The sequence below is a fragment of the Streptomyces sp. NPDC052064 genome (assembly GCF_055585925.1).
The window spans coordinates 57672-115342 of sequence record NZ_JBVJJE010000008.1 but is presented as its reverse complement, the minus strand read 5'-3'; the positions used below and the strand labels follow the sequence as shown (position 1 = coordinate 115342).

The window sequence follows — 57671 nt, the reverse complement described above, 5'->3', positions numbered from 1 at the left end:
CTCGGAGCTCAGCGCGATCAGCACCTCGCTGGTCTTCTTCGCGTCCGCGATCTCCTTCTTCGTGAACTGGGAGTACTTCTCCTTGGTGTGCACCATCACCACGATGGTCTCGCTGATCACGACCGAGGCGGTGCTGTCGTCGCTGAACTGCTCGTTGATCGAGTAGCCGAGCTCCGTGAAGAACTTCTTCGAGGCTTCGAGGTCGCTGACGCACAGGTTCACGAAGATCATCTGCTGGTACATGCCGGGTCTCTCCCATCGGGTCCGTGTCGTTACGCGGGGATAGACCGGGGGTCGGAGCGGAACTCATCGCCGTACGGAGATTTTTTCGTACGAGTTTTCCAGCGGGCTTCAGCGGGCCAGCGGCAAGGCCGCCAGTTCGGCGACCGTCAGGGTCAGCGGGCCGAACAGGGCCAGCAGCGCGCCCGCGCGGAGGGCGGCGGCGCTGCGCAGCATCGTCGCGGGGGCGCCGAGACGCAGCAGCGCGGCGGTGGTGTCGGCGCGGGCCTGGCGGGCCTCGACGGCGGCCGTGAGGAGCGTCGCCACCGTGCAGCCGGTGACCAGCAGCACACCGAGCATGGTGAGCGGACCGAGCGACAGTCCGTCCGGGGCGTGCAGCAGCGCCATGGCGCACGCGGCCGCCAGCACCGCGCAGACCACGCCCAGGGGGCGGCCGATCCGGGTGGCCTCCGCCATGAGGATCCGGCCGGCCAGGAGCCGGAGGGCGCCGGGGCGGGCCGACTGGAGCAGCCGTCCGCACAGATGGGTCAGGCCCGGACCGGCCAGGGCCAGACCGACGGCAGCGAACGCCCAGCCCGCCAGGACGCCGGGGGAGGCGCCGGAGAAGGTGAGGTCGGGGGGCGTGGGGGCGGTACGGCTCGTGTAGGTCTCCACGGCGAGGCCCGCGGCCAGGACGGTGATGCCCCAGGGGAGACCGGAGGGGGCGGCGGTGGGGGCGTCGTCGGACAGGGGGGTGTCCGGCAGGGCTGCGTCGGAGACTGCGGTGTCCGGTGTCGCGGCGTGCCCGGCCGACAGGTCGGGCACCGCCAGGTGCGGGGCGGACTGCCGAGCGGGGTTCCCGGCCGGGAGATCGGCGCTCACGGCCTCCGGCGCCGCCGTCCGAGGGCCGGACAGCTCGGCGGGGTCCTCGACCGCGCTCACCGTGCTCCCGGCGCTCCGCGTGGTCGAGCCCATGGCCGCTGCCGGCACGGACGCGCCCGTCCGCGCCGGGGGCGGCCCGCCGTTCTGCCCGGCAGGCCCGTTCTGCCCGTTCGTCCCGGCCGACTCGGCCGACTCGGCCGACTCAGCGGGCCCGGTGGCACGACCGTCCGTGGGCCGGACGATCTGCCGGCCGAATCGGCCGTACGCCCCGAAGGTCTCGCGTGTGCTCGTGCGCCGGTACGCGCCGAAACGGCCGTACATCCCGGCCGTCCGGGACGGGACCGGCCTCGCCTCCCTCGGCCGCAGCGCCAGCGCCACCGCCACCGACGCGGCTCCGGGCACGATCGCGAGCAGCGTCAGGGTTCCCGGGAGCGGCAGCGGCTGGTCCGCCGCGAGAGCCTCGGCGGCCGCGCCGTCGAAGGGCAGGCCCGTCAGGTCACCGCGCAGGTGCAGGAAGAACAGCAGGGCCAGCATCGAGCCCAGCGTGCAGGACAGGGCCGTCGTCGTCGCCGAGACGGCCATCAGGCGCAGTGGGCCGAGGCCGATCGCGGACAGGCCGGGGCGGGGCTTCGTACCGGGGTCGGTGCGGGCCACCGCGACCGCGAAGTACACCATGGCGGCCAGGGGAACCACGCACCAGGCCAGCCGCAGGAGGGCGGCGCCGGTGGAGCCGGGGTGGCCCAGTGCGTAGCCCAGGGCGCAGAGCAACAGAAAACCCGTCCCCGCCGAGGCCGCCGCGACCAGGAGGCGGCGCAGCTGGACGGCGGGGTGGGCGCCGCGGGTCAGACGGAGAGCGAGCACGCGGCCCGGCCTTCCGTCTCGGTGGGTTCGGCGACCGGCGGCAGGTGCACCGTCTGCACGTGCCGCCCGTCGAGCAGGGACACCGTGCGGTCGGCGAGCGCCGCGGTCTCCGCGTCGTGCGTGGCCAGGACGACCGTGATGCCGTGGGAGCGGGCCGCCGTGGTGAGGGTGCGCAGCACATGGGCGCGGTCGGCGCGGTGCAGGGGTGCCGTGGGCTCGTCGGCGAACAGGACCGACGGGGCGGGGGCGAGGGCGCGGGCGATGCACACCCGCTGCCGCTCGGCCTGCACCAGCTGGTGCGGGCGTTTGTGGGCCCCCTCACCGATGTCCAGGCGCTCGAGCCACTCCAGGGCCACGGTCTTGGCGCGGCGCCGGCTGGTGCCGCGCAGCATCAGCGGCAGGGCGGCGTTCTCCCAGGCGTTGAGCTCCGGGACCAGCGAGGGGGCCGGGTCGATCCAGCCGAAGCGGTCGCGGCGCAGCCGCTCGCGGGTGAGGGGGCCCATGGTGTGCACGGGCACGCTGTTGAACCAGACCTCGCCGCGCCGGACGGGCACCAGGCCGGACATGCACCGCAGCAGGGTCGTCTTGCCGCTGCCGCGCGGGCCGCTGACGGCGAGGATCTCGCCCTCCCGGACGCCGAGCGAGACACCGCTGAGCGCGGGGGAGCCGTCCTCGTGCTGGAAGTGCAGGGCGCGTGCCCAGAGCACGTCGTTGTCCGGCTGGGCCTCCATGGGCGTACACCTCGGTTCAGATCCGCAGTTCCCGTGTCCATCCCCCGCGCGGGGGAACGAAGGCAGGGTCGATCGGTCACTGGCACGCTAGGCAGAAGGCGGCGGGCCGCCGGACAGCACGCGGCCCCGGGCCGCCGTTTCTCACTCGAACGGGGGGCACCGGGGCCGGTGTTGATCATCCAGGCAGACGATCGGAGCGACGTCAGCGCGACGATCAGAGCTTCGTCCACGCCTCCGACAGGGTGGCGCGCAGGATCTGCTCGATCTCGTCGAACGTCGACTGGTCGGAGATCAGCGGCGGGGCGAGCTGGACGACCGGGTCGCCGCGGTCGTCGGCACGGCAGTACAGGCCGTTCTCGTACAGCTTCTTGGAGAGGAAGCCGTACAGGATCCGCTCGGTCTCGTCCGCGTCGAAGGACTCCTTGGTGGCCTTGTCCTTGACCAGCTCGATGCCGTAGAAGAAGCCGTTGCCGCGGACGTCGCCGACGATCGGCAGGTCGTGGAGCTTCTCCAGGGTGGAGCGGAACGCGCCCTCGTTGTCGAGGACGTGCTGGGTGAGGTTCTCGCGCTCGAACAGGTCGAGGTTGGCGAGGCCCACGGCCGCGGAGACCGGGTGGCCGCCGAAGGTGTAGCCGTGCAGGAAGGTGTTGTCGCCCTTGTAGAACGGCTCGGCCAGGCGGTCGGAGACGACGCACGCGCCGATCGGGGAGTAGCCCGAGGTCATGCCCTTGGCACAGGTGATCATGTCCGGGACGTAGCCGAACTTGTCGCAGGCGAAGATCGTGCCCAGCCTGCCGAAGGCGCAGATGACCTCGTCGGAGACGAGCAGCACGTCGTACTGGTCGCAGATCTCGCGGACGCGCTGGAAGTAGCCGGGCGGGGGCGGGAAGCAGCCGCCCGCGTTCTGCACCGGCTCCAGGAAGACCGCGGCGACCGTGTCCGGGCCCTCGAAGAGGATCTGCTGCTCGATCTGGTCGGCGGCCCAGCGGCCGAAGGCCTCGGGGTCGTCACCGTGGATCGGCGCCCGGTAGATGTTCGTGTTGGGGACCTTGTGGGCGCCCGGGACGAGGGGCTCGAAGGGTGCCTTCAGAGCGGGCAGGCCGGTGATGGACAGGGCGCCCTGCGGGGTGCCGTGGTAGGCGACCGCGCGGGAGATGACCTTGTGCTTGGTGGGCTTGCCGACCAGCTTGAAGTACTGCTTGGCGAGCTTCCAGGCGGTCTCGACCGCCTCTCCGCCGCCGGTCGTGAAGAAGACCTTGTTCAGATCGCCCGGCGCGTGGTGCGCGAGGCGCTCGGCCAGCTCGACGGCCTTGGGGTGGGCGTAGGACCACACCGGGAAGAACGCCAGCTCCTGCGCCTGTTTGGAGGCGGTCTCGGCGAGCTCGACGCGGCCGTGTCCGGCCTGCACCACGAACAGGCCGGCGAGACCGTCGAGGTAGCGCTTGCCCTGGTCGTCGTAGATGTACGTGCCCTCGCCCCGGACGATGGTGGGGACGGGGGACTTCTCGTACGACGACATGCGCGTGAAGTGCATCCACAGGTGGTCGTACGCGGTCTGGGAGAGGTCCTTGCTCACGGCTATCGGGTCCTCACGGTTATCGGGTTCCCCACATGTAGGTCTGCTTCTTGAGCTTGAGGTAGACGAAGCTCTCGGTGGAGCGCACTCCGGGGACGGCCCGGATGCGTCTGTTGATGACGTCCAGGAGGTGGTCGTCGTCCTCGCAGACGATCTCCACCATCAGGTCGAAGGAGCCTGCGGTCATCACCACGTACTCGCACTCGGACATGGCCGTCAGCGCGTCCGCCACGGACTCCACGTCGCCCTCGACGTTGACGCCGACCATCGCCTGTCTGCGGAAGCCCACGGTGAGCGGGTCCGTGACGGCGACGATCTGCATCACGCCCTGGTCGAGCAGCTTCTGGACGCGCTGGCGCACGGCCGCCTCGGACAGGCCGACGGCCTTGCCGATGGCGGCGTACGGCCGGCGGCCGTCTTCCTGGAGCTGTTCGATGATCGCGAGGGAGACGGCGTCCAGCTGCGGCGAGCTGCCGTTTCTGGACTCGCGGGAAGACTCGCGGTGCTCCCGCGAGCCCTTCTGGTCTGCGCTTCGACTGGCCACGAGCTCACTGTGCACGAGGTCTCGACAGTTCCGCAAGCCTCGATCGATGAAATCCGTTGTTTCGGTAGCTGACTCCTGCGAATTCCGCACGATCGAAGGGAGCGGGGGTGTTGAAAACGTGGGTCGGCCGACTAGGGTGGGTGTCTCAAGTACTGGACATCCGAACTGGAGGGCCGGCAGTGAGCACCGAGCTGGGACGGCTGCGCAAGCTACGCAACTACATCGCCGGTGAGTTCCGGGACGCCGCCGACGGACGGACCACCGAGGTGGTCAACCCCGCGACGGGCGAGGCGTACGCGACCGCTCCGCTGTCCGGGCAGGCGGACGTGGACGCCGCGATGGCGGCGGCCGCTGAGGCCTTCCCCGGCTGGCGCGACACCACGCCCGCCGAGCGCCAGAAGGCCCTGCTGAAGATCGCGGACGCTTTCGAGGAGCGCGCCGAGGAACTGATCGCGGCCGAGGTGGAGAACACGGGCAAGCCGGTCGGGCTGACCCGCTCCGAGGAGATCCCGCCGATGGTCGACCAGATCCGCTTCTTCGCGGGTGCGGCGCGGATGCTCGAGGGCCGCTCGGCCGGTGAGTACATGGAGGGCCTGACCTCCATCGTGCGCCGTGAGCCGGTCGGTGTCTGCGCGCAGGTCGCTCCGTGGAACTACCCGATGATGATGGCCGTGTGGAAGTTCGCCCCGGCGATCGCGGCGGGCAACACGGTCGTCCTGAAACCGTCCGACACCACCCCGGCGTCCACGGTGCTGATCGCGGAGATCCTCGGCGGAATCCTGCCGAAGGGCGTCTTCAACGTCATCTGCGGCGACCGCGAGACCGGCCGCATGATGGTCGAGCACGAGACCCCGGCGATGGCCTCCATCACCGGCTCGGTGCGCGCCGGCATCCAGGTCGCCGAGTCCGCCTCCAAGGACGTCAAGCGCGTCCACCTGGAGCTGGGCGGCAAGGCGCCGGTCGTGGTCTTCGAGGACACCGACATCGCCAAGGCCGTGGAGGACATCTCGGTCGCGGGTTACTTCAACGCCGGCCAGGACTGTACGGCCGCCACGCGCGTCCTCGTCCACGAGTCCATCCACGACGAGTTCGTCTCGGCGCTGTCCAAGGCCGCCGCCGAGACGAAGACCGGGCAGCCGGACGACGAGGACGTGCTGTTCGGCCCGCTCAACAACCCCAACCAGCTCAAGCAGGTCGAGGGCTTCATCGACCGTCTGCCCGCGCACGCGCGCGTGGAGACCGGCGGCAAGCGGGTCGGCGACAAGGGCTACTTCTACGCGCCGACCGTCGTCTCGGGCCTCAAGCAGGAGGACGAGATCATCCAGAAGGAGGTCTTCGGCCCGGTCATCACCGTGCAGTCCTTCACGGACGAGGACCAGGCGGTGCAGTGGGCCAACGGCGTCGAGTACGCGCTCGCCTCCTCCGTGTGGACCAAGGACCACGGCCGCGCCATGCGGATGTCCAAGAAGCTCGACTTCGGCTGCGTCTGGATCAACACGCACATCCCGCTGGTCGCCGAGATGCCGCACGGCGGCTTCAAGAAGTCCGGCTACGGCAAGGACCTGTCGGCGTACGGCTTCGACGACTACACGCGGATCAAGCACGTGATGACGTCGCTGGACGCGTAGTCACCCGAGCACGCTGCTTGCGGCCCCGGACGGTCGGTTTCCGTCCGGGGCCGCTCGTGCGTCTGCAAGTGGGTTTCGCACCCGGCAGCTTTTTGAACATGTTCAAGAACGGGCGTAGAGTGCGCTCATGAGCGACAGAGCCGCCCTTGAGAAGGGCATTCGCGCGTGGCTGGTCTTCTTCGTCGTGTGTCTGGTGCTCAGCGGCGCCACGGCCTTTCCTCTGGTGCACGAACTGCGCTGGACCGAGGACCTGCTGCGGGCGCTGTCCGTGGGGGAGTACCTGCCCGGTCTGACGGAGTGGATCGAGCGGGTCCGGGCCGGGCTCGACGAGGCCGATGCGGATTACCCGTTCCTGCTCTACGGCACGGACTGGCTGGCCTTCGCGCACCTGGTGATCGCGGTCGCTTTCCTCGGGCCGTACCGCGATCCGGTCCGCAACATCTGGGTCGTCGAGTTCGGCATGATCGCCTGCGCGGGCATTGTTCCGCTCGCCCTGATCTGCGGACCGATCCGCCAGATCCCCTTCTGGTGGTCGGTGATCGACATGTCCTTCGGGGTGCTCGGGGTGATTCCGCTGTACATCGTGCGGCGGAAGATCAAGCGGCTGGAGGCTCTCGGTCCGCGTCCGGTACCGGTGCCGGCGGCTTAGCCGCCGTCTGCGCTGTCCGGTGGTCCGCGCAGAAAAGTGTTATCCGCAAGTCCTTCACACCGTCTCCGTCTGTGATCCCCGGCATAGCCAAGATCCCGGTCCTACCTGAGAGGGTGCGTGCGGAACATCAGCGATCCCAGGCGTCGAGAGGCCACCGTGGACAGTCAGCACTGGCGCGCCACCATCACGGCGGCGCAGTCCGGCGACCGGCAGGCGCTGGACGAGCTGGTCGCGGGCTGGCTGCCCCTGGTCTACAACATCGTGGGCCGGGCCCTGAACGGTCACGCCGACGTCGACGACGTCGTCCAGGAGACCATGCTGCGCGCGGTCGACAACCTCGGCTCGCTGCGCGACCCGGACAGCTTCCGGTCCTGGCTGGTGGCGATCGCCATGCGGCAGATACGCGATCGCGCCCGGCGCCGGACCCCGGACCGGCTGGAGGAGGCGGCGGCCTCCGACTTCGCCGAACTGACCGTGCTGCGGCTCCAGTTGGAGGGGCAGCGGCGTGAGGTCGCCGAGGCCGTGCGGTGGCTCGACGACGAGGACCGGCAACTGCTGTCGCTGTGGTGGCTGGAGGTCGCGGGTGAACTGACCCGGCGCGAACTGGCCGCAGCCGTCGGCATCACCCGGCAGCACGCCGCCGTGCGCGTGCAGCGGATGAAGGAGCGCCTGGAGACCTCGCGCGGCATCGTCCGCGCCCTGGACGGCGCCTGCCCCGACCTGCGCGAGCTGACCGGCCGCTGGGGCGGCCGGCCCGACTCGGTGTGGCGCAAGCGGCTGGCCCGGCACATCCGGGGCTGCGGCTACTGCGGCGACACCCCCGAGACGGTCGTACCGGCGGAACGCCTCCTGGTCGGCATCGCGCTCGTCCCGCTGCCCGTCGGGTTCACACTGTCGCTCGCCTTCGGCGGCAAGACGGCCGTGGCCGCCGGCTCCGCCGGGTGGTCCGCCAAACTGCTGGGCGCGCTCACCAAGCCGGCCGTCGCGATGACCGCCGGCGCGACGATCGTGGCGGGCGGCGCCTACGTCGTCACCCAGCCGCAGGACGCCCCGCCTCCCCGGGCCGCGGTCACCCCCACGGCGACGGCCGGCTCCGAACCGCCGCCCTCCGCCTCGCCCACCCCCACGCCCTCCCCGTCGGCGACGAAGAAGGCCGACCTGTACGGCTCGGTCGTCGACGCCGTCGACCGCGCCCCCGACCCGGATGCCCGGCCCGCCGACCTGCCCCGCCGCCCCGAGTCCGGCGTCACCAGCACCGGCGGCCCGCGGGCCGTCATGCAACACCGTGGCGACAGCGTGACGCTGAGCGGCCGGGGCTATGTCCTGGTCCGCTGGCAGATCTCGCCGCACGCCCGGCCCGGCGGGGTGGTCATGCCGACCTGGACCGGCCTGAAGGGCAAGCTGTTCCACGTGGCCTCCGGCGGCTCGCGCCGCATGGACGACCCGCTGCCCGGCGCCCCGAACGGCTACGCCACCGGTATGGGCGGCCCGGACATCGGATACGCGGTGCTGCCGCCCGGCACCCAGCAGATGTGGCAGAACGAGTACTTCTACGTCGACGGCAGCGTCACCCTCACCCAGAACGAACGCGGCTGCGACTACGGCATCGCCGTCTTCCCGTCGAGTTGGCAGGCCGTGGACAAGGACATCAACGAGGGCCCCGATCAGGGCGCGATCCGCTACGGGCTCGTCCGCGACACCGGCACGGACAGCGCGCCGGTGCCGCAGTACGTCACGCGTTCGGCCCCGGCCGATCCGGCGACGGTCCCGCAGCGCTCGCGCGTGTAGCGCACAGCACGTCGATGCGGTTGGTCGTGATCGAGTCCACCCCCGCGTCCAGCAGCCGTCGCATGGAGCGGCGCGTGTCGGGGGTCCAGACGGACAGCAGGTAGCCGTCGCGGTGAACACGGTCGGCGAGGGGGCGGTCCACCAGTGAGAAGCGGTAGTTGAGCCAGCGCGGGCGGATCGCCTCCAGCAGGACGGGCCGGGGCGGGGCCAGGGTCGTCCAGGTGAGGGCGATCTCGGCGGCCGGGTCCGCCGCGCGCACGGCGAGCATGGCGTCGGCGCCCGCGCAGTAGTAGACGCGGTCCGCCGCCCCGGCCTGCCGTACGGCGTCCATCACCCGCCGCACCGCACGCACGTCGGGCGAGCCGGGCAGGTCGATCATCACCCGGTGGCCGTCGGTCGCGGCCAGCGCCTCCGTCAGGGCCGGAACCCCGCCGGCGGTCAGCCCGCGCAGCTCCTCCCAGGACAGCGCGAGCACCGGCCGCTCCTGCTCCCAGAGCCGCTTCAGCGTCCTGTCGTGCAGCAGCACCGGCACGCCGTCCCGGGTGAGCCGTACGTCGATCTCCACCGCGTCCGCGCCCCGGTCGAGCGCGGAACGCAGCGAGGCGACGGTGTTCTCGCGGTGGCGGTAGGGGTCGCCACGGTGGGCCACGGCGGTCATGAGCCGCCCGGGGCGCTCGGGGCGCTCGATGGAGGGCGTCACCGGTCGAGCCACCCGGCGGTGTACGTGTCGATCTCCTCCTTGATCCGGTCCTTGCCCGCCGCGTCCAGGAAGGACGCCTCGACGGCGTTCTTCGCCAGGTCGGCCAGGCCCCGCTCGTCGAGGTCGAGCAGCCGGGCGGCGACCGCGTACTCGTTGTCGAGGTCGGTGCCGAACATCGGCGGGTCGTCGGAGTTGATCGTGACGACGATCCCGGCCTCGGCGAACTCCCTGATCGGGTGCTCGTCGAGGGTGCGGACCGCGCGCGTGGCGATGTTGGAGGTCGGGCACACCTCCAGCGGGATCCGGTGCTCGGCGAGGTGGGCGAGGAGCTTCGGGTCCTGCGCGGAGCTGGTGCCGTGGCCGATGCGCTCGGCCCGCAGATGCGTGAGGGCGTCCCACACCGTCTCCGGACCGGTGGTCTCACCGGCGTGCGGTACCGAGTGCAGCCCGGCGGCGATCGCCCGGTCGAAGTACGGCTTGAACTGCGGACGCGGCACGCCGACCTCGGGCCCGCCCAGACCGAAGGAGACCAGGCCCTCCGGGCGCAGCCGGTCCTCGGTGGCGAGCCGGGTCGTCTCCTCGGCGGCTTCGAGCCCCGCCTCGCCGGGGATGTCGAAGCACCAGCGCAGCACGGTCCCGAAATCCGCCTCGGCGGCCTTGCGGGCGTCCTCGATCGCGTCCATGAAGGCGCGCTCGTCGATGCCGCGGCGCGTGGAGGAGAACGGGGTGATGGTCAGCTCGGCGTACCGCACCTGCTGCCGGGCCAGGTCACGGGCCACCTCGTAGGTCAGCAGCCGGACGTCCTCCGGGGTGCGGATCAGGTCGACGACCGACAGGTACACCTCGATGAAGTGGGCGAAGTCGGTGAAAGAAAAGTAGTCGACCAGGGCCCCGGGGTCGGTCGGAACCTTCGAGTCGGGATGCCGGGCGGCCAGCTCGGACACGATCCGGGGGGAGGCGGAGCCCACGTGGTGCACATGCAGTTCGGCCTTGGGCAGCCCGGCGACGAAGGTTGTGAGGTCGCGCGGGGCACGGGGGTCGACGAGATGCTCGGTCAAGGGTTCCTCCCCGGAACGGCGCCCCTGTCGGCACACGGCGGGAGGGACGCGGGTGATCGGCTGATCGATGAATCGGGTCTCATCGTAGGCTCTGGAGCAGAGCCCCTGAGGGGGGCGGGGCACTGTGCGACCAGCCTCAACGCAACCCGCGCTGCGGCACGCACCGAACGGCCCCGTAGCATGGCGGCACGATCGACCCAGGGGGATGCACCATGACCGACTCGACGCAGCCAGGCGGAGGCGGCGCCCACGACCCGTGGGCGCCCCCGGAGGACCGGCCGTCACTCGACAAGGACCAGCCCCCCACCGCGGGGCCGCCCTCCGTGCACGACCAGGCCACGGTCACCTCGATGCCGAGCGTGGGTTTCACCCCGCCCACCGGCACGCCACAGTTCGGCACCTCCAACACCGGCGCTGTCCCGCCCCCGCCCGCCGCCCCCACCGGCCCGGGAGCAACCGGCGGCTACGGCTACCCCGGCTACCCCCAGGCGGGCTACGGTTGGCCCGGCGTGCCCATGGCGCCGCAGAACGGCATGGGCATCGCGGCGATGGTGCTGGGCATCGTCTCCTGCACGCTCTTCTGTCTGTACGGCGTGGTCTCCCTGGTCACCGGCATCCTCGCCGTCGTCTTCGGCATCAAGGGCCGCAAGCGCGCCGAGGCCGGAGTGGCCACCAACCACGGTCAGGCCCAGGCCGGCCTGATCATGGGCATCATCGGGATCGTCCTCGGCATCGCGGTGATCGTCCTGATAGCCGTCGGCATCACGGCCGCGATCAACGGCGGCGATCCGTACGACGACGACCCGTACTACGGCGCGATCGCCCCGGTGGCCACCGCCCCGTCCCACCACTGAAACAGCCGTACTGCGCGGCGGACTTGGGCCACTACGATTCCCTGGTCTGACAACGAGGGGAGATCGTCCATGTCCAACACCAACCCCACGCCAGGTGGGTTCGGACCGCCGTCCCAGGCCCCGCTGCAGCCGGCCCCGGGATACGGCTATCCGCAGCAGGGCGGCCCCGGCTACGGCTACCCCCAGGGCAGCCCCGGCTACCCGGCCGCGCCGCCCGCGGGCTACCCCCAGGCGCCCGGCTACACGATGCCCGCGCAGCCGAGCAACGGCATGGGAACCACGGGTCTGGTGCTGGGCATCATCGGCGTGGTGTGCAGCGTGACCTTCCTGCTGTGGTTCTTCGGCGTGATCCTGGGCATCCTGGCGATCATCTTCGGCGCCATCGGCCGGGGCAAGGCCACCCGAGGTGAGGCCACCAACAAGGGCGCGGCGACCGCCGGACTGGTCTGCGGCATCATCGCCACCGTGATCCTGCCGTTGCTGGGCTTCCTGCTCTTCGCCAGCATCATGGGCGGGCTCGGCTCGGCTGCCTGAAGCTGCGGCACGGGGGCCGGTCCCACCGGGCCGGCCTCCCGCTCATGCCCCGCTTACGCCCGGCGCAGCCGCTCCCGCGCCTCCATCAGCGCGAAGCCCAGCAGGTTCGGCCCCCGCCACCGCTCCGGATCAGCCGCAGCCTCGTCGTCCGCGGCCAGTCCGATGCCCCACACCCGGTCCACGGGGCTCGCCTCGACCAGCACCCGGTCACCGGTGCTCAGCAGGAACTCCCGCAGCCTGGGATGCGCCCCGAACTTGTGGACGCTGCCCTCCACGACGATCCGGAACCGCTCCCGCTGCCATATCGCCTCGTCGAACCCGCGCACCAGCCGCCCGGCCTTCTTCGCCTCGGCGGGACGCCCGGCGGCAAGCACGGCACGCCCCGCCGTCGCGTCCTCGAACAGCCGGGCCTTGCCCGCCATCATCCAGTGCTCGGCCGTCGCGTACTCCACGCCGTCCACCGTGAACGGCGCCGGCCACCACTGGCTCAGGCAGCTCGCCCCGATCCGGCCGTCCGGCCGCGGCCGGTGCCCCCAGAAGTGCAGATACCTGATCTTCGCGCCGGCGCGGGACGCCCCGATCAGGGCGTCCCGGGAGCCGATCGCCCCCGTGATCTCCTCCATGCACGCGAGTCTGGCACCCACCACTGACACAGCGTCCTGCCTTTTCCTGGCGGACTCGACACCTGGTCGACAGATTCCGTCGCGTAACCAAAAATCAACAACGGAATCCCTTGTTGGAGTGGCATCCCTCTGTCAGGATCGGCACTCAAATCGAGCCTGAGCCACGCCGGCCCCGCCACGGGGACACGGAGGAGAGCGACATGCACAACCCGGGCAACGCCACCCCGGACCGATTCCCGGCCGAGGAGCGCTTCGAGGAGGGCGCGCAGTACATCGCCGGTCGCCTGACCAGGGGCACCTCCGGCCGCACGCACGCGGTCGTCGACCCTTCGTCGGGCGAGGAGGTGCTCCGCTACGGACTGGCGGGCACGGCCGACGTCGACCGGGCCGTCGCAGCCGCCCGCGAGGCATTCCCGGGCTGGGCGGGAGCCACGCCGGGCGAGCGTTCCGACGCCCTGCACCGGTTCGCCGCGGTCCTGGCCGACCGCGCCGAGGACTTCGCCCGCGCCGAGTCGCTCCAGTGCGGCAAGCCGCTGAAGCTGAGCCGGGAGTTCGACGTCCCGGGGACGATCGACAACACCGCCTTCTTCGCCGGTGCCGCCCGGCTTCTCCAGGGCCAGTCCGCCGGTGAGTACTCCGGGGACCACACGTCGTACATCCGGCGCGAGCCCATCGGCGTCGTCGGCTCCATCGCGCCCTGGAACTACCCCCTCCAGATGGCCGCCTGGAAGATCCTCCCGGCGATCGCCGCGGGCAACACCATCGTCCTCAAGCCCGCCGAGCTCACCCCGCTGACCTCGCTGCTCTTCGCCCGGGCGGCCACGGACGCCGGGATCCCGGACGGCGTCGTCAACATCGTCACCGGCACCGGCAGGGAGGCCGGAGAGCACCTCGTCGGCCACCCGGACGTGGCCATGACGTCCTTCACCGGCTCCACCGCCGTCGGCAGGCGCGTCGCGGAGATCGCCACCGCCACCGTCAAGCGCCTCCACCTGGAGCTCGGCGGCAAGGCGCCCTTCGTGGTCTTCGACGACGCCGACCTGGAGGCCGCCGCCCACGGCGCGGTCGCCGGCGCGCTCATCAACACCGGGCAGGACTGCACGGCCGCCACGCGCGCGTACGTGCAGCGACCGCTGTACGACGCCTTCGTGGAACGGACGGCCGCGCTCATGGAGACCGTCCGGCTCGGCGACCCCTTCGCCGCCGGTACCGACCTCGGCCCGCTGATCTCGCACGTCCAGCGCGACCGGGTCGCCGGTTTCGTCGACCGGGCACGGGCCTACGCGCGCGTGGTGACCGGCGGCGAGGCTCCCGAGGGCGAGCTCGCCAAGGGCGCCTACTACCGGCCCACCCTCATCGCCGACGCCGCCCAGGACAGCGAGGTCGTCCAGTCCGAGATCTTCGGACCGGTCCTGGTCGCGGTGCCCTTCGACACCGACGACGAGGGCATCGCGCTCGCCAACGACACCCCCTATGGGCTCGCCGCCTCCGCCTGGAGCCGGGACGTGTACCGGGCGAACCGGGCCACGCGCGACATCAAGGCCGGGTGTGTGTGGGTCAACGACCACATCCCGATCATCAGCGAGATGCCGCACGGCGGCTACAAGTCCTCCGGCTACGGCAAGGACATGTCCGTGTACTCGTTCGAGGAGTACACCCAGATCAAGCACGTCATGTTCGACAACACCGCGGTGGCCGCGAAGGACTGGCACCGCACCGTCTTCGGGGACCGATAGTCGTATGCAGGCCGCCTGACCAACGGCCGCCCACCCTCCGAAAGGGCACCACGCGCATGGAGCAGTACGAGCCCGACCGCCTGTCCCCGGCCCAAGTGGCCGCCATGCGGCGCAGTTTCAGGAACGGCAGGGCCGCCCTCACCCGGCGGTCGCTGCTGCGCGCCTCCGCGGGCGGGGCGCTCGCGGCCGGCGGACTCGGGACGCTGAGCGCCTGTGGCATCCCGGCGGCGGGCCAGTCGCAGGGCGGCGTCTCCGCAGAGGACCGCTCGGCCAGGGAGAAGACGGTGAACTTCTCCAACTGGACCGAGTACATGGACGTCGACGACAGCAACAAGCACCACCCGACGCTGGAGCAGTTCACCGAACGCACCGGCATCAAGGTCAAGTACACCGAGGACATCAACGACAACAACGAGTTCTTCGGCAAGATCAAGCCGCAGCTCGCCGCGGGCCAGGACACCGGCCGTGACCTCATCGTCCTCACCGACTGGCTGGCCGGGCGCCTCATCCGCCTGGGCTGGGTGCAGAAGCTCGACCCGGCCAACCTGCCGCACGCCTACGCCAACCTGTCGGCCCAGTTCCGCAACCCCGACTGGGACCCGGGCCGCGCCTACTCGTACGTCTGGCAGGGCATCTCCACCGTCATCGCGTACAACAAGAAGGCCCTCGACGGCGTCGAGGTGAAGTCGATATCCGACCTGCTGGACAACCCCAAGCTCAAGGGGCGGGTGGGCTTCCTGTCGGAGATGCGCGACAGCGTCGGCATGACGCTGCTCGACATGGGCAAGGACCCGGCCGACTTCACCGCCGACGACTACGACGCGGCCATCGCCCGCCTCCAGAAGGCCGTCGACAAGGGCCAGATCCGCCGCTTCACCGGCAACGACTACACCTCGGACCTGACCAGCGGCGACTTCGCGGCCTGCGTCGCCTGGGCCGGTGACGTCGTCCAGCTCAAGGCGGACAGTCCCGACATCGACTTCCTCATCCCGGACAGCGGATACATGACGTCGACCGACAACCTGCTGATCCCCAACAAGGCCCGTCACAAGACGAACGCCGAGCGGCTCATCGACTTCTACTACGAGCCGAAGCCGGCCGCCGAACTCGCCGCGTACATCAACTACGTGTGCCCCGTCGACGGTGTGAAGGCCGAGCTGGCGAAGATCGACGAGGACGCGGCGAACAACCCGCTGATCATCCCCGACAAGGCCATGGCAGCCAAGTCGCACGCCTTCCGCTCGCTGAGTCCGAAGGAAGAGACCGATTTCGAAGCGAAGTTCGCGAAGCTGACGGGGGCGTGACCCAAGATGACGAACAAGACGGACCCCACCGGCGACGTCCGCCTCACGGGCATAGCCAAGACCTACGGCGCCTTCACCGCCGTCCATCCGCTCGACCTGACCGTGCCGCAGGGCTCCTTCTTCGCCCTGCTCGGCGCCTCCGGCTGCGGCAAGACCACCACCCTGCGCATGATCGCCGGCCTGGAGGAACCTTCCTCCGGGACGGTGTCGCTGGGCGGCCAGGACGTGACCGCGCTCCCGCCGTACAAGCGGCCCGTGAACACGGTCTTCCAGTCGTACGCCCTCTTCCCGCACCTCGACATCTTCGAGAACGTCGCCTTCGGCCTGCGCCGGCGCGGCATCAAGTCGGTGAAGAAGCAGGTCGGGGAGATGCTCGACCTGGTGCAGCTCGGCGAGCAGGCCCGTAAGAAGCCGCACCAGCTCTCCGGCGGCCAGCAGCAGCGCGTCGCCGTGGCCCGGGCGCTGATCAACCACCCCAAGGTGCTCCTCCTCGACGAGCCGCTCGGCGCCCTCGACCTCAAGCTGCGCCGTCAGATGCAGCTGGAGCTCAAGCGCATCCAGACCGAGGTCGGCATCACCTTCATCCACGTCACGCACGACCAGGAGGAGGCCATGACCATGGCCGACACGGTCGCCGTGATGAACGCGGGCCGCGTCGAACAGCTCGGCTCGCCGGCCGACCTCTACGAGAACCCGCGCACGACCTTCGTCGCCAACTTCCTCGGCACATCGAACTTCATCGAGGCCGAGGTCGACTCGAAGAGCGGCGGGGAGATCGTGCTGAAGGCGGGCGGCGGCAAGCTCGTCCTGCCCGAGGCGCGGTGCGGAGCGCCCACGGCGACCGGCGGCAAGGTGCTGGTGGGCGTCCGCCCGGAGAAGATCTCCCTCATCCACGCGGACGACGCCGGCGAGATACCCGAGGGCCGCAACCGCATCACCGGCCGGATAGCCGACTCCAGCTTCATCGGCGTCTCGACGCAGTACGTCGTCGACAGCCCGGTCTGTGCCGACTTCGAGGTCTACGCCCAGAACATCGACCGCGACCCGCGACTCGTGCCCGGCGCCGAGGTCGTCCTGCACTGGAACCCGGCCCACACCTTCGGCCTGGACGCGGCCCAGTCGGTATTCGACGGGACAGAGGGCTCCGCCGGAGTGGAAGAGGCGGCCTGATGTCGACACTCACCGAGGCGCCACCGCCGCTCGCACCGGAAGCACCCGAGCCGAAACCCCCGAAGCGAAGGGGCCGCTGGACCCCGTACTGGCTGCTGCTCCCCGGCATCCTCTGGCTGCTGGTGTTCTTCGCGCTGCCGATGATCTACCAGGCCTCCACGTCCGTGCAGACGGGCTCGCTCGAGGAGGGCTACGAGGTCACCTGGCACTTCGCCACCTACTGGGACGCGCTGTCCGCGTACTGGCCGCAGTTCGTCCGGTCCGTGCTCTACGCGGGCACCGCGACGATCCTGTGCCTGCTGCTCGGCTACCCGCTCGCGTATCTGATCGCCTTCCGGGCGGGCCGCTGGCGGAACCTGATCATGATCCTGGTGATCGCGCCGTTCTTCACCAGCTTCCTGATCCGCACCCTGGCCTGGAAGACGATCCTCGCGGACGGGGGCCCGCTCGTCGGCGCGCTCGACACGCTGCACGTCCTGGACGTCACCGACTGGCTCGGCTGGACCGCCGGCGACCGGGTCCTCGCCACGCCGCTCGCGGTGGTGTGCGGACTGACGTACAACTTCCTGCCGTTCATGATCCTGCCGCTCTACACCTCGCTGGAGCGCATCGACGGCCGGCTTCACGAGGCCGCGGGCGACCTGTACGCACGTCCCTGGACGACCTTCCGCAAGGTCACCTTCCCGCTCTCGATGCCGGGTGTCGTCTCCGGCACGCTGCTCACCTTCATTCCGGCGACCGGCGACTACGTCAACGCCGACCTTCTCGGCTCCACGGACACCCGCATGGTCGGAAACGTCATCCAGACGCAGTTCCTCAGAGTGCTCGACTATCCGACGGCCGCGGCACTCTCCTTCATCCTCATGGCGGCCATTCTTCTCATGGTCACCCTCTACATCCGCAGGTCCGGGACGGAGGATCTGGTCTAAATGCCCTTCGTCAACTGGCTCAAGAGAAATCTCGTCGTCATCGCGGGACTGCTGACGCTCGCCTATCTCCTGCTGCCGAACATCATCGTGACGGTGTTCTCCTTCAACAAACCGAAGGGGCGCTTCAACTACGAATGGCAGCGGTTCTCCCTGGACGCCTGGAAGGACCCGTGCGGGGTCTCCGACCTGTGCGGCTCGCTGTCGGTCAGCCTCCAGATCGCGTTCTGGGCGACGCTCGGCGCCACGCTCCTCGGCACGCTGATCGCCTTCGCACTGGTCCGCTACCGGTTCCGCGCCCGCGGCGCCGTGAACTCGCTGATCTTCCTGCCGATGGCGATGCCCGAGGTCGTCATGGCCGCCTCGCTGCTCACCCTGTTCCTCAACATGGGCGCCCAGCTGGGCTTCTGGACGATCCTCATCGCGCACATCATGTTCTGCCTGAGCTTCGTGGTCACGGCCGTCAAGGCGCGCGTGATGTCGATGGACCCAAAACTGGAAGAGGCGGCGCGGGACCTGTACGCGGGCCCGTTCCAGACCTTCGTCCGGGTCACCCTGCCGATCGCGGCGCCGGGAATCGCGGCAGGGGCCATGCTCGCCTTCGCCCTCTCCTTCGACGACTTCATCATCACCAATTTCAACGCCGGCTCGACCGTCACCTTCCCCATGTTCGTCTGGGGCTCGGCACAGCGCGGAACGCCCGTTCAGATCAATGTCATCGGCACGGCCATGTTCATCGTCGCCGTGCTGTTCGTCCTGGCTTCCATGGCCGTCGGTAATCGCCGCAACAGACAAAAGGCATAACCGTAGGGAGTTGAAATCATGGCCCCGAGCGCCATGAATCAGTGGACCCGTTCGCTTTCCGACGCCCAGCCGGTCCCGTACTGGCTGGACGACCCCGGCCGGCCCCGCCCCGAATCCGCCCTCACCACCTCCGAGACCTGCGATCTGCTGGTCGTCGGCGGCGGCTACAGCGGACTGTGGACGGCGCTGATCGCCAAGGAACGCGACCCGCGGCGGGACGTGGTGCTGGTGGAGGGCCGCGAGGTGGGCTGGGCCGCCTCGGGCCGCAACGGCGGATTCTGCGCCGCCTCCCTCACCCACGGCCTGCCCAACGGCCTCGCCCGCTGGCCGGAGGAGATCCACAAGCTCCAGGAGCTGGGCGTCCGCAACCTCGACGCGATCGAGGCGGCGGTCGCCCGGCACTCCATCGACTGCGACTTCGAACGCACCGGCGAGATCAATGTCGCCACCGAGCCGTACCAGGCGGCGGAACTGCGCGACTGGCACGAGGAGACGTCCCGCCGGGGCCTCGCCGGGGGCGTCGAGTTCCTGGACGCCGAGGCGGTCCGGGAGCAGGTGAACTCACCGACCTTCCAGGCGGGTCTGTGGGACCGCAGGGGCGTGGCGATGCTGCACCCGGCGAAGCTGGCCTGGGGGCTCAAGCAGGCGTGCGTGAAGCTGGGAGTCCGCGTCTACGAGCACACCCCCGCGCTGACGCTGAAGCCGTACGGCGCCGGCATGGCCGTACGCACCCCCTACGGCCGGATTCGCGCCCGCCGGGTCGCCCTCGGCACGAACATCTTCCCGAACCTGGTCAGACGGGTCCGCTCGTACACGGTCCCGGTCTACGACTACGCGCTCATGACCGAGCCGCTCACCGCCGGCCAACTGGCGTCGATCGGCTGGAAGAACCGCCAGGGCCTCGGGGACAGCGCCAACCAGTTCCACTACTTCCGCCTGTCCGCCGACAACCGCATCCTCTGGGGCGGCTACGACGCGATCTATCCCTACGGCGGCCGCGTCCGCGCCGAGTACGACGACCGCCCGGAGACCTACGCCAAGCTCGCCGGGCACTTCTTCAGCTGCTTCCCGCAACTGGAGGGCGTCCGCTTCACGCACGCCTGGGGCGGCGCGATCGACACCTGCTCGCGCTTCTCGGCGTTCTTCGGCACCGCCCACCAGCAGAAGGTCGCGTACGCGGCGGGCTACACGGGCCTGGGCGTCGGCGCGACGCGCTTCGGCGCCGAGGTGATGCTGGACCTGCTGTCCGGCGAGCGCACGGACCGCACGGAACTGCACATGGTCCGCAAGAAGCCCCTGCCCTTCCCGCCGGAGCCCTTCGCCTGGACGGGCATCGCCCTCACCAAGTGGTCCCTGGCCCGCGCGGACGCCCAGGGCGGCCGCCGCAACCTGTGGCTGCGCACGATGGACCGGCTGGGCCTGGGCTTCGACAGCTGAACCAGCACGGCGTGAGACGGTTCACTCCAACGAGGGGCCGAAACCCGCGTAATGACCGCAAGGAGACCTCCCTCTACCTCGTGACGCCCTCCGGACGCCCCGCGCGTTCGCGAGATTCACGAGTGAGAAGGAGGTCTTCGGCGACGCACACACGGGGTTCTTCGTGCCGCCGGGCACCGCGGCCCGCCGGCTCGGCACGGGCTTCCGCGCGGCGGGCACCGGCACCTGGATCGTCGTGCCGTACCCGGGCCGTTCCTCACCCGGCGGAGTCCGCCGGCTCGTGCCTCCGGACGGCTCGGGCACGCTGACGGACCCGGCCCTGCCGGAACTGGCGATGCACGAGGCGGCGGGGCCGGCCACGGAGAACGACGCTTCGGACCAATACGCCTAGCGGGGCCGCTCGGGTGGCGTCGGCCGCCTGAGGGACAGCCACAGCGACGACAGCAGCACCGCACTCAGACACCAGCCGGCCACCACGTCCAGTGGCCAGTGGTAGCCGCGGCGGACCAGGCCGTAGCTCGCGCCGAGTACGAGGACGAGGCAGGTGGTGACCAGGGCGCGGCGGCCGAGGGGCGTGCGGAGCCGGGGGAGCAGCAGCAGGGTCGCGCAGCCGTAGGCGATGGCGGCCGTGGCGGTGTGGCCCGAGGGGTAGTAGCCGGTGCCGGGCGGGACGGCCGGGGTGCCCGGGCGGTCCGTGAGTTCCTTGAGCGGGATGATCAGTGCCGGGAGCAAGGCCATGAGCAGGGCCGCGACGGCCACCGGCTGCCACCAGCGGTCGCTGCCGCTGCGGCGGGTCCGTAGCGCGACGTACCCGAGTGCGACGGCGAGGACCGGGACCGCGACCTGGACGTTGCCGAGGTCGGAGAGGAACTCGGAGAGACCGTCCGGGTGGACGAGGCCGCGGCTGACGCGCTCGTCGAGGCGGACGAGCGGGCCGTCGGCGACGACCTGCCAGGTGATCAGGGCGAAGAGCAGGGCGGGAAGGCCGAACAGGAGGGTCGGGGTGCCCGGGCGTGTGCTCCTGGCCCGCGTGGCGGACGTGGCGCGTTCCTCGTTCGCGGGGATCGGCATGGGGCACAGCTTGGCACGAGCACAGACGTCCACACGCGGCTCTGCGGATCACGTGAATCACCCGTCCCACGACGACGGCCGCTTCGACCACTGCCCGTGGCTCTGCGCCGAGCAGGCATCCGAGGGGCGGCGGCCGGTACAGGAGCAGCGGCGGAAACGGCTGCTCGGGCGGGCGGGATCGGGGTCAGTACGCATCGGTGAGGGAGCGAGAGCCCGCCGGGCACCAGGGACGGCGCCGCCCCCTGTCGGCGGGCTTCCGTTCCCATGACTTCGAAGCCGTCTGCCTGCCCTCGCCGGCGTCCTGAGCTGTCGCCCGCGCGGCATCCACCGCCCGGGAACCCGCTCTGCCGGGCTGAATTGTCAGTGCCGGGTGGAAGCATGCCCGGCATGACCGAACCGAATCCGAAAGCCGACCTGCTCCGCTATCTCCAGGACGCCCGGGACGCCCTGCTCTGGAAGCTCGAAGGACTTTCCGAGTACGACGTCCGCCGCCCTCTCACACCAACCGGAACCAATCTGCTGGGACTGGTCAAGCACATTGCCGGGGTGGAGCTGGGGTACTTCGGCGACACGTTCGGACGGCCGTACTTCATCGAGGAACCGCCGTCCTGGTGGTATACGGAGGACGCCGAACCCAACGCGGACATGTGGGCCACCGCGGACGAGTCGCGCGAGCAGATCACCGCGCTCTACCACGCGGCGTGGGAGCACTCGAACCGCACGATCGAGACGCTGGCGCTGGACGCGACCGGGCGCGTCCCGTGGTGGCCCGAGGAGCGACGGGAGGTGACGCTGCACCACATCCTGGTGCGGGTGCTCGCCGACACGCACCGGCACGCCGGCCACGCCGACATCGTGCGCGAACTCATCGACGGCAGCGTCGGGCTCACGCAGGGCACCGACAGCATCCCCGAAGGCGATCAGGGCTGGTGGGAGAACCACCGGCGCCGACTGGAGCGCGTCGCGCGGGAGGCCGATGACAGCTGACGCGGGTGGGCCGCAGAGAAGGAAGAGGGAGGTCGGCCGCCCCGGAACAGGGGGGGTGGTTCCGGGGCGGCCGAACGGACCGGAACGTCGCGCGCCCCGGGGGGTTTGGGGCGGGCGACTGTCCGATCGGTGAGGAGATCCAGAGCCTCAGGCTCCGGTTGTGTGCGCGAGGGCACGACCAGGTCGAAGCTGGGGAGGCCCCGGCCTGATGTCACCCACAGTCCCCTGTGGGCGGGGTGTATCTCTCATCTGGGTAGAACCTACGACAGGGGTTGGGCGGAGGACAGGCCGTAGGGCCCCCTGTCATCCACCTCGCACACCTTCTTCACACGCTCTGCCGCTCACCGCCCCCGGTAGCGGAACCGGAGCGGCTCACCTGCCCCGATACCGGCTCAGATGCGCGTGATCCGGCGCCGGGGCAGGTACGAAGCCGACGTCAGATACGCGCGAAGGCCTGCTCGATGATGTCGAGGCCCTCGTTCAGCAGGTCCTCGCCGATCACCAGCGGGGGCAGGAAGCGGAGCACGTTGCCGTAGGTGCCACAGGTCAGGACCAGCAGCCCCTCGGCGTGGCAGGCCTTGGCGAGCGCGGCGGTCGCCTCGGGGTTGGGCTCCTTCGTCGTACGGTTCTTGACCAGCTCGATGGCGATCATCGCGCCACGGCCACGGACGTCGCCGATGATGTCGAACTTGTCCTGCATGGCCGAGAGGCGTGCCTTCATCACGGACTCGATGTTCTTCGCCCTGGCGTTGAGGTCGAGCTCCTTCATGGTCTCGATCGAGCCCAGGGCGCCCGCGCAGGCGACCGGGTTGCCGCCGTAGGTGCCGCCCAGACCGCCGGCGTGCGCGGCGTCCATGATCTCGGCGCGCCCGGTCACGGCGGCGAGCGGCAGACCGCCGGCGATGCCCTTGGCGGTGGTGATCAGATCCGGGACGACGCCCTCGTCCTCACACGCGAACCACTGGCCCGTACGGCAGAAGCCGGACTGGATCTCGTCGGCGACGAAGACGATGCCGTGGTCGGAGGCGAACTTGCGGATCGCCGGCAGGAAACCCTTGGCCGGCTCGATGAAACCGCCCTCGCCGAGCACCGGCTCGATGATGACCGCGGCGACGTTCTCCGCGCCGACCTGCTTGCTGATCTGGTCGATGGCCTGCGCGGCGGCCTCGGGACCGGCGTTCTCGGGACCGGTCGGCCAGCGGTAGCCGTACGCCACGGGTACGCGGTACACCTCGGGCGCGAACGGCCCGAAGCCGTGCTTGTACGGCATGTTCTTGGACGTCAGCGCCATGGTCAGGTTGGTCCGCCCGTGGTAGCCGTGGTCGAACACCACGACGGCCTGCCGCTTCGTGTACGACCGCGCGATCTTCACGGCGTTCTCGACGGCCTCGGCGCCGGAGTTGAACAGCGCGCTCTTCTTGGCGTGGTCACCCGGGGTCAGCTCGGCGAGCGCCTCGGCGACCTCGACGTACCCCTCGTACGGCGTGACCATGAAACAGGTGTGGGTGAAGTCGGCGAGCTGCGCCGACGCCCGGCGCACGACGGCCTCGGCGGAGGCACCGACGGAGGTCACGGCGATGCCCGACCCGAAGTCGATCAGGCGGTTGCCGTCGACGTCCTCGATGATCCCGCCACCGGCCCGCGCCGTGAACACGGGCAGCACGGACCCCACACCCTGCGCGACCGCGGCGGTACGGCGGGCCTGCAACTCCTGCGACTTCGGTCCGGGAATGGCGGTGACGACGCGACGCTCCTGCGGAAGTGCGGTCATGCGGGGCTCCTGGGGTGGTGCGGACGGGGGTGTACAGACACTTGGGTTCTTTTCTCGCAGGCTAGGGCGGGGGGAGGGGGGTGGGCATGCTCCATGTGGGCGTTGTCGAGGGGGCGGCTTGTCCGGGGTGGACATGGCGGTCTCGTGGGCTGGTGCCCACGCCCCGGCCGTGTAAGCGGTGAACTCCCCAGGGGAGGGCGTTAGATTGGCTCGCTGATGGTGGACGGAGCGGCTGGTCAGGGGGCAAGGGCGATGGACAGCGACGGGACGCAGGAGGCCCGGGGTACGCATGCGAACCCGGTGCCGCGTCCGGCGGGGCCGCCGGAGGTGCCCGCGGTGCCTCCGGATGGCCGCAGCGCGCCGCCGAACGGCCACAGCGCGCCGCCGGGCGGATCCGCCGTGCCGCCCCGGCCGACCCGGGCGCCCGGGGTGCCTCCGGTGCAGGACGGGTCCTCGTTCCTGACGTGGCTGCGCACGCCGCGGCCCGAGGCGCCGCCCGGCGTGTGGCGGTTCGGGCATCGGCCGCGGCCCGAGGAAGAGCCGGAGCGGATCCCGGGCCGGCAGCTGGTCAGTGGGGCGTTGATCGCCTTCCTCGTCGGCTGGCTGCTCTGGTCGCTGCTGTGGAACGGGTACCTCGGCAGCTGGTGGCTGCTGCCCCTTTACGCGATGATCCCCGAGTCCTGGGCCGAACCCCACAGCTTCACCGCCGTCGTGGTCGTCTACGCGTACTACACGGTGATCGCGCTCGTGATCATGGTCGGGGTCGGCCGACTCGGGCGGTGGGGCGAGCTTTGGCGGCGTTACGGTCCGCCCGCCTGGCGTCGGTCCGTGCCCGAGCACCAGCGGCCCCCCGCCCCGCCGGAGGACCCTGCGGAGTGGCCCGCCCTGCGCGCCGCAGGAGCCGTCGACGCCGCTGAGCGGCTTGCCGCCGACGCGCGGGTCGGACTCATGGGGGACGTCGACCACGCCCGGATCGCACGCGCGTGGCAGGGCGTGCGCAGCGGCCGGCACAGTCTGGCGACTTTCAGCGGCGCCGTGCTCCAGGACGGTGCCGCCGCCTGCCTGCACCCCTCCGGCGCCCGCGACCTGCCCACCCGGCTGGCCCGGCACGACCTGCTCACCGGGCAGGTGCGGCTCGGCGCGAGCGCCGACGACCCGCGCAATCCGTACGCCTACCGCGGCACCGGCCTCGCCCTCGGTCCGGAGCTGCTCGGCACCTCCCTGCTCGCCGTCGGCCCCGCCGGCTCCGGAAAGACCGGGGCCGTCGTGCGGCCGCTCGCCGAGTCGCTGTGTCTGCATGCTCTCGCCGGGCGGGCCGCTGTCGTCGTGGTCGGGGCGGCGGGGGCCGGGCTCGGGCCGGCCGATGCGTATGACGTCGTCGTGCGGATCGGGAACCAGGAGTCCGAGTACGACCTGGATCTGTACGGGGGGACCGGCGACCCGGACGAGGCCGCGGCCGTGCTCGCCGAGGCGCTGGTGGGGGATCTCGCCGATCCGCACCCGGGGAGCGACAGCCGGCGTTCCACGACCGTGCTCGCCCAGCTGCTCGGGCCGTTCCGGGCCGTGCACGGGCGTTTTCCGTCCGTGCCGGAGCTGCGGCAGCTGCTGGACGGGGCGCCGGGGCCGCTGGCCGCGCTGCGGCAGGGGCTTCAGGACGCCGGGCAGGAGTCGCTGCTGCGCGAACTGGACGCGCGCGAGCGGCAGATGGGGCAGCCGGGCGATGTCGGCGGGGTGCTCGCTGATCGGGTCGCGCTGCTCGACCGGCCCGCCTTCGCCTCCTTCTTCGACACGTCCGGGAGCACTCGGCCCTTCACTCTCAAGGCCCTCGACCATCCCGTGCGGGTGCGTGTCGACCTGCCCGAGCGCGGGCACGCCGACGCCTCTCGGATGCTGGCGCGGCTGGTGCTCGCGCAGTTCACGGCGAGTGTCGCCGTACGGGAGGACCGGTCGCTGTTCGCCTGTCTGGTGCTCGATGACGCGACCGGGGTGGTGACGCCCGAGGCCGTCCGCGGTATCCAGCGGCTGCGGTCCGGCAACGCCGGGGTCGTGCTGACCCTGCGGACGCTGGACGACGTGCCCCGGCCGCTGCGCGGGCCGCTGCTCGGGGCCACCGGCTGCCGGATGGCCCTGTCGGGGCTCACCCCGTGGGACGGGCAGGACTTCGCCGAGGTGTGGGGCAAGGAGTGGACCGAGGCCCGGGACGTCACCGACCGGCAGATCATCGCCGAGACGCCGGCGGGCAAGGCCGTGCACATGCTGCGCCGGGTGATCACCGGCAAGGCCCCGACCGCGCGGGCGGTGACCGTACGGCAGGTCGAGCGGGAGCGCTGGTCCGCCTCCGAGCTGGCGCACGGGGTGCCGGCCGGGCACGCGGTGCTGTCGCTGACCGACGTCAAGGGCGAGCACGCGCCACCGCTGCTGGTGGATCTTCGGGGCTGACGTCTTCCGGGGCGGTGCGGGTACGCGAGGACCGTACGGTGAGGCAGAATCGTCACAGGTCGTTCATACGCGGCGGCCAAAAGAGCACAAAGATCACACAGCCCTGACGCAGACCTGAAGGCCTCATGCCCCCGACGCTCGCCTCGCTCGTCCACCACTCCGCGCTGAAACTCACCGTGCGGGCGGGCGAAGACCGCCTCGACGTGCCGGTCCGCTGGGCGCACGTCAGCGAGCTCGCCGACCCCGTGCCCTACATGGAGGGTGGGGAACTGCTGCTGATCACCGCGCTCAAGCTGGACGCCGAGGACCCGGAGGCCATGCGCCGCTACGTACGGCGGCTGGTCGGGGCCGGGGTGGTCGGGCTCGGCTTCGCCGTAGGCGTCAACTACGAGGAGATCCCCAAGGCGCTCCTCGACGCGGCCGGGGAGGAGGGCCTGCCACTGCTGGAGGTGCCGCGCCGCACGCCGTTCCTCGCCATCAGCAAGGCCGTGTCCGCCGCGATCGCCGCCGACCAGTACCGGGCCGTCACGGCCGGGTTCGCCGCCCAGCGCGAGCTGACCAGGCAGGCGCAGACGGGCGGGCCCGAGGGGCTGCTGTCCGCGCTGGCCTCGCAGGTCGACGGATGGGCCGCGCTGTACGACGCCTCGGGCGCCGTCGTCGCCACGGCACCGGAGTGGGCCGGGCGGCGGGCCGCGCGGCTCACCGGCGACGTGCAGCGGCTGCGGGAACGGCCCGCGCCCGCCTCGTCGGTGGTCGGCGGACCGGAGAACGAGGACCGGGTCGAACTGCACACCATCGGCACCGGCCGGCGTCCCCGGGCGGCCCTCGCCGTCGGCACGGCCGCCGCCCTCGGCACCGCCGAGCGCTACGCCGTCCACTCGGCCATCGCGCTGCTGACCCTGACCACGGAACGCTCCCGGTCCCTCCAGGCCGCCGAGCAGCGGATCGGCACGGCGGTGCTGCGCATGCTGCTGGCCGGCGAGCCGGACCACGCCCGTGCGGTCGCCGGGGACCTCTACGGCGGGCTGCTGGACGCGCCGTTCCGGATACTGGTCGCGGAGCGGGTACCGGTGTCGGCCTCGGCCGCGCTGGCCCGTGCCGAGGCCCGGACGGGCTCCCCGGCCGTCGACCGGCCCTCCGCTGCCGCGCTCGCCGCGGCCGACGCGAACGGCGACCCCCTCGCGGCGCTCGCCGACGTCATGGAGTCCGCCGCGGCCCGGGCCGGCGAGGCCGTCCTCGTCGTGCCGGAAGGGGAGCGGCTGGTGGTGCTGGCCGCGGACCGCGGTGCCGCCGCTGCGGCCTGCGGGGAGTACGCGGCCGCCCTGGAGTCGGCCCGGGCCGGCGTACGCGAGAAAGTGCCGGGTGGCGAGGAGGACGGGCTGGTCGTGGGCCTGTCGGCGCCGGCCGGGCCCATCGCGGCGTCCGCCGCGTACAAGCAGGCCGAACAGGCGCTGTCGGTGGCGCGGCGGCGCGGGCGCGTCCTCGTGGAGCACGAGCAGATGGCGGCCGGATCCGTGCTGCCGCTGCTGGCGGACGACGCGGTACGGGCCTTCGCCGACGGGATGCTGCGGCCGCTGTACGAACACGACGCCACGGGCCGCGGCGACCTCGTGGCCTCCCTGCGCGCCTGGCTGTCCCGGCACGGCCAGTGGGACGCGGCGGCGGCCGACCTCGGCGTCCACCGCCACACCCTCCGCTACCGCATGCGGCGGGTCGAGGAGATCCTCGGCCGCTCGCTGGACGACGCCGACGCGCGGATGGAGCTGTGGCTCGCCCTGAAGGCGACCTCCACCGATTAAGGACCGCGCCAAAGCGTAGTGTCCCCGGCCGCGACTGCTACGCCCCGGACAAACGACCTTCGGCCACCCCGCCCCTACCGTTGGACCCGCAGCACACGACCACCCCCAACGCCGAAGGGCCGGAACCCACATGCCAAAGAACAATGTGGCAGCCACCCACTCCTTCTGGCTCGCCGGCCGTGAGGCCACCGGCGAGGACACCTTCGACGTCACCTCCCCGTGGGACGGGCGGCTCGTCGGCGAGGTGAGCGTGCCGACGGACGCGCAGGTCGAGGAGGCCGTGGCCGCCGCGTACGCCGTGCGGGACGAGTTCTCCGCCACCCCGGCCCACGTCCGGGCCGCCGCCCTCGACCACGTCAGCAAGCGCCTCGTCGAGCGCACCGAGGAGATCGCGCGGCTGATCTCCGCCGAGAACGGCAAGCCGCTCAAGTGGGCGCGCGGCGAGGTCGGCCGGGCCGTGTCCGTCTTCCGCTTCGCGGCCGAGGAGGCCCGCCGGTTCAACGGCGGCGAGGCCCAGCGGCTCGACACCGACCTCGGCGGCCAGGGCCGGCTGGCCCTCACCCGCCGCTTCCCGAAGGGCGTCGTGCTCGGCATCGCGCCCTTCAACTTCCCGCTGAACCTCTGCGCCCACAAGGTCGCCCCGGCCATCGCCGCCGGCGCGCCGATCATCCTGAAGCCGGCCCCGGCGACCCCGCTGTCCGGGCTGGTCATCGGTGAACTGCTCGCCGAGACCGAGCTCCCGGCGGGCTCCTGGAGCGTCCTGCCCGTCGCCAACGACAAGATGCCCGCGCTGGTACAGGACGAGCGCCTGCCCGTGATCTCCTTCACCGGCTCCGAGAAGGTCGGCTACGCGATCATGGACTCGGTGCCGCGCAAGCACTGCACCCTGGAGCTGGGCGGCAATGGCGCGGCCGTCGTACTCGCCGACTGGGCGAGCGACGAGGACCTGGACCGGGCGGCGAACCGCATCGCCACCTTCTCCAACTACCAGGGCGGCCAGTCCTGCATCTCCGTCCAGCGGGTCATCGCGGACGCCTCCGTGTACGACCGGCTGCTGCCGCGCATCGTCGCCGCCGTCGAGGCCCAGGTCACCGGCGACCCGAGCGACGACGCGACCGACGTCGGGCCGCTGGTCAGTGAGGACGCCGCCAAGCGCGTCGAGACGTGGGTCCGGGAGGCGGTCGACGCCGGTGCCGCGCTGCTCACCGGCGGCAAGCGCGACGGCGCCTCGTACGCGCCGACCGTGCTGGCCGACGTACCCGCCGACGTCACGATCTCCTGCGAGGAGGTCTTCGGACCGGTCCTCACCGTGCAGAAGGTGAACGGCGAGGCCGAGGCCTTCGCCGCCGTCAACGACTCCAAGTACGGCCTCCAGGCGGGGGTCTTCACCCATGACCTCCAGACCGCCTTCCGGGCCCACCGTGCCCTGGAGGTCGGCGGCGTCGTCGTCGGCGACGTGCCGTCGTACCGCGCCGACCAGATGCCGTACGGCGGCGTCAAGCAGTCCGGCGTGGGCCGCGAGGGCGTGCGGTTCGCGATGGAGGACTACACGTACGAGCGCGTGATGGTCCTCACCGGCCTCAGCCTCTAGCTCATGGGAACCATTTTCATATAGGCTGTACGAAGAGGCCCGGCACCGATGCCTTCCGGTGCCGGGCCCCTTCTTTGCGCCGGCCTGCTCCGGACCCTCAACCGGAGAAGCCGACGTGCGCGAGCCGCAGCGGGCCGCGCAGTCTCAGGTGCACGTCGTGCACGCCCGCGGCGACGACGGACGCGCCGAGCGAGACGTAGTCGTACGGGCTCGACGTGGGTGTGCCGGGCGACAGCACCGCGAGCGCCGGTCCGCCGTCGAGGGACAGCTCGACCGTGCCCTCACCGGCCACCTCCACCGTCACCTCGGCGATGCCGCGTCCGAAGTCGCAGCGCCGGTAGACCAGTTCGCCCGTCGCTCCGTCCGCCGGCGTCACCGCGTCGCCGGACACCTTCGTACGGTCGACGATCTCGATGCCGCTCTGCTCGTCGAAGCCGGCCGCGGCCAGACCGCCCGCGACGACCGCGCGCGGCAGGGCGGGCTCGCCGTCGAGCGTGACGGTCGTACGCAGCCGGACGTCCTCGCTGGAGGCCCCGGCCAGCAGTTCGTACGCGCCCGGCTCCACGCGCCACCGTTCCTGGGCGACATCCCAGAACGCGAAGGCGGACAGCGGGACTTCGAAGCCCAGCTCGGCCGTCCCCCGCGGGGCGAGGGTGACGCGGCGGTGGTCCAGCAGCTCGCGGCGCGGACGTGGCACCGACGGGTCGACGGCCCTGGTGTAGAGCTGGGCGACCTCGTCGGCGGTGACGTCACCGGTGTTGGTGACCGTGAAGGAGACGTGCACCGAGCCGTCCTCCACCCGGGCCGTCAGGCCGTCGTACGAGAACGACGTGTACGACAGGCCGTGCCCGAAGGGGAACAGGGGCGTGCCCTCGAAGTACAGGTACGTCTGACGGCTCCCGATCACGTCGTAGTCGAGGAGGCCGGGCAGGTCGGCGTCGTCGGCGTACCAGGTCTGCGGGAGGCGGCCGGCAGGGGAGACGTCGCCGGCCAGCACGCGGGCCAGGGCGGTGCCGGCCGCCTGGCCGCCGTGCGCGGTCCACAGCACGGCCGGAAGGTCCGCCGGGTCGACCGCGTACGGGTACGCGGAGACCAGCGCCAGCACGGTCGCCGGGTTCGCCGCGCGGGCGGCCCGCAACAGCCGCTCCTGGTGCCCGGGGAGCCGCAGGGTCGTACGGTCCTCGGTCTCGCGGCCGTTGATGTGCGGGTCGTTGCCCGCCACCACCACGACCACGTCGGCCCGCGCGGCGGCCCGTGCCACCGCCTCCTCGCCGCGCTCGGCGACGACCAGCTCGAACACCTCGGGATCTTCGTCGGCAACCTTCACGCCGTCGGCGGAGACACACACGTGGCGACCCGTTCCCAGGTGCTTCAGGAGGTGCCCGTTCTCGTGCGGTTCCAGGCGGAACGTCTCCTGGACGATCCAGCCGCCCGGCTGGTCGGCGGAGGCGCGGACGCGGCCGTCGTCGGCGACCGAGAGGTAGCGGCCGTCGGGCGCGCGCAGGGTCAGCACGCCCTCGCCCCAGTCGACCAGCGCCAGTTCGGTGCCGGTCGCGTCGGTGGTGAGCGCGGGCAGGTCGGTGCGGCCCGCGAGCAGCGCCGGGTCGAGCGCGCCCTCGGCACCGCGCACCTCGTCGGCGGCGTCCTCGGCCACCGGTACGTGCAGGAAGGCGCCCGCCGAGGTCTTCAGCCGGACCCGGTCCACGCCCTCCGCGAACTCCACCCGCTCCGCGCCGAACCGCTCGTACAGGCCCTCCAGCGGGGTCGAGCGGTGGATGAGCGTGCCGCTGTACCAGTCGAGCTTGCACTCGTCGGCGAGCAGGCCGACCACCGCGACCCGGGTGTCCGGGGCGAGCGGCAGCACCCCGTCGTTCTTCAGCAGCACGACGGCCTGCTCGGCGGCCTCCTGCGCGAGGGCGCGGTGCGCCGGGGTGTCGAACTCGCTGGTGGCGTCGTGCGGGTCGTACTCCGGGTCGAACTCGCCGAGCCGGAAGCGGACCGAGAGCTGGCGGCGCACGGCCGTGTCGACGTCGGCCTCGGTCAGCAACCCGCGATCCAGGGCGCCTTGCAGGCGGCCGATCATCTGCGAGGAGTCCGTGCCGTGGTCCGTGAAGCTGTCGACGCCCGCCACGAGGGAGGCCGCGGTGGCCTCCTCATGGGTGTCGAAGTAGTGCTCGGAGTCGACCAGGTTGCTCGGCGCGCCCGCGTCCGAGCAGACCAGCAGATCCGCGTCGGTCCAGGCACGCAGGTGCTCGCCCAGGTAGGGGGAGACGTGGTTGGGGCGGCCGTTGACCAGGTTGTACGCCGGCATCACCCCGGCCACCGCACCCGCCTCGACGGTCTCGCGGAAGGCCTTCAGGTCGTACTCGTGCAGCACGCGCGGGCGCACGGAGCTCGACGTCGTGGACCGGTCCGTCTCGTTGTTGTGGGCGAGCCAGTGCTTCAGCACGGGCGCCGTGCGCCAGTAGGTCGGGTGGTTGCCGCGCAGGCCGTGCGTGTAGGCGGTGGCGATCGCCGAGGTGAGCTTCGGGTCCTCCGAGTAGCCCTCCTCGTTGCGGCCCCAGAGGGGGTGGCGCAGCAGGTTGACGGTCGGCGCCCAGACGTTGAGGCCGACCCGGTCGTCCTTGGCGCGCATCGCGCGGATCTCCTTGGACACAGTGTCGCCGACGCGCCGCACCAGCTCCGGGTTCCAGGTGGCGCCGAGGCCGACAGCCTGCGGGAACACCGTCGCCGGGCCCATCCACGCCACGCCGTGCAGGGCCTCCTGGCCGGTGCGGAAGGCGGCGATGCCGAGCCGTTCGACGGCGGGTGCGAACTGGTGCAGGAAGGCGATCTTCTCCGCCGGCGTGAGCCGCGACAGGAGGTCGTCGATCCGCTTCGCGAACGGCAGGCGCGGATCGCGGAACGGCGGACTGGGCGGCGTGTGTGCGGTCACGTGGGTTCCCTCTGGGATGGAGCGGCAAGGCGCTTTCGAAGCGCTTCGATGCTCATTCGACGTGGGGGTGGGTGTCAAGACACCCCGGCGCAACAACTCCGGCCTTTCGGCGGCATTCCAAGCGGCCGGCGCGTCAGATATCGATCGCGCACACCCCTGAGGAATCTTGGAATCGCCCCTTGTGCACCCCTGGGTGTTCACTTAACCTCGCAGCAACATCGAAGCGCTTCGACTGTGAAGTCCGCCACCAGGTGGTGCGCATTCCTCGTCACGCGTCGGAGTATCGCTTCGGCTCAGCCAGTTCCACTCGAGACACCGCAGCCGACGGCCCACCGCCGGGTGTCCTGGTGCGCCATGAAGGGTTGACGCAATGACGCCGAACGCCGCCTCCGCCTCCTCCGGACCGAGCCGGAGAAGTTTCCTCGCCTCCACGGCGGTCGCCACCGCAGCGGTGGCGGGCGGGATGCCGTTGCTTGCCGCGTGTGGCGGGTCGGACAGCGGGTCGCGGGACGGGACCACGTCGGGCAAGGACGCCAAGAAGATCCTGCCGGCCTTCGTGGCCGGCAACGTGGTGAAGCCGGACATCCCGGCCAAGAACGGCTCGGCGATCGGTTTCACCAGCAAGCTCGACCTGGCCACTTTGAAGACCTCGGTCACGAAGAAGCTCGGCAAGGGTGGCAAGGTCACCATCATGTCGCCGTTCTGGGGCTCCCCGCCTCAGCAGAACAACACCTACTACAGGGCGATGAACGACCTGATAGGCGTCGACGTCGTCTGGCAGAACCAGGACGGCAACACCTACGACCAGAAGCTCGGCGCCGTCCTCGCCTCCAGCAACATCCCGGATGTGGTGGTCGTCCCCGGCTGGAACATGAACGGCAAGATCCCGAGCGCCATCATCAACAAGTTCGCCGACCTCGGCCCGTACCTGTCCGGGGACGCGGTCAAGGAGTACCCGAACCTCGCCGCGATCCCCACGGACGCCTGGCAGCGTTCCCTCTTCGGCGGGAAACTGCGCGGCCTGCCGCAGCCCGCCCCGTACGTCACCGGCATCGTGCCGCTGTACCGCAAGGACGTCTTCGACAAGGAGGGATACGAGATCCCCCGGTCGGCGGACGAGTTCATGGCCCTGGCCAAGGAGATCACCAACGCCAAGGCCAAGCGGTGGGCCTGCCTCGACATGAAGTGGACCGCCTTCCAGAACTTCGGGGTGCTCTCGGGCAGCGAGAAGCCGCTGTGGTGGAACCTCGTCGACGGCAAGCTGATGTGCCGCATCGAGACCGAGGAGTACCTCGAGGCCCTGGAGTGGACCCGCAAGCTCTTCGCCGCCGGAGTCGTGCACCCCGACTCCGAGTTGGGCAAGAACGCCCCCGACCCCGGCCCCAAGTTCGCCGCCGGCGAGTTCCTGATCTACCCCAACAACATCACCCAGTGGTGGAGCCGCACCGGCGAACAGGCCTCCCAGAACCCGGAGTTCAAGATCTGGGGCATGGACATCTGGGGCCACGACGGCGGCAACCCAGACCTCTGGGCCGAACAGCCGGCCGGCATCTTCGCCTTCATCAACAAGAAGGCCTCCGAGTCGGTCATCCGTGACGTGCTGGCCGTCGCCAACGTCACCGCCGCGCCGTACGGCACCAAGGAGTACATGATGACCAACTACGGCGTCGAGGGCACCCACTACTCCGTCAAGGACGGCGTCCCGGTCAAGACCGACAAGGGCAACAACGAGGTGATGAACGCCTACGTGATGGTCGCGAGCCCTGCGGCGACTCTCGCCCACCCCGACTTCCCGGACGTCGCCAAGGGCCAAGTCGAGTGGCAGCAGCGGATGGGCGCCTTCACCAAGAAGTCCTCCTTCTGGGGCATGCAGATCACCGAGCCTGGCCGCTACACCAACCTCGGCAACGACTTCGAGCAGCTCGAGGACGACATCACCCGCGGCCGCAAGAAGATCAGCGACATGCAGCAGGCCGTCTCCGACTGGAAGAGCAAGGGCGGCGACAAGCTGCGCGACTGGTACAAGAAGATCCTCGACGAGAACGGCTCGGCGGCGAGCTGACCAGGCTCTGAGGCAAGGAGAACGGCCGTGTCCCACAGCACGGTGCCTCGGAGCAGGGCCGAGGCCGACATGACGGAGAAGACCCCGGGGGCGTCCGGCGGCGCCACCGGTTCACCGGAGAAGCGACCCTCGGGGAAACTGAGCCTGTGGCTCAGGTTCAGACGCGACCGCGTCCTGCTCCTGATGACCCTGCCGGCCGTCGTGCTGGTCCTGGTCTTCAACTACCTGCCGATCCTCGGCAACGTCGTCGCCTTCCAGGACTACGACCCCTACATCAGCGACAACGGCATCGTCTCCATGCTCAACAGCCCCTTCGTGGGCGTGGAGAACTTCCAGCGGATCTTCGAGGACTCGGCATTCTGGAACGCCGTCCAGAACACGCTGGTGCTGTTCTCCCTCCAGCTCGTGCTGTTCTTCCCGATCCCGATCCTGCTCGCGCTGCTCATCAACAGCGTGGTCAGGCCCCGGGTGCGGGCGGTGGCACAGGCCGTTCTCTACCTGCCGCACTTCTTCTCCTGGGTGCTGGTCATCGCCGTCTTCCAGCAGATCTTCGGCGGCGCGGGCATCCTCTCCCAGCTGCTGCGGCAGCACGATTACAACGGCATCAACATCATGACCGACCCGAACACCTTCCCCCTCCTGATCACCGCGCAGAGCGTGTGGAAGGACGCCGGGTGGGGGATCATCGTCTTCCTCGCCGCGCTGGCCTCGGTCAGCCCGGACCTGTACGAGGCCGCCGCGATGGACGGCGCCGGCCGCTGGCGCCGCATGTGGCATGTCACGCTTCCCGCGCTGCGCCCGGTGATCGCCTTGCTGCTGGTCCTGCGGGTCGGCGACGCCCTCACCGTCGGTTTCGAGCAGATCCTGCTGCAACGCGACGCCGTCGGACCGGGCGCGGCCGAGGTCCTCGACACCTTCGTGTGGTGGAACGGCGTGCGCAACCAGGACTTCGGCTACGCGGCCGCCGCCGGACTCATCAAGGGCGTGGTCAGCATCGGCTTGGTCCTCGCCGCGAACAAGGTGGCCCATCTTATGGGCGAGCAGGGGGTGTACAAGAAGTGAGCGCCGTCATCGACAAGCCGGTGAAGGAACCTGGCTGGTGGGAGGCGCCGCCCCGGCCCGCCTGGGAGGAGGCGCCCTCCAGGGCCGGTCTCGCCGGCAAGGGTCTCGCCCTGTCGCTGGCCTGCCTGGCGATTCTCTTCCCGCTGTGGATCGTGGTCGTCACCAGCCTGTCCTCACGCAAGACCATCGACGAGGCCGGCGGCCTGGTGATGGTGCCCAAGGACATCACCTTCATCGCCTACAAGGAACTGCTCAGCGGCGGCCAGGTCACCCGCGCGGCGATCATCAGCGTCCTCGTCACCCTGGTCGGCACGCTGTTCTCGATGACGGTGTCCGTCCTGTGTGCCTACGGCCTGTCCCGCAGCGGCTCCCTCGGCCACCGCTGGATCCTGATGATGCTGCTGGCGACCATGTTCTTCAGCGCCGGTCTCATCCCGACCTACCTTCTGGTGCAGTCCCTTGGCCTGACCGACAGCTATCTGGCGCTGATCCTGCCGAGTGCCCTCAGCGTCTTCAACATCCTCGTGCTGCGCGGCTTCTTCATGGGGATCTCGCAGGAGCTCATCGACAGTGCGCGGATCGACGGGGCCGGGGACTTCCGGGTCCTGTGGCAGATCGTCATGCCGTTGTCGCGGGCGGTGCTCGCCGTTATCACGCTGTTCTACGCCGTCGGGTACTGGAGCGCCTGGTTCAACGCCTCCCTGTACCTGAACGACCAGGACATGATGCCGTTGCAGAACGTCATGATCCAGCTGGTGCAGAAGCAGGAAGCACCGGTGGGGTTGGGCCAGGCCATCAAGACCGGGCAGCTGTCGGGCCTGGCCGTGCAGATGGCCGTCATGGTGATGGCCCTCCTGCCGGTCGCCGTCCTGTCGCCCTTCGTCCAGAAGCACTTCAAGAAGGGCATGCTCACGGGGGCCGTCAAGGGGTGATGCCCCTTGTGTGAGTTCTCGGCGTAGGGCTTTCGGCCGTTCCTCGTCCGCGGCTGCGTCGTGGTGGTTCGCGCCCACGCGGCGGAGCCGCATGTCAAGCAGGGCCCCGCGCCCCCAAGACACTCCCCCCAACTCCCCGTCCGCAAGAACCGAGGTATGTCATGAGCACGTTCCACCTCAGCAGACGCGCAGTGCTCGCCGGAACCGCTGCCGCCGCTGCGGTCGCCACCCTTCCGGTCCTCCAGGGGCGTGCCCAGGCCGCCGTCCCCGCCGCAGGCGGCGCCTACCGCTGGCGCAACGCCGTCCAGGGCGGCACCGGATTCGTCACCGGCGTCCTCTTCCACCCCTCCGTCCGCGGCCTCGCCTACGCCCGTACCGACATCGGCGGTGCCTACCGCTGGGACGACCGGACCGACCGCTGGATTCCGCTGACCGACCACATCGGCTGGGACGACTGGAACCTGCTCGGTGTGGAGGCGATGGCCGTCGACCCGGCCCATCCGAACCGGCTGTACCTCTCCCTCGGTACGTACGCGCAGTCCTGGGCAGGCAACGGAGCCGTGCTGCGATCGGAGGACCGTGGCGCGACCTGGAAGCGCACCGACCTCAGCGTGAAGCTCGGGGCCAACGAGGACGGGCGTGGCTGCGGGGAGCGGCTGCTCGTCGACCCGCGGGACAGTGACACGCTGTGGCTGGGCACCCGGCACGACGGGCTGCTCAAGTCGACCGACCGGGGCGCCACCTGGACGGCCGTGAGCTTCCCGGCCACCCCCAGCGCCACCGGCCAGGGCATCACCCTCCTCGCCGCCGCCGGCCGTGCCGTCTACGCCGGCTGGGGCGACTCCGACGGCACCTCCGCGAACCTCTACAGAACCACCGACGGCACGACCTGGAAAGCCGTCCCCGGGCAGCCCACCGGCACCGCCGCCAAGGTTCCGGTCCGGGCAGCGTACGACCGGCACACCTGCGAGCTGTACGTGACGTACGCCAACGCCCCGGGCCCCAACGGCCAGTCCGAGGGCAGCGTGCACAAGCTGCGTACGACCACCGGGAAGTGGACCGAGGTCACGCCCGTGAAGCCCGGCGGGCCGACGAGCGACGGCGGGACCGACTCCTTCGGCTACGGCGGTGTCGCCGTCGACGCCCGTCGCCCCGGCACGGTCGTCGTCTCCACCAACAACCGCTGGTCGCTGGTCGACACCCTGTACCGGACCACCAACGGCGGCCGCACCTGGACGTCCCTGAAGGACAAGGCCGTCCTCGACGTCTCCGAGACGCCCTTCCTCACGTTCGGCGCCGACAAGCCCAAGTTCGGCTGGTGGATCCAGGCCGTCGGCCTCGACCCGTTCGACTCCGAGCACATCGTCTACGGCACCGGCGCGACCCTCTACGGCACCCGTGACCTCAAGAACTGGGCCCCGCAGATCCGCGGCCTGGAGGAGGCGTCCATACGGCAGCTGGTCTCGCCTCCGACCGGCGAGGCGCATCTGATCAGCGGCTCCGGCGACATCGGCGTCATGTACCACGAGCGGCTCACGGCGTCCCCCTCGCGCGGCATGGCGTCGAACCCGGTGTTCGGCACGGCGACCGGACTCGCGCTGGCCGCGGCCAAGCCGTCGTACGTCGTCCGGGCCGGGTGGGGCGACCACGGCAACGGCGCCTACTCGAACGACGGCGGCAAGACCTGGGCGCCCTTCAAGGCGCAACCCGCCATCGCCAAGGACGCGCCGGGGCCGATCGCCACCAACGCCGACGGCAGCGTGCTGCTGTGGTCCTTCGCGCACTGGGACGGCACCACGTACCCGGCTCACCGCTCGGCGGACAACGGCGCCACCTGGACCGAGGTCTCCTCCTACCCGAAGGGCGCCGCCCCGGTCGCGGACCCGGTCGATCCGAAGCGCTTCTACGCCTTCGACACCACCACCGGCACACTGCACGCCAGCACCGACGGCGGCCTGACCTTCACCGCCCGGGCCACCGGCCTGAACTCGGGCGACACCGAGTTCCGGCTCGTCGCGGCCCCGGGACGCTCCGGCGACCTGTGGCTGAGCCTGAAGTGGAACGGCCTGTACCGATCCACCGACGGTGGCGCGACCTTCACGAAGGTCAGCAGCTGCTGGGCCTCGTACACGCTCGGCTTCGGCAAGGCCGCCGAGGGCGCCTCCTACCCGGCGGTCTACATGGTCGGCTCCACCGAGACGATCACCGCCGTGTACCGCTCGGACGACGAGGCGAAGACCTGGGTGCGCGTCAACGACGACCAGCACCAGTGGGGCTGGATCGGCGCGGCCATCACCGGCGACCCCCGCGTCTACGGCCGCGTCTACATCGCCACCAACGGGCGCGGAGTGCAGTACGGGGAGCCGGCCTGATGCCCGGCCTGAGCGATGCCACCCGGGGGCGTCTCCTCTTCGGCGGCGACTACAACCCGGAGCAGTGGCCGCAGGAGACCTGGCACGAGGACGTCCGGCTGATGAAGGACGCCGGCGTCAACTCCGTGACCCTCGGGGTCTTCTCGTGGTCGACGCTGGAACCGGAGCCCGGCGCACGGGAGTTCGGCTGGCTGGACACGCTGATGGACCTGATGCACGAGGGAGGCATCGGTGTCGTCCTCGCCACCCCCACCTCCTCGCCCCCGCCCTGGATGGGCCGGCTGCACCCCGACACCCTGCCCGTCACCGAGGACGGCCGCACCGAGTGGTGGGGCGGCCGTCAGCACTTCTCGCACTCCAGCGCCACCTACCGGCGCTACGCCGCCGCCATCACCGAGGACCTGGCCGCCCGCTACGGCGGCCACCCGGCCCTGACGATGTGGCACATCAACAACGAGTACTGCACCTTCGACTACGGCGACGAGGCGGCGGCCGCCTTCCGCCGCTGGCTGCGCGAGAGGTACGGCACCCTCGACGCCCTCAACGAGGCCTGGGGCACCGCCTTCTGGAGCCAGGGCTACGACTGCTGGGACGGCATCCTGCCGCCCCGCCTGCCGCACTACATGCGCAACCCCTCCCAGGTCCTGGACTTCCGGCGCTTCACCTCCGACATGCTCCTGGAGTGTTACACCGCCGAGCGGGACATCGTCCGGCGTCACACCCCGCACCTCCCGGTCACCAGCAACTTCATGCCGCTGTGGTTCGGGCAGGACGCGTGGCGCTGGGCGGAGGAGGAGGACGTCGTGTCCGTCGACCTCTACCCGGACCCGCGTGATCCGCTCGGGGCCCAGAACGGCGCGCTCGTCCAGGACATGACCCGCTCCCAGGCGCGCGGGCCCTGGATGCTCATGGAGCAGGCGGCCGGGCCGGTCAACTGGCGGGGCGTGAACCACCCCAAGCCGCGCGGCCTCAACCGGCTGTGGTCCCTCCAGGCCGTGGCCCGGGGCGCCGACGCCGTGTGCTACTTCCAGTGGCGGCAGTCCCGGCAGGGCGCGGAGAAGTTCCACTCCGGCATGGTCAGCCACGCGGGGGAGGAGGGCCGTACGTACCAGGAGGTCAGGCAGCTCGGCGCGGACCTGGCGAAGATCGCCCCCCAGGTGGCCGGCCGGCACATCACCGCGAACGTCGCCGTCCTGCACGACTGGAACGCCTGGTGGGCAGGCGCCCAGGACGGCCGCCCGTCCAGCCAGGTGGACTACCCGGACGTCCTGCGCGCCTGGCACCGGGCCCTCTGGCAGGCGCACCTCACCACCGACTTCGCCCACCCCGAGCACGATCTGACGCCGTACTCGGTGGTCGTCGTGCCCCAGCTGTACGCGCTCACCGACGCGGCGATCGACAACCTCCTCGCCTACGTCCACGGCGGCGGCACCCTCGTCTGCGGCTTCCTGACCGGCGTCGCCGACGAGGACGACCGCGTGCGCCCCGGCGGCATGGACGCCCGGCTGCGGGAGCTGTTCGGCATCCGCACGCTGCACGAGTGGTGGCCGCTGGACGCGGACGAGACCGTCGCGTGCGGGGCCTTCCGCGGCACGCTGTGGTCCGAGGAGATCGAGCCCGCCGACCCCGACGACACGACCTGCTACAAGGGCGGCGAACTGGACGGCATGCCCGCCGTACTGCGCAAGGGCCGGGCCTGGTACGTCTCCACGCTCCCGGAGCCCGAGGCCTTGCGCGATCTGCTGGCCCGGATCGCCGGCGACGCGGGCGTCCGGCCGGTGCTCGACGGCCTCCCCGAGCAGGTCGAGGCCGTCCTCCGGGGCGAGGTGCTGTTCGTGCTCAACCACGGCCGCGAGCCGGTGACCGTCGAGGTCCCCGGCACCCGCCACGACCTGCTGACGGGGACGGCCGTCACCGACCGGGTCACCCTCGGCCGCTACGGGGCGGCGGTGCTCCGGCCATGACCGACGCCGCACCCGTCCACGGCACGTGGGAGCCACACCCGGCCGCTCGCTGGGAGGACGGCTACCTGAGCGGCAACGGCCACCACGGCGTCCTCGTGTTCGGCGACCCGAACGACGAGCGGGTCGTCGTCACCCACCACACGCTGGTACGGCCCAACGGCAGGGACTCCCGGCCCCCGCGGCTCGCCGACGGCGTTCCCGCCCTCCAGGACCGCCTCCTGGCGGGTGACACGACGGCGGCCGAGAGCTTCACGGACGGCCGGCCGCTCCAGTGGGTGCAGCCTTTCCACCCGGCCTTCCAGGTCCGGCTGCGCCGGCCGCCGGGCGACTGCCCCGACTACCGGCGCGACGTCGACTTCACCACCGGTGTGGTGCGGGCGGCCTGCACCGGCTGGACGAGCCGCGTCTTCGTCTCCCGCGCCGACGACGTGATCGTGCGGCAGGTCACCGGCCCCGGCCTCACCCTCGACATCGACCTGGACCACCGGCTGCCGGGCGCCCCCGCCGGACTGGGCGTCGGCCACGGAGCCGTCCTCACCCCCGAGGGCGCTCTGCTCAGCCTGCGCGCCCGCTACCCGGACAGCGACCGCGCCTGCACCGGTGTAACCCTGATCGCCGTCACCGGCGGCACGACGACCCTCGTGCCGCCCGGCGTGCACATCGAGGGCGCCCGGTCCGTGCTGCTCCTCACCCGGGTGCACCGGCACACCGGCGAACTGGACGTGGTCGCGGAGGGGCGAGCCCTGCGCGACCTGCTCACCGAGTACGACGAGCTTCTCGGCCGCCACGTCGCCCTGCACCGCACCGCCTACGAGCGCGTCACCCTCGACCTGGCCGCCGACCCCGCCGAACGGGCCCTGCCGGGCTCGGAGCTGCTCAAGCAGCCCCGCAGCGCCGCCCTGCTGGAGCGCCTGTTCGCGGCCGGCCGCTATCACCTGCTCTCCGCGAGCGGCCTCTTCCCGCCCCGCCTGACCGGACTGTGGACCGGCGACTGGAACACGGCCTGGTCGGGTGCGTTCACCAACGACGCCAACCTCGGCCTCCAGACCGCCTCCGCCGCTGCCGCCGCCCTCCCAGAGGTCACCGAGGCCCACGCCTCGCTGATCCACCGCCAGCTGCCCGACTGGCGCGACAACTCCCGCGCGGTCTTCGGCACCCGGGGCGTCGTCGCACCCGCTCACACCGACGGCGAGTCCGGCCACTCGTACCACTTCAGCCGCGAGTATCCGCTGCACCTGTGGACCGCCGGCGCCGACTGGCTGCTCAAGCCGCTCGTCGACCACGACGAGACCCACGGCACCCGCGACCCGCGCACCGCCACCGCTCTCGCCGAAGTCGCCCTGTTCTACGAGGACTTCCTCACTCGCACGGACGAGAACGGCCGGCTCGTCGTCGTTCCGTCCTACTCGCCCGAGAACCGCCCCGCCAACGCGAGCTGGGGCACCCTCAACGCGGCCATGGACCTCTCCGCGGCCCGCCACGCCCTGCGCACGGCCGCCACCTACCACCCGGGCCCCGACGCCGACCGCTGGCGCGCCCTCGCCGACCGGCTCCCACCGCACCGGATCAACGCGGACGGAGCCCTCGCGGAATGGGCCTGGCCGGGCCTGGAGGACTCCTACGACCACCGGCACCTCAGCCACCTCTACGGCGTCTGGCCGCTCGACGAGATCACCCCCTACGACACCCCCGAACTCGCGGCCGCCGCGCACCGCGCCCTCGAACTGCGCGGCGCCGAGAACGACTCCGCGCACGGCCACCTGCACCACGCCCTCATCGCGGCCCGGCTCAGGGACGGCGGCCGCGTCGCCCACGCCCTCGGACAGGTCCTGGACGGCGACTTCTTCCACGCCTCCCTGATGAGCGCCCACTACCCGAAGCGGGACGTCTACAACGCCGACGCCGCGCACGCCCTGCCCGCCGTGCTGATCGAGATGCTCGTGCAGTCGACCCCGGACCGGCTGGTGCTGCTGCCCGCGCTTCCGGCGGCGTACCCCAGCGGCGCACTGCGCGGTGTGCGCACCCGGTTCGGCGCCGAGATCGACCTCACCTGGTCCCCGGACGGCGCAGCCGCCGTCATCCGGCCGGGCCGTACCCACCGCGTCGAACTGCGGACTTCCTCCGGCTCAGAATCCCTCCACCTGGTCGCCGGAGAAGACCACGTCCTCACCCTGAGGTCGTGGTAGTTCCCCCATCCCCCCACCCCATGGAAGGGACACCATGGCATCACGCACTTTGAGCAGGGTCACCAAGGCCCTGCTCGCCCCGGCCCTGGCACTCGGCGCGACCATAGGCCTCGCCTCCGCCCCCGCCTCGGCCGCCGTCTGGAACTCCTGCGGCCAGTGGGCGAACACGAGCCTGAACGGCTACACGCTCTACAACAACATCTGGGGCAGCGGCGCCGGCGCCCAGTGCATCTGGGCCAACTCCGGCACCAACTGGGGCGTCAACGCCAACCACCCCAACACCGGCGGCATCAAGTCCTACCCGAACCAGACAAAGGCGATCAACAAGTCCATCACCTCGCTGGGCTCGCTGTCCAGCAGCTACAACGTCAGCGTCCCGTCGTCCGGCGCGTACAACACGTCGTACGACATCTGGGACACGGACCACGACTACGAGATCATGCTCTGGGTCAACAAGACCGGAGCCGTCGGCCCGATCGGCACCTCGCAGGGCAGCGTCAGCCTCGGCGGCCACACCTGGAACGTCTTCAAGGGCACCAACGGCGCCAACCAGGTGTTCTCGTTCATTCGCACCTCCAACTCCAGCTCCGGCACCGTCAACATCCTGCCGATCCTGAAGTGGATCAAGGACACCAAGCGCTGGATGGGCAACGAGACCATCGGTGACGTCCAGTTCGGCTTCGAGATCACCTCGTCGTCCGGCGGCCTGGACTTCCGCACCAACAGCATGTCCGTCAGCAGCAGCTGACGCCGTACCCGGGGCCGGGGCCGACCGCCGTCAAGAGCGGTCGACCTCGGCCCGCAGCGCGTTGTACTCGACGAAGGCCGACTCGACCTCGGCCCGGGTCAGGCCGTAACGGGACAGGTCGTAGGTGTGCTTGCGGCTGCCCTTGGGGCGGGCGACGGCCGCGGGGAGACGGGCCGCGTCGGCCTCGGTCCAAGGGGCGCCGACGGCCGCGTAGAGCTTCGGGGCGCCGGTGGCGGGGTCGGAACCGAGCCAGGAGTACGGGGCGTCCACCAGCTGCTCCGCCGGGATGGCGGCCCGGGCCGCGAGACCGCGCGTCATGGCACGGCTCAGCAGACCGAGCCAGGTGGCGCCGATGCCGGCAAGGTCGAGCGGGCGGGTGCTGACGGCCATGCCGTGCTCGATCAGGCTGCAGAAGGACGCCACGACGGTGACCGGGTCGCGGTGGCACCACACGATGGTGGCGTCGGGGAAGACCGTGCGCAGCGCGTCCAGGTTCTCCAGGTGCATCGGGGACTTCAGCACCCAGCGCCGCCGCGGACGGCCGTACTGGAGCACCTGGTAGACCTGCTTGAGGTACCGGTAGTCGGCGACGAAGTCCCGCTCGCAGTGCCAGGCCAGGTACTCCGGGATACGGGCCTGGGAGAACGGCATCAGGGCGTGCGGGAGCGCGAACGTGCACTCCTCGGGCCCCTCGGCGGCCATCGCGTGGATGTCGCGGAAGCGCGGCGTGAAGAGGTTCGTGCCCTGCACCAGCCGGCGCCCGGCCGTGATCGCCTTGCGCCGCTGCCGGGGCGGCAACTCCGGGTCGGGACCGAGCAGTTCCCACAGCAGGGGGCACCGGTGCCCGTCCGAGACCGACAGCACGGAGTGCGTGACCGTGGTGGCGGTGCGCGGCAGTCCCACGACGAACACCGGCTTCTCGATCGGCTCCCGCCCGATCTCCGGATGCTCGGCGACAAGCCGCAGGACGCGGGCCCGGTTGGCGAGATGCCGGCGCACGTGGACCTGCGCCGACTGCCAGCCGACCGGCGTCAGCCGATCGGCCTTCGCCCACCACCCCAGCAGCGACCGGAAGCCGTCGACGAACTCCCGGTCTCCCGGCGCCTCGCCGGTCTCCACCACGATGCGGTCGAAGATCCGGTCCGGGTCCCGGCGGGAGCCGAAGCCCGGCCGCAGCAACAGATTCGCCAGCGTGAGGGCGAGCGGAGACGTGGACACGCAGGAAACCTATCCCCTCGAACCCGCCTGCGGTGGACGGAAGTTGGCCGAACAAGGGAGGGGGTGGCCGGAAGACTTCCATCGATCCGGCCACCCCTTCCGACGCGGCTACTCCGCTACAGGCAGCCGCGCCCCGTCCCGCAGAAACAGCGGGATGCGGTCCAGCGGGGCGTCGACCGTCACGGACCGACCGCCCTCGTACGTCTCACCCGTCCACGCGTCCGTCCACGTGGCCCCCGCCGGCAGGTACGCCGTACGGGCGGTGGCGCCGGCGGTGAGCACCGGGGCGACCAGCAGGTCCGGGCCGAAGAGGTAGGAGTCGTCGACCGACCAGGTGGCCTGGTCGTCCGGGAACTCCAGGAACAGCGGCCGCATCACCGGCAGGCCCTCCTCGTGCGCCTCCCGCATGACGCGCAGGACGTACGGCTTCAGGCGCTCGCGCAGCCGCAGGTACTTCTCCAGGACGGCCCCGGCCTTCTCCCCGTACGACCACACCTCGTTCGGGCCGCCCGTCATCTTCGGGCCGAGCGGCATGCCCGGGTCGCGGAAGCCGTGCAGGCGCATCAGCGGGGACAGCGCGCCGAACTGGAACCAGCGGACCATCACCTCCCGGTACGCCGGGTCGTCCGGGTCGCCGCCGTGGAAGCCGCCGATGTCGGTGTTCCACCACGGGATGCCCGACAGCGCGGTGTTGAGGCCGGCCGCGATCTGGCGGCGCAGGGTCGGGAAGTCGGTGCCGATGTCCCCGGACCACAGGGCGGCGCCGTAGCGCTGACTGCCGGCCCAGGCCGAGCGGTTGAGGCTGACGACCTCCTCCTCGCCGGTGGCGACGAGGCCCTCGTAGAACGTGCGGGCGTTCTCGGCCGGGTAGATGTTGCCGACCTCCAGGCCCGGGCCCGCCCAGTAGCGCAGGTTCTCCTGGAAGCCCGGCTTCAGCTCCGGCTCGCAGGCGTCCAGCCAGAACGCCGTGATGCCGTACGGGTCGAGGTAGTTCTCCTTCACCTTCGACCACACGAACTCCCGGGCCTCCGGGTTGGTTGCGTCGTAGAAGGCCACCTGGACCGTGGAGGCGACCTCCTTGTCGGGCCAGTCGGCGTGTGCCATCGGGCCGTACTGAGTGCCGATGAACCAGCCGCGCTGCTCCATGACCGGGTGGTTCTCGCTCAGCGGCGACACCGAGGGCCAGACGCTCACCACCAGCTTGATGCCGAGCTCCTCCAGCTCGCGCACCATCGCCGCCGGGTCCGGCCACTCCTTCGGGTCGAACTTCCACTCGCCGAGGTGCGTCCAGTGGAAGAAGTCGCAGACGATCGCGGAGATGGGCAGGCCCCGCCGCTTGTACTCACGGGCCACCGCCATGAGTTCGTCCTGGGTGCGGTAGCGCAGCTTGCACTGCCAGAAGCCCGCCGCCCACTCCGGCAGCATCGGCGTCCGGCCGGTCACCGCGCTGTAGCGGCGCTGGGCGGCGGCCGGGTCGCCCGCCGTGATCCAGTAGTCGATCTGCCGGGCCGAGTCGGCGACCCACCGGGTGCCGTTGTGCGCGAGTTCCACGCGGCCGATCGCCGGGTTGTTCCACAGCAGGGTGTAGCCGCGGCTGGAGGTCAGCACCGGGATGCCGACCTCGGCGTTGCGCTGGACCAGGTCGAGGACCAGACCCTTCTGGTCGAGGCGCCCGTGCTGGTGCTGGCCGAGGCCGTACAGCTTCTCGTCGTCGTACGCGGCGAAGCGCTGCTCCAGGCGGTGGTGGCCGTTGCCGACGGCCGTGTAGAGGCGGGAGCCGGGCCACCAGAAGTGGGCGCGGTCCTCGGCGAGCAGCTCGGCGGAGTCCTCCGTCCGCAGGAAGCGGACCAGGCCCTCGGCGTTCACGTCGACGGTGAGCGCTCCGACGGTCAGCTGCCCGCGCCCGTCCTCGATCTTCACCGTGGACGGCGCCGCGGGGGCCTCGTCGAGGAGGGCGCCCGGGAGCCCTTCGAGCACCGGGCCGCCGAGCCGGGCCCGCACCCGGACCGCGTCCGGACCCCACGGCTCGATCCGTACGGTCTCCTGGCGGCCGCTCCACTCCAGCGCGCCGTCCCGCTCGCGGAACGTGCCGACGGTGGGGGAGGACTGCGCCAGACTCACCTGGGGCTGGGTTTCAGCAGGCTGATTCACGTGGCGGGCTCCTGTGCTCCTGGGGGAGTGCAGACAGAGGTGTGCGGACATGGAGGTGCCCTGGGAGGAGGGCGGTGGCCGGTGAGCGGGAGAAGGGCTGTGCCTACGGCCGGGTGGGCGCCGGCCCTGTGCTGCCCCGGACCGTCAGCTCGGGCGCGATCAGCACGACCTCGTCGCTGCCGCGCCCCTCGAACTTGGCGACCAGGTGTTCCACGGCGTGCCGGCCCATCTCCTGCGCGGGGATGGCGACCGACGTGAGCCGCACCGAGGCCTGCGTCGCGACCTGGTCGGGGCAGATCGCGACCACCGACACGTCCTCCGGCACGGCCCGGCCCTGCTGCCGCAGCAGCGCGAGCAGCGGCTCGACCGCCGACTCGTTCTGCACGATGATCCCCGTGGTCCCCGGGCGTTCGTCGAGGATCCGGGCGAGCGTCACGGCCATCGCGTCGTACCCGCCGTCGCACGGCCGGTGCAGCAGCCGCACGCCCAGCTCCCGGGAACGGGACCGAAGCCCGTCGAGGGTGCGCTCGGCGAAACCGGTGTGCCGCTCGTAGACGGCCGGGGCCTCGCCGATGACAGCGATGTCCTGGTGCCCCTGCTTCGCCAGGTGCTCCACGCACAGCGCGCCCGTCGCCCGGAAGTCCAGATCGACGCAGGTCAGCCCCGTGGTGTCGGCGGGCAGCCCGATCAGCACGGACGGCTGGTCCGTCGCGCGCAGCAACGGCAACCGCTCGTCGTCGAGTTCGACGTCCATCAGGATCATCCCGTCGGCGAGCCCGCTCCCGGCGACGCGGCGCACCGCGTCCGGGCCCTCCTCACCGGTGAGCAGCAGCACGTCGTACCCGTGCGCCCGCGCGGCGGTCGCAACCGCGATGGCGATCTCCATCATCACGGGCACGTACATGTCCGTGCGCAGCGGGACCATCAGCGCGATGATGTTCGACCTGCTGCTGGCCAGGGCACGGGCCCCGGCGTTCGGGTGGTACCCGAGCTCGCGGATGCTCTGCTCGACCCGCTGCCGGGTGTTCGCGGAGATGGACCGCTTGCCGCTGAGGACATAGCTCACCGTGCTCGCCGAGACTCCGGCGTGCTGGGCGACCTCGGCGAGGGTGACCATCCAGCTCTCCAAGCTTTGTGAAGCGCTTCGACAATGCGCGTTGCTGATATGGGTGGGTGAGGGTGGTTCGACAGTAGCTCCAGCGCGAGTGGGTGTCCATAGGTTGTCGAAGCGCTTCGATACCTATTTCTCAGGAGGGCGCCCGACTCCTGGCCGGCACCCTGATGCAACACCGTCGTCAGGCCCCCGACAAGTCCGGGAGCGCTCCGCCCCTTCGGCTGAACGGACGCGCGAGGACTGGTGGGAGCGTCCGGTTTCGGGTACGAACGATCCAGTAGCGCTGATCGGTAACGTACGGTCCTCAACAGCCCTATATGCGGCGAGGTGACCCTCATGTCCGCTTCCACCACCCCCTCTTCCCGTCCCGCCGTCACCGAGCGGGAGGCCCGTGAGGTGGCGGAGGCCGCCCGGGAACAGCACTGGCGCAAGCCCAGCTTCGCCAAGGAGCTGTTCCTCGGCCGCTTCCGGCTCGACCTCATCCACCCCCACCCCCTGCCGGCCGACGAGGCGGCCCAGCGCGGCGAGGAGTTCCTCGCCAAGCTCCGGGACTTCGTCGAGACGAAGGTCGACGCGGCCCTCATCGAGCGCGAGGCCCGGATCCCCGACGAGGTGATCGACGGGCTGAAGGAGCTCGGCGCCTTCGGCATGAAGATCGACACGAAGTACGGCGGGCTGGGCCTCACGCAGGTGTACTACAACAAGGCGCTCTCCCTGGCCGGCTCCGCCAGCCCCGCGATCGGCGTGCTGCTCTCCGCGCACCAGTCGATCGGCGTGCCGCAGCCGCTGAAACTGTTCGGCACGCAGGAACAGAAGGAGCGCTTCCTGCCGCGCTGCGCCCGCACGGACATCAGCGCCTTCCTGCTCACCGAGCCCGACGTCGGCTCCGACCCGGCCCGCCTCGCCACCACGGCCGTGCCCGACGATGGGGGCACCTCCCGCTCGAGCGGAGCCGAGAGTGGGGGAGACTACGTCCTGGACGGCGTGAAGCTGTGGACCACCAACGGTGTCGTCGCCGACCTGCTGGTCGTCATGGCCCGGGTCCCGAGGAGCGAGGGCCACAAGGGGGGTATCACGGCCTTCGTCGTGGAGACCAACTCGCCCGGCGTCACCGTCGAGAACCGCAACGCCTTCATGGGCCTGCGGGGCATCGAGAACGGCGTCACCCGCTTCCACCAGGTCCGGGTCCCCGCCGCCAATCGGGTCGGCGAGGAGGGCCAGGGCCTGAAGATCGCCCTGACCACGCTCAACACCGGGCGGCTCTCCCTGCCCGCCTCCTGTGTCGCGGCCGGCAAATGGTGCCTGAAGATCGCCCGGGAGTGGTCGGCGGCCCGCGAGCAGTGGGGCAAGCCCATCGCGCACCACGAGGCGGTCGGCTCCAAGATCTCCTTCATCGCGGCCACCACCTTCGCCCTGGAGGCCGTGACGGACCTGGCCTCGCAGATGGCCGACGAGGACCGCAACGACATCCGCATCGAAGGCGCCCTCGCCAAGCTGTACGCCTCCGAGATGGCCTGGCTGATGGCCGACGAGCTCGTCCAGATCCGCGGCGGCCGCGGATTCGAGACGGCCGAGTCCCTGCGGGCCCGCGGCGAGCGCGGCGTCCCCGCCGAGCAGGTGCTGCGCGACCTGCGCATCAACCGCATCTTCGAGGGCTCGACGGAGATCATGCATCTCCTCATCGCCCGCGAGGCCGTCGACGCCCACCTCTCGGTCGCAGGCGACCTCATCGACCCCGAGAAGTCCCTCGGCGACAAGGCCAAGGCGGGCGCGAACGCGGGCGTCTTCTACGCCAAGTGGCTCCCCAAACTGTTCGCGGGTCCGGGCCGGCTCCCCACCTCCTACGGCGAGTTCAGGCACGGCGTGGACCTCTCCGGGCACCTGCGCTACGTCGAGCGCACCGCCCGCAAGCTCGCCCGCTCCACCTTCTACGCCATGTCCCGCTGGCAGGGCCGGATGGAGTCCAAGCAGGGCTTCCTCGGCCGGATCGTCGACATCGGCGCCGAGCTGTTCGCCATGAGCGCGGCCTGCGTACGGGCCGAAATGCTGCGCAGCCAGGGCGACCACGGCCGCGAGGCCTACCAGCTCGCCGACGTCTTCTGCCGCCAGTCCCGGATCCGGATCGAGGAGCTCTTCAACCGCCTGTGGACCAACACCGACGACCTCGACCGCAAGGTCGTCAAGGGTGTCCTGTCGGGCACGTACGAGTGGCTGGAGCGCGGCATCGTCGACCCGTCGGGCGAGGGACCGTGGATCGCCGACGCGACACCGGGGCCGTCCCAGAAGGAGAACGTCCACCGGCCGATCCGGTAACCGGCCCTCAGGGGCGCGGGCCGGTGCGGCGCGCGCCCCTACGGAGGGGATGCGCTGTCCTCACACACGATGCTTACGGCAACAATGGAGGAATGAGCGACAGTCCAGCCCCCCTCGCCGACCCGCACCTCGTCTACGACCCGGTGGCGGGCGACGGCCCGAAGGACGTGGTGATCCTCGGCTCCACCGGGTCCATCGGCACGCAGGCCATCGACCTCGTGCTGCGCAACCCCGGCCGGTTCCGGGTCACCGGCCTGTCCGCCAACGGCGGCCGGGTCGCCCTCCTCGCCGAGCAGGCGTACCGGCTGCGGGCGCGCACGGTAGCGGTCGCCCGCGAGGACGTCGTACCGGCCCTGCGCGAGGCGCTCACCGCGCAGTACGGCACGGGCGAGCCGCTCCCCGAGATCCTCGCCGGCCCGGACGCGGCCACGCAGCTGGCGGCGTCCGACTGCCACACCGTCCTGAACGGCATCACCGGCTCCATCGGCCTCGCCCCGACCCTGGCCGCCCTGGAGGCGGGCCGCACCCTCGCGCTCGCCAACAAGGAGTCGCTCATCGTGGGCGGCCCGCTGGTCAAGGCCCTCGCCAAGCCCGGGCAGATCATCCCGGTCGACTCCGAGCACGCCGCCCTCTTCCAGGCCCTGGCCGCCGGCACCCGCGCCGACGTCCGCAAGCTGGTCGTCACCGCCTCCGGCGGCCCCTTCAGAGGCCGTACGAAGGAGGAGCTGGCCCACGTCACCGTCGAGGACGCCCTCGCGCACCCCACCTGGGCCATGGGCCCGGTCATCACGATCAACTCCGCGACCCTCGTCAACAAGGGCCTGGAGGTCATCGAGGCACACCTCCTCTACGACATTCCCTTCGACCGCATTGAGGTCGTCGTGCATCCCCAGTCGTATGTCCACTCGATGGTTGAGTTCACGGATGGATCGACACTGGCCCAGGCGACCCCGCCCGACATGCGCGGGCCCATCGCCATCGGCATCGGCTGGCCCGAGCGGGTCCCCGACGCGGCGCCCACCTTCGACTGGAGCAAGGCCTCGACCTGGGAGTTCTTCCCGCTCGACAACGAGGCCTTCCCGTCGGTGAACCTCGCCCGGCACGTCGGCGAGCTCGCGGGCACCGCCCCGGCGGTGTTCAATGCGGCCAACGAGGAGTGTGTGGAGGCGTTCCGTCAGGGCGCACTGCCCTTCAACGGGATCATGGACACCGTCACACGGGTCGTCGAGGAGCACGGCACCCCGCGTGGGGGAACCTCACTCACCGTGTCGGACGTCCTCGAATCGGAGACCTGGGCGCGGACGCGGGCCCGGGAACTGGCGGCACAGACGGCGGAGGCCCGTGCATGACGACCCTGATGTTCATCCTCGGCATAGGCCTCTTCGTGGTCGGCCTGCTGTTCTCGATCGCGTGGCATGAACTGGGGCACCTGTCCACCGCCAAGCTGTTCGGCATCCGAGTGCCGCAGTACATGGTCGGTTTCGGCCCGACGATCTGGTCGCGCAAGAAGGGCGAGACCGAGTACGGGCTCAAGGCCATCCCGTTCGGCGGCTACATCCGCATGATCGGCATGTTCCCGCCCGGGCCCGACGGCCGGCTGGAGGTCCGCTCCACCTCCCCGTGGCGCGGCATGATCGAGGACGCCCGCTCGGCCGCGTACGAGGAGCTCAGGCCCGGCGACGAGAACCGCATGTTCTACACGCGCGCGCCCTGGAAGCGCGTGATCGTGATGTTCGCGGGCCCCTTCATGAACCTGGTCCTGGCCGTGGCGCTGTTCCTCACCATCCTGATGGGCTTCGGCATCACCCAGCAGACCACCACCGTGAGCTCCGTCTCCCAGTGCGTCATCGCGCAGAGCGAGAATCGCGACAAGTGCGAGAAGGGCGACCCGGCCGCTCCGGCCGCCGCCGCGGGCCTCAAGGCGGGCGACAAGATCATCTCCTTCAACGGCGTGCCGACCGACGACTGGAACAAGCTGTCCGACCTGATCCGCGCCAACCCCGGCAAGGAAGTGCCGATCGTCGTCGACCGCAAGGGCCAGGACGTCACCCTGCACGCGAAGATCGCCACCAACCAGGTCGCCAAGAAGGACTCCGGCGGACAGATCGTCGAGGGCCAGTACGTCCAGGCCGGATTCCTCGGCTTCAGCGCCGCCACCGGCGTGGTCAAACAGGACTTCGGTGAGTCCGTGACCTGGATGGGCGACCGGATCGGCGAGGCCGTCGACTCCCTCGCCGCCCTGCCCAGCAAGATCCCGGCCCTGTGGAACGCGGCCTTCGACGGCGCCCCGCGCGAGGCCGACTCCCCGATGGGCGTGGTCGGCGCGGCCCGCGTCGGCGGCGAGATCTTCACCCTCGACATCCCGCCGACCCAGCAGCTGGCCATGGCCCTCATGCTGGTAGCCGGCTTCAACCTCTCCCTGTTCCTGTTCAACATGCTCCCGCTGCTGCCGCTCGACGGCGGCCACATCGCGGGCGCCCTGTGGGAGTCGCTGCGCCGCAACACGGCCAAGGTCCTGCGCCGGCCGGACCCGGGCCCCTTCGACGTGGCGAAGCTCATGCCCGTCGCCTACGTGGTCGCCGGGATCTTCATCTGCTTCACCATCCTGGTGCTGATCGCGGATGTGGTTAACCCGGTGAGAATCTCCTAGTCATATGGCGTTCGTGGCGGCCCGGCATACTTTGTGCCGGGCCGCCTCGCATTGCGTGGCGATGAGAGTGGGATGTGCCCCCGCCGAGGCATGTGCCGTAATCTCGAAGCTCGGAGCCCGCTGCTCACGGGACCGGACCTTGATCCACGACTTGGGGTTGCACAGCAGATGACTGCGATTTCTCTCGGCATGCCGTCCGTTCCGACCAAGCTCGCCGAGCGCCGGAAGAGCCGCCAGATCCAGGTCGGATCCGTGGCCGTCGGCGGAGACGCCCCTGTCTCGGTCCAGTCGATGACGACGACGCGTACGTCCGACATCGGCGCGACCCTCCAGCAGATCGCCGAACTCACCGCCTCCGGCTGCCAGATCGTCCGTGTCGCCTGCCCGACCCAGGACGACGCCGACGCCCTCGCCACCATCGCCCGCAAGTCGCAGATCCCCGTCATCGCCGACATCCACTTCCAGCCGAAGTACGTCTTCGCCGCGATCGAGGCCGGCTGCGCGGCGGTCCGCGTCAACCCCGGCAACATCAAGCAGTTCGACGACAAGGTCAAGGAGATCGCCAAGGCGGCCCGGGACCACGGCACCCCGATCCGCATCGGCGTCAACGCGGGCTCCCTCGACAGGCGCCTCCTCCAGAAGTACGGCAAGGCGACCCCCGAGGCCCTGGTCGAGTCGGCCCTGTGGGAGGCGTCCCTCTTCGAGGAGTACGACTTCCGCGACATCAAGATCTCCGTCAAGCACAATGACCCGGTCGTGATGATCGAGGCGTACAAGCAGCTCGCGGAGCAGTGCGACTACCCGCTTCACCTCGGCGTCACGGAGGCAGGTCCCGCCTTCCAGGGCACGATCAAGTCGGCGGTCGCCTTCGGCGCGCTGCTCAGCCAGGGCATCGGCGACACCATCCGCGTCTCGCTGAGCGCGCCCCCGGCCGAGGAAGTGAAGGTCGGCATCCAGATCCTGGAGTCCCTGAACCTCAAGGAGCGCGGCCTGGAGATCGTCTCCTGCCCCTCCTGCGGCCGCGCCCAGGTCGACGTCTACAAGCTGGCCGAAGAGGTCACGGCCGGCCTCACCGGCATGGAGGTCCCCCTCCGCGTCGCCGTCATGGGCTGCGTGGTCAACGGCCCCGGCGAGGCCCGTGAAGCCGACCTCGGAGTCGCCTCCGGCAACGGCAAGGGCCAGATCTTCGTCAAGGGCGAGGTCATCAAGACCGTCCCCGAGTCCAAGATCGTCGAGACGCTGATCGAAGAGGCGATGAAGCTCGCCGAGCAGATGGAGAAGGACGGCGTCATCTCGGGCGAACCGTCGGTGGCGGTAGCGGGCTGACGGTTCGATTCAGCGCCGTTGGTGTCCCGCGCCCCTTCAGGGGCGCGGGGAACTGCGCGCCAAGCCACAACAAACCCGCATCCGCCGACAAACCGTTCCTTTCGAGCGCAGAGGCGCCCGCTCAAGCAGCGCAGCTATAGTGCGGAGACCAGCAGACCCGAGTGTGTGAGGCCCCGCACGTGTTGACGCAGACCACCTCCCGGGTTCTCGAACCGAGCGACCTGGACGCCGCGCTGGCCGTACTCGACCGCGAGCCGGTCGCGAACGCCTTCGTGACGTCCCGGGTGCAGATCGCCGGCCTCGACCCGTGGCGGCTCGGCGGAGAGATGTGGGGCTGGTACGAGGACGGCATGCTGACGTCCCTGTGCTACGCGGGCGCCAACCTGGTCCCGATCTGCGCCACCCCGCGCGCCGTCCGCGCCTTCGCCGACCGCGCCCGCCGGGCCGGCCGCCGCTGTTCCTCCATCGTCGGCCCGGCCGGCTCCACCGCCGACCTGTGGCGGCTGCTGGAACCCCAGTGGGGCCCGGCCCGCGACGTGCGCCGCCACCAGCCGCTCATGGTCACCGATCGCCTGCCGGACGGCATCGCCCCGGACCCCTACGTCCGTCGCGTCCGCAAGGACGAGATGGAGAAGATCATGCCGGCGTGTGTGGCGATGTTCACCGAGGAGGTCGGCGTCTCCCCGCTGTCCGGCGACGGCGGCCTCCTCTACCAGGCGCGCGTCGCCGAACTCGTCGGCTCCGGCCGCGCCTTCGCCCGCTTCGACGCGGACGGCAAGGTCGTCTTCAAGGCCGAGATCGGCGCCGCGACCGACCGCGCCTGCCAGATCCAGGGCGTGTGGGTGGCTCCCGAATACCGGGGGACCGGCCTGGCGGCCCCCGGCATGGCAGCGGTCCTGCGCTACGCCCTGGCCGACGTCGCCCCCGTCGTCAGCCTCTACGTCAACGACTTCAACACGGCAGCCCGCAGGACGTACCAGAGGGTGGGCTTCCAAGAGGTCGGCGCCTTCATGAGCGTGCTGTTCTGACGACGGGATCCCCCCTGTAGGCTCCCCGCCATGGACCTGGTGATCGGCCCCCTCGACCTCTCCGCCCACGTCGACGAGGCCCTGGCAGTCCAGGCCGTAGCCTTCGGCCTCGGCCCCGACGAGGTCGCAGTCCGCCGCCAGATCGTCCTGCGCCACATGACCTACCCGGGCGCCCGCGCCCTCGGCGCGACAGCCGGCGGCAACCTCGTCGGCTTCGTCTACGGCATGCCCAACGACCGCACCCACTGGTGGTCCACGGTCGTGGAGCCGTACCTCAGAGCGAACCACCACGACCACTGGCTCGACGACGCCTTCGTGATCACCGAACTGCACGTCCACCCCGCCTACCAGAACCGCGGCATCGGACGCTCCCTGATCACCACGATCACCGACGGCGCCGCCGAACCCCGCTCGATCCTCTCCGCGATCGACATCGAGAGCCCGGCCCGCGCGCTCTACCGCTCGCTCGGCTATCGGGACCTGGCCCGCCAGGTCCTCTTCCCGAGCGCCCCGAAGCCGTACGCGGTGATGGGCGCTCCGCTCCCGCTCCTGCGCCGTTAACCGATTTCCACCGCCCGGTACCCCCCGGATAACCTCCTGCCATCACCCTCCCCCACTCTCGGCTTCGCTCGAGCGGGGGGACCCCCAGCAGCAGGAGCAGAACCATGGCGAACGTACCGGTCCAGCGCATGTCCCAGTTGATGGCGAAGACGTTGCGCGACGACCCGGCGGACGCCGAGGTCCTCAGCCACAAGCTCCTCGTCCGCGCCGGCTATGTCCGCCGCACCGCCGCCGGCATCTGGAGTTGGCTGCCCCTCGGCAAGAAGGTGCTGGCCAACGTCGAGCGGATCGTCCGCGAAGAGATGGACGCCGTCGGCGCCCAGGAGGTCCTGCTCCCCGCCATCCTGCCGCGCGAGCCCTACGAGGCCACCGGACGCTGGGAGGAGTACGGCCCCGAACTGTTCCGCCTGCAGGACCGCAAGGGCGGCGACTACCTCCTCGGCCCCACCCATGAGGAGATCTTCACGCTCCTGGTGAAGGACCAGGCGTCCTCCTACAAGGACCTGCCGGTCATCCTCTACCAGATCCAGAACAAGTACCGCGACGAGGCCCGGCCCCGCGCCGGCATCCTGCGCGGCCGCGAGTTCCTGATGAAGGACTCCTACTCCTTCGACACCGAGGACGAGGGCCTCGCGAAGTCCTACGCCCTGCACCGCGAGGCCTACCAGAAGATCTTCGCCCGCCTCGGCCTCGACTACCGCATCTGCGCCGCGACGGCCGGTGCCATGGGCGGCTCCAAGTCCGAGGAGTTCCTGGCCCCGGCCGAGGCCGGCGAGGACACCTTCGCCGACTGCCCCAACTGCGACTTCGCTGCCAACACCGAGGCGATCACGTACGAGTTGAAGCCCGTCGACGCCTCGGACGTCCCGGCCGCCGAGGACATCCCGACCCCCGACACCCCGACCATCGAGACCCTCGCCGCCTCCCTCGGCGTCCCGGCCTCCGCCACGCTGAAGAACCTCCTCGTCAAGGTCGACGGCGAGATCGTCGCCGTCGGCGTCCCCGGGGACCGCGAGGTCGACATGGACAAGGTCGAGGCGCACTTCGCCCCGGCCGTCGTCGAGCTGGTCACCGAGACGGACTTCGCGGCCCGCCCCGACCTGGTCCGCGGCTACGTCGGACCGCAGGGCCTGGACAAGGTCACGTACATCGCCGACCCGCGTGTGGCCCCCGGCACGGCCTGGATCACCGGCGCCAACAAGGCCGGCACGCACACGAAGAACGTCGTCGCGGGCCGTGACTTCGAGGTCGACAGTTACGTCGACGTCGTGGTCGTGCGGGAGGGCGACCCCTGCCCGAAGTGCGGCACGGGCCTCGTCCTCGACCGGGCCATCGAGATCGGCCACATCTTCCAGCTGGGCCGCAAG

General features: G+C 70.9%; 43 protein-coding genes and 2 pseudogenes (2 of these 45 cut by a window edge). 30 read left to right on the top strand and 15 right to left on the bottom strand.

The window, feature by feature from the left end:
- The 5 genes from ACZ6TU_RS22440 to ACZ6TU_RS22420 form a co-directional block, all read right to left on the bottom strand.
- Positions 1 to 243, bottom strand: the 5' portion of a protein-coding gene (locus tag ACZ6TU_RS22440) for a VOC family protein (protein ID WP_467677042.1). The gene continues 165 nt to the left of window position 1, outside the view; only the first 243 of its 408 coding nucleotides appear in the window; it begins with the start codon at positions 241 to 243; its stop codon lies off the left edge, out of view.
- Between the two features lie 108 nt (positions 244 to 351).
- Positions 352 to 1962 (bottom strand): hypothetical protein, encoded by a 1611-nt coding sequence (locus ACZ6TU_RS22435; protein ID WP_469550558.1) that lies wholly within the window; start codon positions 1960 to 1962, stop codon positions 352 to 354.
- Positions 1944 to 2693: an ABC transporter ATP-binding protein gene (locus ACZ6TU_RS22430; RefSeq protein WP_467677046.1), complete on the bottom strand. Its 750-nt coding sequence runs from the start codon at positions 2691 to 2693 to the stop codon at positions 1944 to 1946. The genes ACZ6TU_RS22435 and ACZ6TU_RS22430 overlap by 19 nt, the downstream gene beginning before the upstream one ends.
- A gap of 214 nt (positions 2694 to 2907) precedes the next feature.
- Positions 2908 to 4269, bottom strand: coding sequence for an aspartate aminotransferase family protein (locus ACZ6TU_RS22425; protein ID WP_467677048.1), 1362 nt, complete (start codon positions 4267 to 4269; stop codon positions 2908 to 2910).
- A 19-nt stretch (positions 4270 to 4288) separates the two neighbouring features.
- Entirely contained in the window at positions 4289 to 4828 is a 540-nt protein-coding gene (locus tag ACZ6TU_RS22420; protein WP_467677050.1) for an Lrp/AsnC family transcriptional regulator, read from the bottom strand.
- A 164-nt stretch (positions 4829 to 4992) separates the two neighbouring features.
- Between ACZ6TU_RS22420 and ACZ6TU_RS22415 the strand changes: the two genes are divergently transcribed.
- The 3 genes from ACZ6TU_RS22415 to ACZ6TU_RS22405 all read left to right on the top strand — a co-directional run bounded on the left by ACZ6TU_RS22415 (position 4993) and on the right by ACZ6TU_RS22405 (position 8878).
- The gene (locus ACZ6TU_RS22415) at positions 4993 to 6441 is read left to right on the top strand and encodes a gamma-aminobutyraldehyde dehydrogenase (RefSeq protein WP_467677052.1); all 1449 of its coding nucleotides are present in this window, start codon (positions 4993 to 4995) and stop codon (positions 6439 to 6441) included.
- Between the two features lie 127 nt (positions 6442 to 6568).
- Entirely contained in the window at positions 6569 to 7090 is a 522-nt protein-coding gene (locus ACZ6TU_RS22410; RefSeq protein WP_467677054.1) for a hypothetical protein, read from the top strand.
- 156 nt (positions 7091 to 7246) lie between these two features.
- Positions 7247 to 8878 (top strand): RNA polymerase sigma factor, encoded by a 1632-nt coding sequence (locus ACZ6TU_RS22405; RefSeq protein ID WP_467677056.1) that lies wholly within the window; start codon positions 7247 to 7249, stop codon positions 8876 to 8878.
- Here the strand turns inward: ACZ6TU_RS22405 and ACZ6TU_RS22400 are convergent.
- Both ACZ6TU_RS22400 and ACZ6TU_RS22395 read right to left on the bottom strand, forming a co-directional pair.
- The gene (locus tag ACZ6TU_RS22400; RefSeq protein WP_467677203.1) at positions 8823 to 9536 is read right to left on the bottom strand and encodes a glycerophosphodiester phosphodiesterase; all 714 of its coding nucleotides are present in this window, start codon (positions 9534 to 9536) and stop codon (positions 8823 to 8825) included. The two genes, ACZ6TU_RS22405 and ACZ6TU_RS22400, sit on opposite strands and share 56 nt — an antisense overlap.
- Before the next feature lie 38 nt (positions 9537 to 9574).
- The gene (locus tag ACZ6TU_RS22395; RefSeq protein ID WP_469550902.1) at positions 9575 to 10693 is read right to left on the bottom strand and encodes an adenosine deaminase; all 1119 of its coding nucleotides are present in this window, start codon (positions 10691 to 10693) and stop codon (positions 9575 to 9577) included.
- 155 nt (positions 10694 to 10848) lie between these two features.
- Between ACZ6TU_RS22395 and ACZ6TU_RS22390 the strand changes: the two genes are divergently transcribed.
- Together ACZ6TU_RS22390 and ACZ6TU_RS22385 are read left to right on the top strand one after the other, a co-directional pair.
- Positions 10849 to 11490 (top strand): DUF4190 domain-containing protein, encoded by a 642-nt coding sequence (locus ACZ6TU_RS22390; RefSeq protein ID WP_469550553.1) that lies wholly within the window; start codon positions 10849 to 10851, stop codon positions 11488 to 11490.
- 69 nt (positions 11491 to 11559) lie between these two features.
- The gene (locus tag ACZ6TU_RS22385; RefSeq protein WP_469550550.1) at positions 11560 to 12024 is read left to right on the top strand and encodes a DUF4190 domain-containing protein; all 465 of its coding nucleotides are present in this window, start codon (positions 11560 to 11562) and stop codon (positions 12022 to 12024) included.
- Positions 12025 to 12077: 53 nt separating this feature from the next.
- Here the strand turns inward: ACZ6TU_RS22385 and ACZ6TU_RS22380 are convergent, their stop codons facing one another.
- The gene (locus ACZ6TU_RS22380) at positions 12078 to 12647 is read right to left on the bottom strand and encodes an NADAR family protein (RefSeq protein WP_469550547.1); all 570 of its coding nucleotides are present in this window, start codon (positions 12645 to 12647) and stop codon (positions 12078 to 12080) included.
- 200 nt (positions 12648 to 12847) lie between these two features.
- On the opposite strand from ACZ6TU_RS22380, the gene ACZ6TU_RS22375 reads away from it, so the two are divergent.
- The 7 genes and pseudogenes from ACZ6TU_RS22375 to ACZ6TU_RS22345 form a co-directional block, all read left to right on the top strand.
- On the top strand, positions 12848 to 14383 hold the full coding sequence (locus ACZ6TU_RS22375) for a gamma-aminobutyraldehyde dehydrogenase (RefSeq protein WP_467677065.1): 1536 nt from the start codon (positions 12848 to 12850) through the stop codon (positions 14381 to 14383).
- 56 nt (positions 14384 to 14439) lie between these two features.
- Positions 14440 to 15687 carry a polyamine ABC transporter substrate-binding protein gene (locus ACZ6TU_RS22370; protein ID WP_467677066.1) on the top strand — a complete coding sequence of 416 codons (1248 nt, stop codon included), beginning with the start codon at positions 14440 to 14442 and terminating at the stop codon, positions 15685 to 15687.
- Between the two features lie 6 nt (positions 15688 to 15693).
- Positions 15694 to 16857, top strand: a complete 1164-nt coding sequence (locus ACZ6TU_RS22365; protein ID WP_469550543.1) for an ABC transporter ATP-binding protein — start codon at positions 15694 to 15696, stop codon at positions 16855 to 16857.
- Positions 16857 to 17786, top strand: a complete 930-nt coding sequence (locus ACZ6TU_RS22360; RefSeq protein ID WP_467677070.1) for an ABC transporter permease — start codon at positions 16857 to 16859, stop codon at positions 17784 to 17786. The genes ACZ6TU_RS22365 and ACZ6TU_RS22360 overlap by 1 nt, the downstream gene beginning before the upstream one ends.
- Positions 17787 to 18587, top strand: a complete 801-nt coding sequence (locus ACZ6TU_RS22355) for an ABC transporter permease (protein WP_469550539.1) — start codon at positions 17787 to 17789, stop codon at positions 18585 to 18587.
- Between the two features lie 18 nt (positions 18588 to 18605).
- Positions 18606 to 20024 carry an NAD(P)/FAD-dependent oxidoreductase gene (locus tag ACZ6TU_RS22350; protein ID WP_469550537.1) on the top strand — a complete coding sequence of 473 codons (1419 nt, stop codon included), beginning with the start codon at positions 18606 to 18608 and terminating at the stop codon, positions 20022 to 20024.
- Positions 20025 to 20160: 136 nt separating this feature from the next.
- A pseudogene (locus tag ACZ6TU_RS22345) lies at positions 20161 to 20415 on the top strand (hypothetical protein); the annotation flags it as partial.
- On the opposite strand, the gene ACZ6TU_RS22340 reads toward ACZ6TU_RS22345, so the two are convergent.
- Complete coding sequence (locus tag ACZ6TU_RS22340) at positions 20412 to 21095, bottom strand: phosphatase PAP2 family protein (protein WP_469550534.1); 684 nt, start codon at positions 21093 to 21095, stop codon at positions 20412 to 20414. The pseudogene ACZ6TU_RS22345 and the gene ACZ6TU_RS22340 overlap by 4 nt on opposite strands.
- A gap of 387 nt (positions 21096 to 21482) precedes the next feature.
- On the opposite strand from ACZ6TU_RS22340, the gene ACZ6TU_RS22335 reads away from it, so the two are divergent.
- On the top strand, positions 21483 to 22082 hold the full coding sequence (locus ACZ6TU_RS22335; protein WP_467677077.1) for a DinB family protein: 600 nt from the start codon (positions 21483 to 21485) through the stop codon (positions 22080 to 22082).
- Positions 22083 to 22106: 24 nt separating this feature from the next.
- On the opposite strand, the pseudogene ACZ6TU_RS22330 reads toward ACZ6TU_RS22335, so the two are convergent.
- Together ACZ6TU_RS22330 and gabT are read right to left on the bottom strand one after the other, a co-directional pair.
- Positions 22107 to 22331, bottom strand: a pseudogene (locus tag ACZ6TU_RS22330) (phosphatase PAP2 family protein); the annotation flags it as partial.
- Positions 22332 to 22518: 187 nt separating this feature from the next.
- Entirely contained in the window at positions 22519 to 23853 is a 1335-nt protein-coding gene (gabT, locus tag ACZ6TU_RS22325; protein WP_469550530.1) for a 4-aminobutyrate--2-oxoglutarate transaminase, read from the bottom strand.
- A gap of 252 nt (positions 23854 to 24105) precedes the next feature.
- Here gabT and ACZ6TU_RS22320 point away from each other — a divergent pair, with 252 nt between their 5' ends.
- The 3 genes from ACZ6TU_RS22320 to ACZ6TU_RS22310 all read left to right on the top strand — a co-directional run bounded on the left by ACZ6TU_RS22320 (position 24106) and on the right by ACZ6TU_RS22310 (position 29682).
- On the top strand, positions 24106 to 26292 hold the full coding sequence (locus ACZ6TU_RS22320) for an ATP-binding protein (protein ID WP_469550528.1): 2187 nt from the start codon (positions 24106 to 24108) through the stop codon (positions 26290 to 26292).
- A gap of 125 nt (positions 26293 to 26417) precedes the next feature.
- Positions 26418 to 28091, top strand: a complete 1674-nt coding sequence (locus ACZ6TU_RS22315; RefSeq protein ID WP_469550526.1) for a PucR family transcriptional regulator — start codon at positions 26418 to 26420, stop codon at positions 28089 to 28091.
- 130 nt (positions 28092 to 28221) lie between these two features.
- Positions 28222 to 29682 (top strand): aldehyde dehydrogenase family protein, encoded by a 1461-nt coding sequence (locus tag ACZ6TU_RS22310; protein WP_469550523.1) that lies wholly within the window; start codon positions 28222 to 28224, stop codon positions 29680 to 29682.
- Between the two features lie 97 nt (positions 29683 to 29779).
- Here the strand turns inward: ACZ6TU_RS22310 and ACZ6TU_RS22305 are convergent, their stop codons facing one another.
- Positions 29780 to 32617: a glycoside hydrolase family 3 C-terminal domain-containing protein gene (locus tag ACZ6TU_RS22305; RefSeq protein WP_469550521.1), complete on the bottom strand. Its 2838-nt coding sequence runs from the start codon at positions 32615 to 32617 to the stop codon at positions 29780 to 29782.
- A gap of 370 nt (positions 32618 to 32987) precedes the next feature.
- Between ACZ6TU_RS22305 and ACZ6TU_RS22300 the strand changes: the two genes are divergently transcribed.
- From ACZ6TU_RS22300 to ACZ6TU_RS22270, 7 genes are all read left to right on the top strand, one after another.
- Complete coding sequence (locus ACZ6TU_RS22300) at positions 32988 to 34679, top strand: extracellular solute-binding protein (RefSeq protein WP_469550518.1); 1692 nt, start codon at positions 32988 to 32990, stop codon at positions 34677 to 34679.
- A 27-nt stretch (positions 34680 to 34706) separates the two neighbouring features.
- Positions 34707 to 35741, top strand: a complete 1035-nt coding sequence (locus ACZ6TU_RS22295) for an ABC transporter permease (protein ID WP_467677091.1) — start codon at positions 34707 to 34709, stop codon at positions 35739 to 35741.
- Complete coding sequence (locus ACZ6TU_RS22290) at positions 35738 to 36673, top strand: carbohydrate ABC transporter permease (RefSeq protein ID WP_467677093.1); 936 nt, start codon at positions 35738 to 35740, stop codon at positions 36671 to 36673. Before ACZ6TU_RS22295 ends, ACZ6TU_RS22290 begins: the two co-directional genes overlap by 4 nt.
- Before the next feature lie 161 nt (positions 36674 to 36834).
- Positions 36835 to 39045, top strand: a complete 2211-nt coding sequence (locus ACZ6TU_RS22285; RefSeq protein WP_469550514.1) for a 1,4-beta-glucanase — start codon at positions 36835 to 36837, stop codon at positions 39043 to 39045.
- Complete coding sequence (locus tag ACZ6TU_RS22280) at positions 39045 to 41009, top strand: beta-galactosidase (RefSeq protein ID WP_469550511.1); 1965 nt, start codon at positions 39045 to 39047, stop codon at positions 41007 to 41009. Before ACZ6TU_RS22285 ends, ACZ6TU_RS22280 begins: the two co-directional genes overlap by 1 nt.
- Positions 41006 to 43195, top strand: a complete 2190-nt coding sequence (locus ACZ6TU_RS22275) for a glycosyl hydrolase family 95 catalytic domain-containing protein (RefSeq protein WP_469550508.1) — start codon at positions 41006 to 41008, stop codon at positions 43193 to 43195. Before ACZ6TU_RS22280 ends, ACZ6TU_RS22275 begins: the two co-directional genes overlap by 4 nt.
- A gap of 34 nt (positions 43196 to 43229) precedes the next feature.
- Complete coding sequence (locus ACZ6TU_RS22270) at positions 43230 to 43943, top strand: glycoside hydrolase family 12 protein (protein ID WP_469550505.1); 714 nt, start codon at positions 43230 to 43232, stop codon at positions 43941 to 43943.
- Between the two features lie 30 nt (positions 43944 to 43973).
- Here ACZ6TU_RS22270 and ACZ6TU_RS22265 read toward each other — a convergent pair whose 3' ends face one another.
- The 3 genes from ACZ6TU_RS22265 to ACZ6TU_RS22255 all read right to left on the bottom strand — a co-directional run bounded on the left by ACZ6TU_RS22265 (position 43974) and on the right by ACZ6TU_RS22255 (position 48429).
- On the bottom strand, positions 43974 to 45161 hold the full coding sequence (locus tag ACZ6TU_RS22265) for a sulfotransferase family protein (protein WP_469550501.1): 1188 nt from the start codon (positions 45159 to 45161) through the stop codon (positions 43974 to 43976).
- A gap of 108 nt (positions 45162 to 45269) precedes the next feature.
- Entirely contained in the window at positions 45270 to 47312 is a 2043-nt protein-coding gene (locus ACZ6TU_RS22260) for a glycoside hydrolase family 31 protein (protein ID WP_469550498.1), read from the bottom strand.
- 103 nt (positions 47313 to 47415) lie between these two features.
- Complete coding sequence (locus ACZ6TU_RS22255; protein ID WP_467677107.1) at positions 47416 to 48429, bottom strand: LacI family DNA-binding transcriptional regulator; 1014 nt, start codon at positions 48427 to 48429, stop codon at positions 47416 to 47418.
- 333 nt (positions 48430 to 48762) lie between these two features.
- Between ACZ6TU_RS22255 and ACZ6TU_RS22250 the strand changes: the two genes are divergently transcribed.
- The 7 genes from ACZ6TU_RS22250 to ACZ6TU_RS22220 form a co-directional block, all read left to right on the top strand.
- The gene (locus tag ACZ6TU_RS22250; RefSeq protein WP_469550495.1) at positions 48763 to 50739 is read left to right on the top strand and encodes an acyl-CoA dehydrogenase family protein; all 1977 of its coding nucleotides are present in this window, start codon (positions 48763 to 48765) and stop codon (positions 50737 to 50739) included.
- A gap of 92 nt (positions 50740 to 50831) precedes the next feature.
- On the top strand, positions 50832 to 52088 hold the full coding sequence (gene dxr, locus ACZ6TU_RS22245) for a 1-deoxy-D-xylulose-5-phosphate reductoisomerase (RefSeq protein WP_469550491.1): 1257 nt from the start codon (positions 50832 to 50834) through the stop codon (positions 52086 to 52088).
- An 8-nt stretch (positions 52089 to 52096) separates the two neighbouring features.
- On the top strand, positions 52097 to 53389 hold the full coding sequence (locus ACZ6TU_RS22240; RefSeq protein ID WP_469550899.1) for a M50 family metallopeptidase: 1293 nt from the start codon (positions 52097 to 52099) through the stop codon (positions 53387 to 53389).
- 168 nt (positions 53390 to 53557) lie between these two features.
- Positions 53558 to 54715 carry a flavodoxin-dependent (E)-4-hydroxy-3-methylbut-2-enyl-diphosphate synthase gene (ispG, locus tag ACZ6TU_RS22235; RefSeq protein ID WP_467677113.1) on the top strand — a complete coding sequence of 386 codons (1158 nt, stop codon included), beginning with the start codon at positions 53558 to 53560 and terminating at the stop codon, positions 54713 to 54715.
- Positions 54716 to 54894: 179 nt separating this feature from the next.
- The gene (locus ACZ6TU_RS22230) at positions 54895 to 55743 is read left to right on the top strand and encodes a GNAT family N-acetyltransferase (RefSeq protein ID WP_467677115.1); all 849 of its coding nucleotides are present in this window, start codon (positions 54895 to 54897) and stop codon (positions 55741 to 55743) included.
- 30 nt (positions 55744 to 55773) lie between these two features.
- Positions 55774 to 56304 (top strand): GNAT family N-acetyltransferase, encoded by a 531-nt coding sequence (locus tag ACZ6TU_RS22225; RefSeq protein ID WP_467677117.1) that lies wholly within the window; start codon positions 55774 to 55776, stop codon positions 56302 to 56304.
- Positions 56305 to 56408: 104 nt separating this feature from the next.
- Positions 56409 to 57671 carry the 5' portion of a proline--tRNA ligase gene (locus ACZ6TU_RS22220; protein ID WP_467677119.1) on the top strand. 438 nt of this gene lie beyond the right edge of the window, so the window shows 1263 of its 1701 coding nt (coding positions 1-1263); its start codon is at positions 56409 to 56411; the stop codon falls past the right edge of the window.

Bases quoted from the DNA above. Each gene is read 5' to 3' on its own strand.
- ACZ6TU_RS22335 (WP_467677077.1), top strand. From the start codon at position 21,483: ATGACCGAACCGAATCCGAAAGCCGACCTGCTCCGCTATCTCCAGGAC.
- ACZ6TU_RS22380 (WP_469550547.1), bottom strand. From the start codon at position 12,647: ATGGAGGAGATCACGGGGGCGATCGGCTCCCGGGACGCCCTGATCGGG.
- ACZ6TU_RS22340 (WP_469550534.1), bottom strand. From the start codon at position 21,095: ATGCCGATCCCCGCGAACGAGGAACGCGCCACGTCCGCCACGCGGGCC.
- ACZ6TU_RS22410 (WP_467677054.1), top strand. From the start codon at position 6,569: ATGAGCGACAGAGCCGCCCTTGAGAAGGGCATTCGCGCGTGGCTGGTC.
- ACZ6TU_RS22225 (WP_467677117.1), top strand. From the start codon at position 55,774: ATGGACCTGGTGATCGGCCCCCTCGACCTCTCCGCCCACGTCGACGAG.
- ACZ6TU_RS22275 (WP_469550508.1), top strand. From the start codon at position 41,006: ATGACCGACGCCGCACCCGTCCACGGCACGTGGGAGCCACACCCGGCC.
- ACZ6TU_RS22240 (WP_469550899.1), top strand. From the start codon at position 52,097: ATGTTCATCCTCGGCATAGGCCTCTTCGTGGTCGGCCTGCTGTTCTCG.
- ACZ6TU_RS22390 (WP_469550553.1), top strand. From the start codon at position 10,849: ATGACCGACTCGACGCAGCCAGGCGGAGGCGGCGCCCACGACCCGTGG.
- ACZ6TU_RS22370 (WP_467677066.1), top strand. From the start codon at position 14,440: ATGGAGCAGTACGAGCCCGACCGCCTGTCCCCGGCCCAAGTGGCCGCC.
- dxr (WP_469550491.1), top strand. From the start codon at position 50,832: ATGAGCGACAGTCCAGCCCCCCTCGCCGACCCGCACCTCGTCTACGAC.
- ispG (WP_467677113.1), top strand. From the start codon at position 53,558: ATGACTGCGATTTCTCTCGGCATGCCGTCCGTTCCGACCAAGCTCGCC.
- ACZ6TU_RS22375 (WP_467677065.1), top strand. From the start codon at position 12,848: ATGCACAACCCGGGCAACGCCACCCCGGACCGATTCCCGGCCGAGGAG.
- ACZ6TU_RS22250 (WP_469550495.1), top strand. From the start codon at position 48,763: ATGTCCGCTTCCACCACCCCCTCTTCCCGTCCCGCCGTCACCGAGCGG.
- ACZ6TU_RS22360 (WP_467677070.1), top strand. From the start codon at position 16,857: ATGTCGACACTCACCGAGGCGCCACCGCCGCTCGCACCGGAAGCACCC.
- ACZ6TU_RS22365 (WP_469550543.1), top strand. From the start codon at position 15,694: ATGACGAACAAGACGGACCCCACCGGCGACGTCCGCCTCACGGGCATA.
- ACZ6TU_RS22355 (WP_469550539.1), top strand. From the start codon at position 17,787: ATGCCCTTCGTCAACTGGCTCAAGAGAAATCTCGTCGTCATCGCGGGA.
- ACZ6TU_RS22285 (WP_469550514.1), top strand. From the start codon at position 36,835: ATGAGCACGTTCCACCTCAGCAGACGCGCAGTGCTCGCCGGAACCGCT.
- ACZ6TU_RS22315 (WP_469550526.1), top strand. From the start codon at position 26,418: ATGCCCCCGACGCTCGCCTCGCTCGTCCACCACTCCGCGCTGAAACTC.
- ACZ6TU_RS22310 (WP_469550523.1), top strand. From the start codon at position 28,222: ATGCCAAAGAACAATGTGGCAGCCACCCACTCCTTCTGGCTCGCCGGC.
- ACZ6TU_RS22400 (WP_467677203.1), bottom strand. From the start codon at position 9,536: ATGACCGCCGTGGCCCACCGTGGCGACCCCTACCGCCACCGCGAGAAC.
- ACZ6TU_RS22350 (WP_469550537.1), top strand. From the start codon at position 18,606: ATGGCCCCGAGCGCCATGAATCAGTGGACCCGTTCGCTTTCCGACGCC.
- ACZ6TU_RS22430 (WP_467677046.1), bottom strand. From the start codon at position 2,693: ATGGAGGCCCAGCCGGACAACGACGTGCTCTGGGCACGCGCCCTGCAC.
- ACZ6TU_RS22300 (WP_469550518.1), top strand. From the start codon at position 32,988: ATGACGCCGAACGCCGCCTCCGCCTCCTCCGGACCGAGCCGGAGAAGT.
- ACZ6TU_RS22320 (WP_469550528.1), top strand. From the start codon at position 24,106: ATGGACAGCGACGGGACGCAGGAGGCCCGGGGTACGCATGCGAACCCG.
- gabT (WP_469550530.1), bottom strand. From the start codon at position 23,853: ATGACCGCACTTCCGCAGGAGCGTCGCGTCGTCACCGCCATTCCCGGA.
- ACZ6TU_RS22255 (WP_467677107.1), bottom strand. From the start codon at position 48,429: ATGGTCACCCTCGCCGAGGTCGCCCAGCACGCCGGAGTCTCGGCGAGC.
- ACZ6TU_RS22385 (WP_469550550.1), top strand. From the start codon at position 11,560: ATGTCCAACACCAACCCCACGCCAGGTGGGTTCGGACCGCCGTCCCAG.
- ACZ6TU_RS22280 (WP_469550511.1), top strand. From the start codon at position 39,045: ATGCCCGGCCTGAGCGATGCCACCCGGGGGCGTCTCCTCTTCGGCGGC.
- ACZ6TU_RS22270 (WP_469550505.1), top strand. From the start codon at position 43,230: ATGGCATCACGCACTTTGAGCAGGGTCACCAAGGCCCTGCTCGCCCCG.